Genomic DNA, 57,671 nt, shown 5'->3' with positions numbered 1-57,671 from the left:
AGGTCACAGGGTTGGAATCGGGCGAAACGGTCGAAGTGAATCGGACTCAGGTGCCGACGGCCTCCTCCAGATACACCAGGGTGTTCCCGTCGGGGTCGGCGAACGCGAACATCGGTGGCACGCCTTCCCAGCGGAGCGGCTCGTCGTTGTAGGGCGCGATTCCGGAGGCGGTGATCCGTGCGTGGGCCTCGTCGGCATCGGATGTCCCCAGCCTGACGGCCACAGGGATCTCACTGTCCGGTGGGAGCAACAGCAACGAGACCGCCGACCCCGGTGGGCGAACCTCAACCAGACGGGCGCCCGGCCAGACCTCGGTGTCGGTGACCAGATCACAGCCGAGCACCTCGGTGTAATAGCGCATGGCCTTGTCCTGATCTGCGACGGGAATGGAAACGCTGATGACGCGGGTGGTCGCGGTCATGGCGATCGTCCTCTCTCTCGGTGGCGTCCATGGGGCAGACCTCACCAAGCGTCGGAACTCATCGGGCGCGACACCCACGCGGCACAAGACGCTGCACTGAATCGGCCGGGGCCAGGCTAGTCGGCCAGCCCTGCATCCTTGCTGCCGTAGGCGTCCCGCAGCCGGGGTTTGACCACTTTGCCGCCCGCGTTCCGCGGTAGCTCGTCGACCACGATCAGATCCTTCGGCTGCTTGAACCGCGCGAGATTCTCGTTGAGGTAGGGCTCGAGCTCCTCGAGGGTCAGGGCGGTCACACCGTCGGCGAGGACGACGACAGCGACGGGGACCTCTCCCCATTTCTCATGTGCGCGACCGATGATCGCGGCCTCCGCGATCCCGGGGTGACCGTAGAGGACGTTCTCCACCTCGGCGCAGTAGATGTTCTCGCCGCCGGAGATGATCATGTCCTTGGCCCGGTCGACGACGTAGAGGAATCCCTCCTCGTCCTCACGCACCAGGTCGCCCGAGTGAAACCAGCCTCCGCGGAACGCATCCGCGGTCGCCTGCGGGTTCTGCCAATAGCCGGCCATCAGATTCGGTCCGCGGTAGACGATCTCACCGACCTCGCCCTGCTTCACATCGTTCATCAGGGGATCGACGATGCGCGCGGTGACCGCGGGGACGACCTTGCCGATGGACCCGATCTTGCGAAGTGCGTCCTTCCCCTCGAGCAGGCACGTGACCGGCGACATCTCGGTCTGACCGAAGGCGGTCATGTTGAGGGCGGCGGGGAACGATTCACTCATCGCGTTGAGGATGGTGTCCGACGCGGGTGCGGCGCCCCAGCTGATCGTGTGGAGCTTCAGGTCGCGCGGCCGGGCCTTTTGCGCCGCGCAGACCGCCTGCCACTGCGCCGGGACCATGAACACCGACGTCGTGCCCTCGCGCTCGAGCGTGTCGAGCATTTTCTCGGGGTCGAAGGCGCCCAATGGATGTATCACCGCCCGGACCCCGCGATAGAAGACCGGGGCGAATGCCGCGATTCCGGCGATGTGGAAGATGGGCGGGACGACGGACGCGACGTCGTCGTCGGAATGACTTTCCGCAGCGCTGATCGTCGTCACCGCCTGGGCTTGCAGATTGGTGTGGGTCAACATGGCGCCCTTGGGTTTACCGGTCGTGCCCGAGGTGTACATGATGAGCGCGACAGCGTCCTCGGGTACGTCGATCTCGGGCAGGTCCGCGGCGTCTTCGGCGAGCAGCGACTCGTAGCCGAGGTGTGCGGGGTCGTCGCCCCCGTCGACGACGATGGTCGTCTCGATGGTGCCGGTCGACGCGCTCACGGCATCCGCCAGCGGCGAGAGCACCTTCTCGGTGACGATGACCCGGGCACCGCTGTCGGTCGCGAGGAAGCCGACTTCCGCAGGACTCATCCGGATGTTCACCGGTACCGGTATCGCCCCGATCAGGTTGGCGCCCAGTACCGCTTCGACGTACTCGGTTCGATTGAGCAGTGCCATCAGGACGCGGTCGCCGAAGCCGACGCCGCGACGATGCAGGGCGGCGGCGAACGCCCGTGATCGCCGGTCGAGGTCGCTCCAGGTGGTGGACCTGTCCAGATAGGTGACCGCCACCCGGTCCGGCGTCATGAAGGCATGTCGACGGACCTGGTTGTTCCAGTGGTTGCGCCGCGACCGGATCGGTTCGGCGCCAAGGTCACTGGACGATTGGGCGGTGACGGTCATGGCGATCTCCTCGTCGTTCTGCGCGGTACCGGCACAGCGGCACACGACGCCGTGTGGACGTGCTGTCGATCACACAGTAGGACCGGAGCCGGATCATCGGGGCGGGTCTCGGAATCTGCGACAGGCCACCCGGCGGAGTCACCCACGACAGACGACCGTGAGCCTATGGTGAACCTGACGACGCGCGACGTGAGGAGCCGATCATGAACGTCCATCGGGCCATCGCCGACCTCGCACGGACGATGCATGCCGTGCCCGAGTCGGACGACGCGACCGACCGCGTGATCGCGGCGATCACCGCCGGAGCGGTGGCGAACGTACCCGGGGTGCGCTACGCGGGGGTGCTCGTCGTGGACCGGGACCAGAGCACTTTCGACACGCTCGCCCCGACCGATGAGGTGATGACCCATCTCGATCGTCTCCAGAAAGAGACCGGTCAGGGGCCGTGCCTGGAGGCCGCCTGGCAACAACAGATGGTCCGTGTCGACGACATCGCCACCGATCCGCGCTGGCCGGAACTGTCTCGCAGAACCCTCGAGGAGACGCCGGCGCGGTCGAGTCTGTCCTTCCAGCTGTTCACGCACCGTGGCGCGATGGGCGCCCTCAACCTCTTCTCCGACGAGCCCGGCGTCTTCGACGACGAGTCGGAAGAGGTCGGTCTGGTGTTTGCCACACATGCGGCCCTTGCCCTGTTCCGCGCACGCCAACAGGGCGACTTCCGTAGCGCGCTCGCCAGCCGAGATCAGATCGGTCAGGCAAAAGGCATGATCATGGAACGTTTCTCGATCGACGCCGTGCAGGCGTTCGAACTGCTCCGGCGGCTCTCGCAGGACACCAACACCCCCCTGATCGCCGTCGCCGGTCAGATCATCGATGCGGAGCGGTCAGGCGACGAACCGGCCTGACACCGACATCGCCACGTGCTCGAGACGCCTTTCGCGGGACAGCCCGCTGTCCTCGACGACACTGCGGCACCCTGATCCAGATGCCACCCTCAGGTAGCCGAGGTCCCCGACTCCGTGGCATCGGCCTCCCGCACGTCGAACTCACGGACATCGGCATCACGAATGGTCTGCTGCTGGTCGCTCGACGGCCCGTCCCCGCGGAACGCTGTGAGTGCCTCGACATCACCCCAACGTTCGAACACGTTGATCCGTGTCGGGTCGATCAGATCCGCCGAGAGTGCGAAATCGAGACATCCAGGCGTGCTCCGGGCCTGTTCGATCACGGCCGCGCACTCGCTCAGGTAGCTGTCGCGGTCGTCGGAGTCGACGATGATGTGTCCGGCCACGATGATCATGCTCGTTCCTTTCGTCTGCACGTCCGGGATAGACCCGAGCGCCGACCAGAACTCATCGGGCAGCAGAACTCAGTGGGCAGCAGAGCTCAGTGGGCAGCAGAGCTCATCAGACCGCAGCGGACAGCACAGTTCAGCGCGGCAGTACGGCGTCGAACGGCGCGTTCGACGCCAGGCGGCCGACGATGCCGGAATGCGTGAACTGTTTCGCGGTCTGCACCGCATCGACCACGTCGGCGCCCTTCGCGAGTTCGGCCGTCGTCGACGCCGCGAAGACACAGCCCGCGCCCGAGACCCGTTCCTCGCCGACCTTGGGAGCACGCAGGATCGTCGTGTCGGTTCCGTCGAACACCACGTCGATCGCCTCATCCCCACCGAGACCGACGCCACCCTTGACGACCACCACCGCCGGCCCGAGGTCGGCGATCCGTATGGCGGCCTCCGTGAGGTCCTCGACCGACTCGATCGAGTCCATCCCGGCGAGAGTGCACGCCTCGAACAGATTGGGCGTCACCACCGTCGCGAGCGGCAGGATCTCTGTGCGCAGCGCGTTGTCGGTGTCCAGGGCGGCGCCCGGCTCCTGACCCTTGCAGATGAGCACCGGGTCGACGACGACGTGACGCCAGGTGCGCGCGCGCAGCTGCTCGGCGACGGTGGCGATGGTCTCGGGTGTCCCGAGCATGCCGATCTTGACGACTTCCGGCTCATGTGCCGCTGTCGCGGCCTCGATCTGATCCGCGATCACCGGCGCGGCGATGGGAACGAAACGATGACCCCAGCCGGCGGCGGGGTCGAACGACACGATGCAGGTGATCGTGCCGACCCCGTAGGTGCCCAACTGTTGGAACGTCCGCAGGTCGGCCTGGATGCCGGCACCCCCGGTCGCCTCCGAGCCGGCGATGACATACGAGATCGGTGTCACGATTGCACTCCTTACTCCGTCGTCGTCCGATCGCCATGCTGCCCCGGCCGCGCGTGTTGTGCCAGCCACCGACCTCCCGGCCGGATTCCGGCGACGAACTCCCGTCCCAGGACACTACGCTGAATCGATGCCCCTGCTTCTCGGACCGATCCTTCGCCACGTCGACGACACCAGCGCCACGATCTGGGTGCAGACGGACGAGCGGGCCGAGATCGAGATTCTCGGCTGCCGTGCACGCACATTCGAGGTCCGCGGTTGCCATTACGCGCTCGTCGTCGTCGAGGGTCTGACACCGGACACGACGGTCGAGTACTCGGTCGCCGTCAACGGTCAGCAGTGTTGGCCCGAAACGGACTCCGCGTACCCGCCCAGCGTGATCCGCACGATGGGACCCCGCCGTCGAGACAGCCGTCGGGTTGTCTTCGGTTCCTGCCGATACCCGAAGTCCGGCGAGGCAGCGCTCGACGAGAAGCTCGGCATCGACGCGCTCGACAGCTACGCCGCGCGTCAGTCCGAACTCCCGGTCGATCAATGGGCGGACGTCCTGGTCCTGCTGGGTGATCAGGTGTACGCCGACGAACTGACGCCGCAGGCCCGTCAACATCTGGCAGGTCGGCGGCGCGGTTCCGCGCGGGTGAAACGACCGCCGAACGAGGTGGTCGACTTCACCGAGTACGAGAGTCTCTACCGGCACACCTGGGGTGACCCGGAGATCCGCTGGATGATGTCGACGGTGTCGACCGCCATGATCTTCGACGACCACGACATCCGCGACGATTGGAACACGTCGGGGGCGTGGCGGTCGACGATGGCGACGATCCCGTGGTGGCACGACCGGATCCGGGCCGGGCTCGCCTCGTACTGGGTGTATCAGCATCTCGGGAATCTGACGCCTGCGCAGCTGGCGGCCGACGACGACTTCCGTGCGGTGCTCGCCGCGAACGGCGACTGTTGGCCGCTGCTCGCCGATCTGGCCGACCGGGCGGACACCGATGTCGACGGTGACAAGGGCCTGCGATTCAGCTATCGCTGGGACCTGGGCCACGCACGGTTGATCATGATCGACTCGCGAAACGGTCGCATTCTGTCTGGCGGGCGGCGGGAGATGTTGAGTGATCGCGAGTTCGCCTGGCTCGACGACCAACTCACCGACGACGTCGGCGGCGTCGATCACCTGGTCCTCGGCTCGTCGCTGCCGTGGCTGTTGCCTCCTGCGCTCGGCGACCTGCAGGCGATGAACGAGGTCGCCGCGGGCCGGGACGGGCTACGCGGCCGAGTGGGAGAAAAGATCCGGCAGGCGCTCGATTTCGAACACTGGGCCGCCTTCATGGACTCGTTCCGGCGGCTGGGCGAACTGATCACCGGGGTCGCGGACTCCGAGGGCCAGCAGCGCCCGGCGAGCATCTCCGTGTTGTCCGGCGATGTCCACCACAGCTATGCGGCCCGCGCCCGACTGCCCGGGGAATCACCGGTTCCGGTCCACCAGCTGGTCTGTTCGCCCGTCCACAACCACGTGCCGGCGTACGTGAAACCGGCTCTGGCGCATGCATGGTCGCCGCGCGCGGCGCGACTGACGAGCGCCTGGGCGCGTCGCGTCGGGATCGAGCCGCTACCGCTGTCGTGGGCCGATGTCGCGGGTCCACTCTTCGGCAACACGATCGCGACCCTCATCACCGAGGAGCGTCACTCGCACGTGATCTTCGAACAGCCCGCCGACGACGGCACCCTGGTGATGGCCGGCCGGGTGTCACTCACGGACTGACCGCCGCACCCGGGTGATCACCCGGTGTTCGTGCGGCGGTCGGTGTGACAGAGTCGGTGTGCTGGTGTGCGTGCGCCAGCGTCAGTGTGTGGCGTAGGTGAGGCAGTTGGCGGTGTCCGAACTCTCGCCCGCACCGATGCGCACCGCCGTCGCGGTGCACTCCAAGCTCTCGTTGTGGATGCAGTCGGCCCGTTGGCAGGCGCCGACCTGCGGTGACACGACGTCGAGTCCGCCGTTCGTCGAGAGTGGAATGAACGTCGCGCAGTCGGCGGTGCCGTTCTGGCCTCCGACGCTGATCGCGAACGCGTGACATCCGTCGTGGTTGTAGGAACATGCACTCACGGTGCACTCGGTGACATGGGGCATTTCGAGGGTGGCCATGAACTGGAGTCTAGGACCGTGCGCGCGACGCCGCCAGCAATGTGAGGCTTGCCTGAGGCACGGGAAGTTAAGTGAGCCATACCTTTTCACGGCGCCGCCACGCGGGTCCGGCCGCGTTCGCTCCCCCGCCGCGGAGTTCTCCGTACGCTGGGAGAGATGAACGACTCGCGGCGATGTCTCGTCACCGGTGCGACCGGATATGTCGGTGGCCGTCTCGCGCCTCGGTTGCTCGCCCGGGGGCATGGTGTCCGGGCGTTGGCGCGTACGCCGTCCAAGCTCGACGACGCTCCGTGGGTCGCCGACGACCGCGCCGAGGTCGTCCGCGGCGACCTCTCCGACCTGGACTCGCTGATCGAGGCGTTCACGGACATCGACGTCGTCTATCACCTGGTCCACTCGATGAGCACCGACTCCGATTTCGCTGACGAAGAACGTCGTTCGGCCGAGAACGTCGTGGAGGCGGCCCGGGCTCGCGGTGTCGGTCGGATCGTGTACCTCGGGGGTCTACATCCCGAGGGCGTGGAACTCTCGGAACACCTGGCGTCACGGGCCGAGGTGGGCCAGATCCTGATCGATTCGGGTATCGCGACCGTCGCACTGCAGGCGGGCACCCTGATCGGGTCCGGGTCCGCGTCCTTCGAGTTGATCCGCCATCTCACCGAGCGGTTGCCCGCCATGACCACCCCGCGATGGGTGCACAACAGGATTCAGCCGATCGCGGTGGCCGACGCCCTGCACTATCTCGTCGAGGCCGCGACAGCTGTGGTGCCCGAGTCCCGCACCTGGGACATCGGCGGTCCGGATGTGCTCGAGTACGGCGACATGATGCAGGGATACGCGGAGGTCGCCGGGCTGCGGCCGCGCACGATGATCGTGCTGCCCTTCCTCACCCCGACCATCGCCAGCAGGTGGGTCCGATTCGTCACGCCGATCCGGGGCAAGATCGCCCGACCCCTCATCGAGTCGCTCGAGTGCGATGCGGTCTGCCGCAACCGAGACGTCGACCAGGTGATCGACCCGCCGGCCGGCGGGCTCCAGTCGTACCGCGCCGCGCTGGTGGCGACGTTGAGCAGGGTGCATCAGGGCGACGCCGCCGTGCCGTGGGACAACGCCACGGCGGAAACGTCTCCCGCCGAACCGCTCCCGTCTGATCCGCCGTGGGCGGGCGAGGAGGTGTTCACCACCGAGGACCGGACGACCACCACCGGTTCGCCCGAGGATGCGTGGGGCAGACTCCGCGCAGGCGTCGGTGGCCGCTGGACGGTCGTCGAGTCCGACCCCCCGGCACTCCTGCGTCTGCACGCCGACACCGCGAGCCCGGGAGAAGCGTTTCTCGAGTATCGGATTCGCGAGGGATCATCGACTCCCGGGACGTCCGCAGAGGTCATCACCACCGCCACGTTCTTCCCGCGGGGCCTCGGCGGCCTGCTGTACTGGCGGTTGGGTTCCCCGTTGCGCCGGATGGGTTTTCGTCCGGCCGACCCATTCCGCTGAGGCCGTAACGGCGATGCCGTCGCCCGCGATGATCAAGCCGGGACACCGGGAAGTCATCGCGCCCACGGCGCGCGATCGACGCTGATCGCCGGAACCCGACCCCGCTCGTCCGTGCGATGAGTGGGTCCTCCGGACCGAACCGACGATTGGTGAACGATGCACGCCTGGATCCACGCAGCGTATGGGTGGTCTCGCCGCGTGTCGCGGCGCCGTCCGCCGGTGATCGCGGCGGCGCTCGTGGCCGGCGCAGTCGTGATCGGGACAACGGTCGCGGTGTCGGCGGAGCCGGAGCAGCGCGTCGTCGCCGCAGCGACGACCGTCGGCTCGACCGACTATGTGGCGCTGGGCAGTTCCTACGCTGCCGGTCCCGGTTCGCCGCGACTGGTGGACAGGGGCTGCCTGCGGGCCGCCGACAACTACCCGCACCGGGTCGCCGCCGCGCGGGGTCTGCGTCTGACCGACGTCAGCTGCTCGAGTGCGACCACCGCCAACATCCTGCGTACCGCTCAGCGACCACACGCCGGCACGCCCCAGATCACCGCGGTGACCGCGACGACCGATCTGGTGACGATCACCATCGGCGGCAACGACCTGCGCTACATCGGCCGGGTGGCCGATCAGGTGTGTGTCCATCGCATGGCGGCGGCGTCGCTGGCCTCCTCACGCTCCACACCCGCGGGCTGCCGCACCGGCCGCGTCCCGGCCCCTGAACCGTCGGCGGCCGACTACGTCGACGTCGAACAGTCGATGGTCGCCATCGTAGGCGCTGTGCGTGCCCGCGCCCCGCGTGCTCGCATCATCTTCGTCGACTACCCTCCGCTCGTCGATCCTCGTGCGCCGTTCTGCGCGGCGGTGCCACTGACGGCGTCCGAGATCGCCGAGACGACCCGAGTGCACGCCGGATTGGTCGCCGCGACGGCCCGTGCCGCACGATCGTCGGGAGCGCTTCTCGCCGCGGCCTCGACGGCGGGTGCGGCCCACACCGCATGTTCGTCGAACCCGTGGCTCTGGGGTATCGACACACCGTCGGCCTATCACCTCACACCGGCCGGAAAGGCGGGAGTCGCGCGGCAGGTCCTCGATGTGTTGCGGCGCGCCGAGGCCTAGCGGCCCCGCGACCCGGCCGGTCTCGGCCGCCCCCGCTCACCGCGATTAGTCGACACCGATCGCCACCTCGGTGGACTTGATGAGGACGGTGGCGCGTTGGCCGGTCGCCAGACCGAGCTCCTCGGCTGCGTCCCTGGTGATCGACGACGTGACGATCTGGTCGCCGCCGTCCAGCTGCACCCTGACGGTCGACATGACGGCGCCGTGGGTGACCTCCGTGATGACGCCGGCGAGCTGATTGCGAGTCGACAGACGCATGGATTCTCCTGTGGGTTGATGGCGGAGTCGGTCTCGATCGATGCGTGACGAGGCCCGTCACCCGACGCTACGCCCGCACCGGATCGCCTCCGTTTGTTACCGGCGGGTAATGGATCGCTCGGCGCGACGCCCCAAGTGGCGTGATACTGGTATGTGGCGAGACATGCGACCCATGACTCGATTGACCGGACTTGGAGGCGAAGACACAATCATGACCGCGGAGAAGCAGCCGACCATCATCTACACCCTTACCGACGAAGCGCCGATGCTTGCGACGCATGCTTTCTTGCCGGTGATCCGAGCTTTCGCCGACGCGGCGGACATCACTGTCGAATCCAGTGACATCTCTGTCGCCGCGCGAGTGCTCGCCGAGTTCCCCGATTACCTGGAGGACGACCAGCGGGTCCCCGACAACCTGGCCGAGCTGGGGCGCCTGACCCAGCTGCCCGAGACCAACATCATCAAGCTGCCCAACATCAGTGCGTCGGTCCCGCAGTTGCTCGCGGCGATCAAGGAACTGCAGGGCAAGGGCTACAAGCTCCCCGACTTCCCGTCGAATCCGAAGACCGACGAGGAGAAGGAGATCCGCGAGCGCTACACCAAGTGTCTGGGCAGTGCGGTGAACCCTGTTCTGCGAGAAGGAAACTCTGATCGTCGCGCACCCAAGGCGGTCAAGGCGTACGCGCAGAAGCATCCGCACAGCATGGGCAAGTGGTCGATGGCGTCACGCACGCACGTCGCCCACATGACCGAGGGTGACTTCTACCACGGTGAGAAGTCGATGACGGTCGACGGTGACCGCGAGGTCAGGATGGAGCTGATCCCCGAGAGCGGTGAGACCCAGGTACTCAAGCCGAAGGTGTCGCTGACCGACGGCGACGTCATCGACAGCATGTTCATGAGCAAGAAGGCCCTGGTCGCGTTCTACGAGGAACAGATCGAGGACGCCTACGAGACCGGGGTCATGTTCTCGCTTCACGTCAAGGCGACCATGATGCGCGTCTCGCATCCCATCGTCTTCGGCCACGCCGTCAAGGTGTTCTACAAGGACGCGTTCGCCAAGCACGGCGAACTCTTCGACGAGCTCGGCGTGAACGTCAACAACGGCCTGTCGGACCTCTACAGCAAGATCGAGTCATTGCCGAGTGCGCAGCGTGAGGAGATCATCGACGACCTCCACAAGTGCCACGAGCACCGCCCGGAACTCGCCATGGTCGACTCGGCCCGCGGAATCTCGAACTTCCACTCCCCCAGCGACGTCATCGTCGACGCGTCGATGCCCGCCATGATCCGCGCCGGAGGCAAGATGTACGGCGCCGACGGCCGACTCAAGGACACCAAGGCGGTCAACCCGGAGTCGACCTTCTCGCGGATCTACCAGGAGATGATCAACTTCTGCAAGACGAACGGCGCGTTCGACCCGACCACCATGGGAACGGTGCCGAACGTCGGTCTGATGGCGCAGAAGGCGGAGGAATACGGCTCCCACGACAAGACCTTCGAGGTGCCGGTCGCCGGCGTCGCCAACATCGTCGACAACGCGACCGGCGAGGTCCTGCTGAGCCAGAACGTCGAGGAAGGCGACATCTGGCGGCTGTGCATCGTCAAGGACGCACCGATCCAGGACTGGGTCAAGCTGGCCGTGACCCGTTCGCGCGATTCGGGCATGCCCGTGGTGTTCTGGCTCGATCCGTATCGCCCGCACGAGAACGAGCTGATCGCCAAGGTCCACAAGTACCTGGAGGATCACGACACCGACGGTCTCGACATCCAGATCATGTCGCAGGTCCGCGCCATCCGGTACACGATGGAGCGCCTGATCCGCGGCATGGACACGATCTCTGCCACCGGCAACATCCTGCGCGACTACCTCACCGATCTCTTCCCCATCCTCGAGCTCGGAACGAGTGCCAAGATGCTCTCGATCGTGCCCCTGATGGCCGGTGGCGGACTCTACGAGACCGGTGCTGGTGGATCTGCTCCGAAGCATGTCAAGCAGCTGATCGAGGAGAACCACCTCCGGTGGGATTCACTCGGTGAGTTCCTGGCGCTGGCGGTCAGTCTGGAGGATCTCGGCAAGAAGACCGGCGATGCGCGTGCGGTGATCCTCGCCAAAACACTCGACGCGGCGACCGGCAAGCTGTTGGAGAACGACAAGGGACCCTCACGCAGCACCGGCGAACTCGACAACCGCGGCAGCCAGTTCTACCTGGCGATGTACTGGGCGCAGGAGCTGGCGGCACAGACCGACGACGAGGGCCTGGCCAAGCATTTCGCACCGCTCGCCGAGGCGCTCGCCGAAAACGAGGACGTCATCGTCAAGGAGTTGAACGAGGCTCAGGGCAACCAGGTCGACATCGGCGGCTACTACCAGCCGGATCCCGAGCTGGCGAGCTCGGTGATGCGCCCGAGCGCGACATTCAACGACGCGCTGGCATCCGCACGCACCTGATGTGAGCCGACGCGGCCCCGGGGTGTCGATCACCTCGGGGCCGCGGCGTCTCCGGCGTCATCGGACGTCGGCAGAATGGCCGATCGACGGTCGATCCTCTTTGCCCTCGTTGTACCAGGACACGAAATCGCGTGTGCCATAGGCATTGAGCCTGCGGAGTGAGGTGTAGACGAGTGCGCGCTTGGCCAGCGCGATGCCCTTGGCCCCGGTGATCGCCCGGACTCGTTGTTGCAGAACATGATCCTCATCGATGTGTTCGATGCTCCCGCGCGGGAAGCCCCCGGATCGTTCGTAGATCTCGGCATCGATGGCCATGTTGTTTCCGCAGATGGCGAAGCTGCGCCGCAGGGCGTCCGGTTCCTTGCGCGTGCGATACCACTCGGCCGCGTGCCCCAATCGCCACAGGACCCCGATCGCATTGAAGACCCGCGACCGGTAGCCCTCGTCACCGCGTGCCCGAATCCGGCCACCCACCAGACGTTTTCCGTCCAGCAGCGGAGTGAGCAGGGTACCGAGCCAGTCGGGTGCGGGCACCGAGTCCGCGTCCGTGCGGGCGATGTAGACGGCGCCGGTGTCGATCGCATGGCGAACCCCGGTGTCGGCGGCACAGCCGGTGCCCTTCTCGGACTCGGTGACCAACTCGACCGGTACCGCCGGGGTGGCGTCGATGATCTGGCGTACCACGGCGGCGGTGTCGTCGGTGCTCGCGTTGTCCACCACGATCACCCGGAAGCCGCCGAGAACCTCTCGCTGGAGCAGCGAGTCGAAATGTTGCCTCTCGAGTGCCGCAATCGTGTCCGCGATCAACCGCTGCTCGTTGTAGGCCGGGACGACGACGGCCACCGCACTCTTCGTTGTCGTATCCATCTGGCCATCAGACCACTCATCGCCGGTAAGGCCAACTGCTGCGGCGTGATTGGCGATCTCAAATCGTCGTCGACGAGTTGTTCGTCGGCCGCCCGCGTGGATAGCGTCGGAGGCGACCGGTCTTCTGCGGAAGCCGAACTGCACGTCGCCCAGGTGTCCCCAGGGAGTGTCATGAGTTCGAGCGCGATGTCCAGGCCTGCCGTCGGGGCGGGTGCCCTCGCGATGGTCGTGTCGTTCGTCGGTTCGTGGATTCCGTTGTTCTGGTACGACGAGATGGCCACGCTGAGTGCTGCTCGACGGTCGCCGGACGAACTGCTGCGACTGGTGGGCAACGTCGACGCCGTCCACGGCCTCTACTACGCCCTCATGAGTGGCTGGTTGCAGCTCGTCCCGGACACGACGCTGTGGGTTCGACTACCGGGAGTCGTGGCGATCGGCGTCGCCGGAGCCGGTGTCTTCGTGCTCACCCGGATGATCGCGTCGCCGACGACGGCCTGGATCGCAGCCGTCGTGTTCGCCGTCCTGCCGGCAACGGTCCAGACCGCGGTGGAGGCGCGGCCGTACGCCTTCACCATGGCGGCCGCGGTGTGGTCGACGGTGGCGCTCGTGTCATTGATCCGCGCGCTCCTCGACGGTGGGCGGTGGTGGCCGTATGCCGTCGGCTATGTCGCATTGATCGTGCTCACCGTGATGTTCGCCTCCCTGAGTCTGCTGATCCTCGGTGCGCACGCGGTGACCGTGCTGTGGGCGGCGCGTACCCGGCGAGCCGTCGGCGTGTACGCGCTGTGCGCGGTCACGGCGATTGCGCTGGTGTCACCGCTGGTGCTGGAGGTGTCGAGCCAGTCCGGTCAGGTCGATTGGATCAGCCGATTCCACTACAGCCCGGTGCTGCGAATGAACGACGTCGCGTTTCCGTACGCGCCGCAACTGACGCTCCTCGTGCTGGTCGTCCTCGTCTGGGCCCTGATCCGGGCGACGCGACGGCGCAGGTCCGGCGCCGGGGGCGACGAGCTGTCGGCAACCGCGTCGACGGCGGAGACGTCTCCGCCGGATCGCATGGCGCCGTCGTTGACGGCCGTGGCGGGACCGTGGCTGATCGTTCCCCCGGTCCTGCTCGCGCTCTACTCGCTCGTGGTCACCCCGGCCTTCGTCACGCGCTATCTGACGTTCTCGGCACCCGCTGTGGCCATCCTGTTGGCCGGCGCGTTCGCCTGGCTGGGCGCACGCCGCCGGCTGTTCTCGATTCCTGCGGCAGCCGTGTGGACCGCGGTCTTCGTCGTCCTGGCGATCCCGAGTGTGGTGTTCCTGCATTCGACGTTCGCCAAGCCGTTCGGCTCGGACTATCGGACGGTCTCGGCGTATCTCGGGTCCCACGTCGACCGCGACGACTGCGTCGTGTACGGATATCTCGAACATCCGGAGTACAACGCCCGTTTCGTCTCCCAGGGATATCCGCAGGGATTCGGCAGCGGCCGCGACCTCCTGGTCGACCGATCGGTGCCGTCCGCGGTCGAGCGTGGTCAGCTGTGGGAGAAGGATGTGCCGGTCGAGACCGTGGGTGCACGCGCAGCCGGGTGCCCACGCGTGTGGGTGCTCACCGACGATGCGGATGCGAACACTCCGGTCACGAGTCTGCGACAGGCCGGTTTTCGTGATCAGCCGCCGATGACCGCCAAGGAACTGCGGGTGATCGAATTCCTGCCGCCGCCCGGCGAATCCTCACCAGGTGCGCGGTGACCGGTCGGCCCGGAGCGCGGCATCGGGCCACATCCGCGGACAGGGTGCGCCCGGGATCGTCGCCACCTCGAAGTGCCACCACTCGTTGACGAAGGTCCGGCACAGTCCCCATCGCGAGCCATGCGCCTCCAGCCAGGCTGCGCCCGCCCGTGGTCCCACGTCGATCGCCCGACCGGTCACATGCGGGGACTGCTCCGGAGGCAACACCCAGCGGCGCGCGGCGCCGGGTGATCCGTAGGTGGCGATCCCGTCGCGCCAGAGCTGCCGCTGCTCGGCCACCGACCTCTTGCCGGAGGTGATCCAGATCGAGATCCCCTCGGTGCGGGCGGTGTCCGCTGCCTGCGTGTAGGCCAGCGCGAGGGCGGGCTCGAGTCCGGCGGTTCCGGCAGCCGCCTCGACATCGGCGGCCGCGACCGTGGACACCGACATGCAGAGGGCCGCTGCGACTCCTGCCAGGACGATCCTGGTCGCGAGGACGCGCAGGCGGGCGCGGAGCAGATCGCTCATCGCCGACTGCCGTGCGGAGTCGGGTGGCGGCGACGCCGACAACGGATCAGTGTGCACACGAGTAGTAAACCCGAGCACCACCGCGGAGCGCACCGTGCGCCGATCCGAGGGCGTCAGACCGGTAGCTGAGCGCCGCTCGTCCGCCGCAGATCCGAGAACGCCTGGATCGACGTGGACATCGCGGTGGCCACCGGACGTGCATCGCCCGCGGCCTCTGACTTCGACACCATCACGACATTGTCGATATACGGCTGGATGGTGCTCGTGTTCTGCACGGTCGCCACGATGATCAATTGGAATCCGAACTTGCGGAACGCCGCGAGTGCCTGTTGGGCGAACTGCGGATCCGATTTGGAGAAGGCCTCGTCGAGCATGAGCTGGGCGAAGATCGGCCGGTTGTCGGTGCCGTCGGGGCTGGCCAGGTTGAAGCTCAGTGCACCGGCGAGGCAGAACGCCATCAGCTTCTCCTGCTCGCCGCCCGAGTTGTCGCCGGCGTTGCTGTAGGTCCGGATCGTCTCGCCGGACGACGCGTCGTGCTCCTCGCAGTAGAAGTCGAAACGGTTGCGGACGTCGAGGGCGTCCCGCGTCCATGCGCGGTCCTCGGGTGTGGCGCCCGCGAGCCGCTCGCGCAGCAGGATGATGTCTGCGTACTGCTCCAGGATCGCCTGTTCGTCGCCGAAACTGACGGCTGTGGTGCGTTGCGAGATCTGGCGTGCCTTCTCGGTGAGCTCGGTGACGGCCGCGAGATGCTTACGCCCCGGATGCAGGCGCAGCCGGGTGCCCCGGTTGAACGCCACGGCCCCGAGTCCGGTGTTGACCCGTTCGATCTGCTCGACGATCCGTCGTTCCTCGGCGTCGGCGGCCATGTGCAGGTTGAGGATCGCGCCGGGCGCCTGCTCGGTGATCAGGCGACGCATCCGGTCATAGGCCGTCGGCAGCTCACGCTCGTCGATGCGGCGACTCAGCGCGACGTAGTCGTGGATGCGCTCGTCGAAATCGTCGCTGTCGTTGGGTATCGCGTCGGGGAACTCTTCGTCGTAGGTGTCGAGGATCCGTGCGATCTCGTCGCGCGAGCGTCGGGCGTCCGATCGCATGCGGTCGCGATCCTTGACCACCGACTTCATCAGTTCCTGCCGAAATGACTCGGGCGCAAGGACATCGAGGGTCGCCGCAGAGTCCTCGCGGAAACCGTCGAGGGTGTTCTCCGCTTGCGCGGGAACATCTTCCGGCCGGAGCTTGTCGACGAGGTCCAGCAGCTGAGTCCGGCGCTGGTCGTGGGTGGCGATCTTGTCCCGGACCAGGGCTGCCTGCGAGATCGCCGACCGCACCTGCTCCCAGATGTCCTCGGCCTTGCGTTGGAGCGCCTCGATGTCGGGATGCTCCTCCATCAGCAACTCGTACTGCTCGGTCAGCTGCTCGACGCGATCGTCCGCGGAGTCCGTGTCGATCTCGCTCCACTGGGTGAACTGCTCGCACACGCGGCGGTAGGCGTCGCGCTGCTGTTCCTTGGCCGAGCGTTCACGGTCGAGTGCGGCACTGGCCTCACGGGCCTTCTCGTACACCCGTTGCTCGGAGTCGAGCTCCTCCTGCAGCGCCGCGATCTTCGCGTCGACGTTGCCCACGAAGATGTACTGGGACGGACGCAGCACCTGACGGTCGTCCTTGATGGCCAACTTCGCCGAGTCCTTGCGCAGCCCCTTGTCGGTGACCGCGCGGGGATGATCCGGGAAGTCCGACGGGTAGTCGACGCAGACGTAGTTGCCGAGGCGGGCCAGGATCGCCACGGCCTCATCGGAACACGGGTGCTCGGGGTCCACGGCGCGCAGCGTCGCGCCGAGCGTGCCGGGCTCGGCGGGCGGTGCGGGGCGGTTCTCGGCATGGTGGAGCTGGATTCGGCCGCGCATGTCGTGAGTGTTGACGTACCGCAGCGCAGCCTCGAAGTGCTTGTCCGGGACCAGCAACCGGAGACCGGCATTGCGCAGGATCTTCTCCACCGCCAGTCGCCACCGTTCGTGATCCGGGTCCAGCTCGACCAACTCGGCGACATAGCGCAGTTCGGACTCGTCGATGCCGAGCGCGGTCGCGATCGACTTGCGCATCTCGTGTTCCGTACGGGGCAGGGCGGAGCCGGCCTGTTCCACACGGTTCAACTCGTCCTGGGCGGCGTCGCGCTGGGTACGGGCGGCCACCTCACGGGCCAGATACTCCGCGAAATGCGCCTTCCCGGCCTCGAGTTGGCCGTCTATCCGTGTCGCCTCCTCCATCAGGTTCTCCCGCAGGGACCAGAACTCCTCGGCGTCGTCGGGTGGTCCGAAGTCGAGCGCGGCCACCTTGTGCTCGTAGCTCGCCCGCCGCATCGACACCTCGTTGCTCAGCCGCTGTGCGGAGGTCAGCTGTTCCTGCAGCGGCGCCAGATCCCCGGTGGATGTGGCGATCCGGGACAACAGGTGGCTGTGGTCCTGGCGGAGTTGATCGTGCTGCGACGTCAAAGCCGCGAGATCGGAGTCCAGTCGGGCGATCTGATCGTCGAGATCGGCGATCTCCGGCTCGGCGCTGCGCCGGCGGAGGTTGTTCATGTATGCCCGCACGATCGCGGTGTCGATGGTGTCGAGAACGGTGAAGGTCGCGGCCTCCGTCGCGTACCGCTCCTGCACCGCCTCGATGTTGCCGAGGATGGTGCGTTTGCGTCGGGCCACGTCGAGGAGACCGCGGGCCTCGACGAGCGGATCGATCTGCTCCAGGGCGTCGGAGATCCCCACGATGCTGGTGGGCTCGTCGAGCATGAACTCGCGGACGAACTGGGCGAGACCGCCGACACTCTTGAGTGACTTCGCCTTGCCGAGGAGTTGTTGGGCCGCATCGGATCCGCGGATACCGATCAGCGAGTACAACGTGGCGAGGTACTTCCCCTCACCCGGTCCCCCACGCCATCCGCGTTCCCGGAACTTCGCCGAGTTGTAGTTGTTGCGCGCCCATTCGTTGCAGACATCGACGATGTCGACGTCACCGTCGCTGATGAAGTAGGAGCTGTGCGCGTCCGTCATCTTGCCGGCGGCCAGCCACTTCAGCACCAGCCCGGTGATCGACGCCCCCGACGTCGACGTGTAGGTGACCGAGATCGCCGCCCATGCGGGTCCGGTGCCGCGCAGGTACATGATCTCCCGCGCATTCGTCCCGTCACGCCGTTCACCCCAGGCACCGCGGACGTACTTGCCGACGGTGCGACGCCCGCTCGAAGAACCGGCCGCGGTGGCATCGCCGGAGGCGTTGAAGTTGCGTCGGTGGTCGGGAAGGAAGGCCAACGAGATCGCGTCGAGCAGTGAGGACTTGCCGCTGCCGGAGGAACCCGTGATCAGTGATCCGTTGGGACTGAACGGGATCGAGTGGTACCCGTCGAAGACGCCCCAGTTGACCAACTGCAACCGGGACAGGTGGTACTGGTCTACCTGTCCGTTCACCAGTCGTCTCCCTCATCGTTCTCGTCGTCGTCCCGGTCGTCCAGGCTGCTCGCAACCGCGTCGTCGGGAGGACTGTCGCCGGCGCCGATGAACTGCTCGAACTGACGTTGCAGATCGGTGATCACCGATGCGGACATGACCGCCGTGATCACCGGGCTGACCGTGAACGTGTCGGGGTCGTCGCGATGTCTGCGGAGGAACTCGATCTCCTCGAGTTTGTCGACGGAACGTTCGATGCGCTTGTCGAACTGCGCCAGATCGCGGTCGATGGCGTTGGTGACCCCCGCGAACAGTTCGTGGATCTCCTCGCGGGTGATCAGCACCACGTCGTCGCGTGACGCGCGCAGATACTTCGCCAGGTGCAGCGCCAGGATCGCGTCGTAGGCGTGGATCGTCTCACGCTTGAGAATCCTTCTCCCCCAACGAGAGTCATATCCCGCCTGCTCGACGTAGGCCACCTCGAGCTCGTCGACGACACGCAGCCGAAGGTCCAGCTCGGACAGCCGCACCCGCAGGACGTCCTCGTACTCGGTGACCCACGCCCACAGCTGCGGCTGTCGCTCACCGCTGACGAAACGTCGGGTCAGCAGATTCTGCAGGGCCCAGCACGCGCGATCCGGCAGGGCGCTGACGTCGCCGTCGAATCGCGGCACCCGCGGTCCGTCGTCGGCGACGGCGGTCTTGTGTGTCGTCGGCAGTTGGTCGAATCCGGCGTACTCGTCCGGGATTCCCTCGTCGCCGCGGCTCTCGAGATCTGTGGTCATGATGCGTCGACCTCCGCGGTCGGGATGGGTTCGGTGAACGTCAGGGCGGGGACCTCGATGATCCGGTCCTCTCCTTCCAGCGAGCGAAAGCGAACGGAGACAGAGTCGTCGCCGGCGCCGTCGGTCTGCTTGAGTGCCCACGACCACAGCACGATGACGTGCGCGAGGTACGGTTCGTCCAGTCTGCCGATGACGTCGGACAACGTGACCGGGCCCGCGCCGACGGCGGTGTTCACCATCTCGGTCAGTTCGACAGTGTCCACCTGTCCGGCCAGCGACGCAAAGGACGAGAGGTCGGCGGCACCGTCGGCGGGCAGTGCCGGTGCGGGCGGAGCGGGATCGCGGATCTCGAACGCCAGCCGACCGGCGGAGGTGACCGATGGTGTGGCCAGCGGCAGTTCGTATCCGAGACGGCGGTCGGCCAGGGATGTCTTCAGCAGCTCGTTCGCGGTGGCGAGTGCGTCATTGAGCTGACGCGCGACGCCACGACTCTGCTCCAGTGTTCCCGCGGCGACGAAGCGTCGGATCCGTCGGGCGCATCGTTGGCGGGTGCGCCCGACCTCGCCCATCTGCTGGGTGACGAGCCCGAAGAAGTTGTCCATCACCGACCGCAATGCGTGGTCCATCCCGGGGAGCCGCAGTGTCACCGTCTCGATGTCGGTGACCAGCCGCGCCCGTTGCTGCGGGTCCTGGATCATGTGCGTGAAGGCGTGATACGAGGTGCTCTGTGCGGACTCCAGAAGTGATTCGTAATCGTCGAACATCTGGCGCTGCCGGTCGCGGTAGGCCAGATCGGAGTCGTTCGGATCGTCGAGCAACTGGGTCGTGATGCGGTCGAGCATCGCGCCGTACTGGCCGATGTCGGAGATCACCTGCTCCATCTGGTAGGCGATGGCGCGTGCCTCGTCTTCGGCGCCGCGCAGGTCGGGATCGGGTCGGCGCCCGGCGTCGAGGTCGGCCAACTCCGCGTCGAGCTCCTCGATCTGGTGCTCGATGTCCGCGCGGATCACTCGCGGATCGTCGGTGACGTGGCCGGCGACACGTCGCAGCCCGGCGGCGATTCCGGTGATCGATCCGCCGGTGGCCACGCTGTCCTCCCGGCGCAGCCGACGGGTGTAGTCGAGCACCGACCGCGCCTCCGATGTCAGATGACACTGATTCTGGGCGGAGTCCTGACTCGTGTCGGTCACCCGGTGAAGCCAGCCCTGGCGGGCCCAGAGTTTGATCATCTCGAGGCCGTTGGGCACGTCGCCGACCTCGAGGTCGGCGAGATCACGTTCGAGGCGCACCGCCAGTTCGGTCTCCGGCACCCTCGTCCCGAAGTCGAGGTGACGTTCCATCAAGGTGACGTACAGAGCCGAGTTGGTCGCGGCGAACAGGCGGACCGCCGCAGAACGCTGGATGGACCGGTTGGCTTCCCAGGCATCAGCCAATGTCGGCTGGTCAGCACTCTCCATCGCCGCCTCCCGGGTTCACGTCGGACACTTTCGACCCGAGGTAGTCTCCCACGGCCACCGCGGCGGCGATGAACACACCCGGTGGCGGCCGGCGGCCGGGATCTACAGGTGTGCGACCCTCCTGCGCGCATCCTGCGCGGCCTGGATCTCGCGCTGGTACAGGATGCCGTAGGTGAAGCCGTTCTCGCCGCCACGCACGCCCGCGCCGGCGCCGAGTCGACGAAGGGATTCGGCGGCGATCGTCGCGTCCTGGTGATCTCCCAAGACCGTCTGGATCCTCTTGAACCGCTTGACCCGTGCCTTGCCGTGGCGCTTGTCGAGCACCGGGCGGGCGAGCTCGGCGGCGTAGCGCGCGCGCTTGGCCGCCTTGCGTGCGCGGTGCAGGTCGGTCGGCTCGCCGGTCGTGATCGCCGCTGCGAGTCGCTTGTCGGCCTTGCGTGCCCCGCGTCGCACGATGGTGCGCAGATCATCGGTGCGGATCCGGCTGTCAGCCGCCAGTGGCGGGGTGTCGGTCCACATGCCCAGCACGGCCAGCAGGTCCCGATACCGGTCCGACGTCATCGCCTCGTCGACGGTGCGGCGGTGGTCGGTCTGCTCGCCGAGGAGGATCTCGTCGATCCGCGCCGCCACCGGACCGAGTACCAGTTCCTCGGGCAGAGCGGCCACGGACTCGCGGAACCGCCGTCCCTGCACATGCCGGTCACGCACCTCGCCCAGGAGTCCGGCGAACCACTTCAGTTCTTCGTCGACGCCCTCGATCCGCGCGGTGTCGAGGATCGCCTTGCTCGTCCGCAGGGTGCTGCGCAGACGGCGGATCGCGACCCGCGTGTCGTGGATGGGCTCCTCGCCGCGGCGTAGTGCGATGTCACCGGCGAAGATCGCGGCGAGCTGCACGGCGATGTAGGACTCGACAGCTGTCCGTGACCGCGACGACGGTCGTCGGCTTTCCGCACCGCTTTCCGCATCGTGCCCGAGCGCGCGTGTGAGCCGCGACGTGGTGGCGCTGCGCCGCGCACCTGCTCCGTGCAGACGACGATGGATGCGGCCGGCAACCCGGTCCCCGCTCTTCCCGATGGGTTCGACGATGACCTCGCGCCACCGGGTCGCGGTGGCGACGGGGCCGGGCACCGTTGCCGACACGACGTCGTCGATCACATCGAGGCGTGGCCGATCGTTCCGGTCGGTGTGGTGATGCCGGGTGCGTCGGGTGTGCACGATGGCAGCGACCCGCAATTCCTTCCCCAGCCGTAGCCCCCACAGCAGATCCGCGATCTCCTCGGGAACGTCCGTGTCGTCGCCGGAGCCGTCGAGTTCGATGGTCGGGCTCATCGTCGAGGACGTGAACTCGGCCAGCCACCGACGTCCGCCGTCGTCGGTGTGGCGCAGGGTGACGCCGTGGCGCACGAGATCGAGTTCGGCTGTGTCGAAGAACGTGTCGGTGAACTCCGACGACTCGGGTGTCGCCTCGAGACCGCGCTCCGCGTCGTCGTCGACGCTCGGTACACGGATCTCCAGCGGTACATCCCAGGTGGTGACGTTCTGCCGGGTGTTCATCGAGAAGACCTCCCTGCTCGTCGGGCGCCCGTCGTCGTCGGGCAGCGTGACATGACCGCGTACCCGCAGGAGACCGGCGTGACACATCTGCCGTCACAAGACTCGCGAATCGCCCATATCGCGCACACTGGTCTGATGAGCAGAGCCAATGTGGTCGGCATCGTCCAGGCAGGCGGAAAGGGATCGCGGATGGGCGTTCTCACCGAATCCCGCGCGAAACCGGCACTGCCGTTCGGGGGCAACTACCAGCTGATCGACTTCCCGCTGTCGAATCTGCATCACAGCGGTATCGACGAGGTGTGGCTGTGCGTTCAGTACGAGGCGCATTCGCTGCTCGAACAGGTCGCCGGCGGTCGCCCCTGGGAACTCGACCGCACCCGTGGCGGCTTGCGGTTCGTGCTGCCGCAGGAGACCAGCGCCGCCGACACCGAGGACGGATTCGCGACCGGCAATGCCGACCTGCTGTACCGCATCCGGGACACCATCCGCGCCCGGGGCGCGGAGGCCGTCATCGTGATGAGCGCCGACCACGTGTACACCCTCGACTACGACGAAGTGCTGGCCACCCATCGTGCCGCCGACGCAGAGTGCACGATCGTCACGACCAGGTGTTCCCGCGAGGAGGCCTCGGCCCACGCCACCGTCACCGCGCGCAAGGACGGGACGGTCACCGGATTCGCCTACAAACCGGACCAGCCGACCACATCGGTGGTGGCTGCGGAGATCTTCGTGTATCGGCCCGACGTGCTGATCACCGCGCTCGAGGAGCTGGCGTCGAAGACCGAGCCGCAGGCCCAATCCGGTTCGGACACCGGGCTCGGCGACTTCGGTGAACACCTCGTGCCGTGGTTCGTCGAACGAGGTAGGACCGTCGCACATGCAATGTCCGGGTACTGGATCGACGCCGGCCGTCCGGAGACCTACCTGCAGGCACATCGTGATCTGATCTCGGGCGACGTCGCGATCGACGATCCGCACTGGCCCATTCTGACCCATCAACCACAGCGCAGCGCCGCGCGGATCAGCGCGGGCGCCGTCGTGGTGGACAGCCTGGTGAGCAATGGGGCCCACATCCTCGGCACCGTGCGACGCAGTGTGATCGGACCGGGTGTGGTCGTCGCGGCAGGCGCGGTCGTCACCGATTCGATCGTGTTCGCGGACACGGAGATCCGTGCCGGAGCCAGCGTGTCGTGGTCGATCGTCGACGAGCGGGTGGTGATCGGCGAGGGGGCCGGTGTGGGTGGTCGCCCGCGCACCCGACCGGTGCCGACCGAGAAGATCACCATCCTCGGGATGGGCGCACGGGTGGCCAGGAATGCGACCGTGCCGCTCGGCGCCGACGTCGAACCCGGACGAGTGGTGCGCTGACGAGTGTTGCGCTGACCAAACCTGCGCCGTCGACGGGTGGGTGGACGCCCCCGAAGTGCCGACCGTCATCGACTTGTGATCCGAACATCTCGTCCCGGTCGCGACCATCGGCGGTTCACCTCCACCGGTCGCCGGTGACCCTACGGTGAGGCGTATGGGCGACACACGAGGACATGGCCGATGAGTCGGCGATCGCCGGACCCGTTGTGGCTGTTCGCAGATCAGCTCGGTCCGCACATCCACTCGGCGCCGGCGCACGCCGATCGCGAGGTCGTGATCATCGAGTCGACCGCCGCATTCGCCCGTCGACGAGGGCATCGTCAGAAGGCGCACCTGCTGATGTCCGGCATGCGTCACCTCGCCGACGAACTCGGCGACCGCGCCCAGTTCTGGCAGGCGGACGGCTATCGGGATGCCCTCGAGGCGCTCGGCCGGCCGGTCGTCGTCCATGAACCGTCCTCGCGGGCCGCATCGTCGTTCGTGCACGAACTGGCCGAGGAGGGGCTGGTGTCGGAGATCCTGCCGAATCCGTCGTTTGCCCTGTCCCGCTCGGACTTCGACGAATGGGCCGGCGACGCCGACGGATTCCGGATGGAAACGTTCTACCGGGCGCAACGGCGACGATTCGATGTGCTGATGGATGGCAACGAGCCGACGGGCGGACGGTGGAACTACGACCGGGACAACCGTGAACCGCCACCCAAGCAGGCGACGCTGGGGGTCGACCAGCCGTGGTGGCCGACGGAGGACGAGATCGACGAGCAGGTCCGGGCCGACCTGGACACGATGGATGTCGAGTTCTCCGGCGTCGATGGTCCGCGATTGTTCGCCGTGACCCACGAGGAGGCGCGATCCGCACTGCGGACGTTCATCGACACCCGACTGCAGACCTTCGGAGCCTGGGAGGACGCGATCATGGCGCAGGACTGGCCCATGTCGCACTCGCTCCTGTCGGTTCCGCTGAATCTGTCCTTGCTGCATCCGCTGGACGTGATCGGCGACGCCGAATCGGCAGCCCGAACCGGATCCGCCGATCTGGCCGCGACCGAGGGTTTCATCCGGCAGATCCTGGGATGGCGTGAGTTCGTCTGGCATCTGTACTGGCATTTCGGCCCCGACTACATGTCGAGCAACGAACTCGATGCGCACACCCCGCTCCCCGCGTGGTTCGACGATCTCGACCCTGACGCGGTGACGGCCGCGTGTCTGTCCGACACCCTCCGCGGTGTGCGCGACCGTGGATGGGTACACCACATCCCCCGCTTGATGATCCTGGGAAGCCATGCGCTGCAACGCGGTTATGACCCCGCCGAACTCACCGAATGGTTTCGGGCGAACTTCGTGGACGGCTTCGACTGGGTGATGCCGGTCAACGTCATCGGGATGAGTCAGCACGCCGACGGCGGGCGGATGGCGACCAAGCCCTACACCTCCGGAGGCGCCTACATCTCCACGATGTCGGACTACTGCGGAACCTGTGACTACAACCCGAAGCGGCGGGTCGGCGACGATGCCTGCCCGTTCACCGCCGGCTACTGGGCCTTCACCCACCGACATCGGGGCCGACTCGAGGCCAATCACCGGACTGCGCGTTCGGTCTCCACCATGGACCGGCTCAAGGACCTCGACGCGCTCCTCGAGCAGGAGGCCCACCGCGAGGTGTTCTGACTCGCCGCGGGGCCCGCTCACGCGGCCACGTGCCGGGCGCGACACCTCCCACTAGTGTGGACGGCATGGTGATGGCAGATCGTCCAGAGGTGAACACGGCCTCCGCACCCGTGACCGCTCTCACCGTGATGGGGTTGGCGGAGAGCATGCTCAACGGACTCGCCCGGGTCCCCTTCCGGCGGCCCTGGCAGGGTCCGGGCGGACTGCTCGACAACCTCGGACAGTCGGTCACGCGGCAGGTCATCCGATCGTTCATGGGCTTCTCGATGGGACTGCCCATCGAAGAGTTCCGCTCGATGGAGAAGATCCTCGACGACATCTGCCGGGTGGTGATGCCCCCGTTCATCGGGATCACCGACGATGTGGAGATCACCGGCGACACGATCGGCGGCGTGCCCGGCATCTGGTGTCGGGCGAAGGCCAGTTCAGATGCGTACGTGGATGATTCGGATGACAAACAGTCCATCGGTGCGACCATCCTGTATCTCCACGGTGGCGGGTACATCGGTACGTCACCGATCATGTATGCGGCGTTCGCGGCGTCGCTGGTCAAGGTCACCGGCCACGAGGTGTTCATCGCCGATTATCGAATGGCACCCGAGTTCCCTTTTCCCGCAGGGGTTCTCGATGCCGCAGATGTGTACAAGGGCCTACTGGAACGGGGCGTGGCATCGCAGCATCTCGTCGTCGCCGGCGATTCCGGTGGTGGCGGTCTTGCCACCTCCCTGATCTCGTACCTGCACTCCAAGTCGCTGCCCGTTCCGGCCGCGCTCGCGCTGTTCTCGCCCGAGGTGGATCTCGACCTCGACCATCCGTCGATCATGGAGAACGCCCAGCTCGACATCCTGCCGTGGAACGTCCCGGTGACCCCCTACCTGCATGGGGTGCAGCCGAACGACGAGCGGGTGTCGGCGATCCATGCCGCACCGAATCCCGAGTGGTTCCCGCCGACCTTCGTCTGTTGGGGTGCCGACGAGATGTTCCGGGACGGCATCCGCGAGTTCGCCGACGGGTTGCGGGCCGCGGGCGTGCCGATCCATGCCATGGAGGAGTACGGGATGTTCCACGTGTTCCCGATCCTGATGCCCTGGGCGGAGGCGTCCAAGCGGGTGTTCCGGGAACTCCACGACCTCGCCGGACGTCACGTCACCCCCGACCCGGAGGCCGAACAGACCCACTGAGGACGTCAGGCTCTACCCAGACGAACAGGAGCAGCACGTGATGACCTCGACCCGACGCATTCTCATCGCCGATGTCACCGTGCCGTTCGAGTCCGGGGTCGATGTCGTGTTCGATTATCTCGCCGATCCCACGAACCGGCCCCGATGGCAGGCGAGCCTGCGTGCGATATCGAAGTCGGCGCCGAGAGGTGAGGGTGCCGGCGACACCGGCTCGTCGTGGACGGACGTCACGTGGGTGCCCGGCGTGAGGCCGCACATGGAGGTCATCGAGAACGTTCCGCAGCGGAGATGGCGCGAGATCGGCACCTGGTGGTCCGCCGATGCCGACCTCACCCTCACGTTCTCCTCGTCGTCGACGACGCGAACCGAGGTGCGGGCCAGGGCTTTTCTCACGGTACCGACGATCCTCGCGCCCGGTGCGTCCGTCCTCGCACTGATCACTCCGCCGGCCCTGGCGGCCGACCTGCGTACGGCCGCTCGCCTGCTGTCGGGTGACGGTCAGGCATCACGTCCTGATCGGTAGGAGATCCGGATCGGGCGGATGATCGCGCGGTGCCGCACACCGTCGGCATCCAGCGTCCACACCTCCGCGGCGATGTGCCCCGGATCGGCGAGATGGCCGACGACGTGGAGTGTGACCGGACGCTCGGCGAGATAGACGGGCCGGACGAAGCGCGTGTCACAGCCGGTGATGGTGGCGTCGTTACCCCGAGCCCAGTAATCGGCATGCCGGAGAACGATTCCGACGATCAACAGACCGTGCGCGACCGGAGCCGACAAGCCTGCCGCGCGCGCGGCCGCCGGGTCCAGATGGATCGCGTTGGTGTCGCCGGAGACCTCCGCGTACCGGCGCACACGCCCCGTCGAGATCTCCTCCTCCGCATCCCAGATCGCCGGGCCGACGTCGCTCATGTCCAGTCGTCCGGGGTGCGGAACGTCAGTGTCGAGACGGTGACGGCGATCGGCGCACGGGAGTCACGGTCATCAAGGTCGTCGGCGAAGATCGTGCTGCGGACCTGCAACTGCGTCGCACCCGCCCGGCGACGGATCTCCTCGACGACGAGTTCACCGGTCAGTCGGTCACCCAGTCGGGGTTCGCGTGTCACGCGCAGGGATTCGGCCGTGTGCACCAGCCCGTCGCGTGGCACCGCCCCGGAATCCATCGCGAGGTGGGCGAGGATGGTCGTCACACTGAAGACGAGCGGGAGTCCGAAGCAGTCAGAGCGTGAACCGAGCACATCGGCGAATCCGCCCAGGAGCGCGTCGTCGACGATCACCGGGTCGGAAGTGGTGAAGGTCAGGCCCTCCACCAGCGCTGTTGCCATGATTCACGTTAGCGAATCCGTGGCGGGTTGCCAATCATCTGAGCAGGTCATCCATGCGCCGATCGTGCCCTGGATCTCGCCGATCGTGCGTGGTTCGGCATCGCCGCGTGGTGCGCGGACACGTTGGGCGAGAAAGGGGACCCGGTCGGCGGGTCAGCGGTCCAGGGCTCCCGGCGTGACCAGGGCGTGGTCGTAGGCGTAGACGATCGCAGCCGCACGGTCACGCAGATCGAGCTTGGTGAAGATGTGGTTCACGTGGCTCTTCACGGTGACCTCCGAGATGTACAGTCGTGCACCGATCTCGGTGTTCGTGAGCCCGCGCGCGATGAGACGGAGGACGTCGGTCTCGCGGTCGGTCAGAACGGAATCGGACCGGACGGGTTCGGGTGTGGCGCGACGGAATCCGGTGAGCACGCGCTCGGTGACCGCGGGATCGAGGAACGCACCGTCCTCGACGACTGCCCGCACCGCCCAGATCAGCGATTCCGCCGGCGAATCCTTCAGGATGAATCCGGCCGCACCGGCGCGGAGAGCACCGGACAGCAGCTCGTCGTCGTCGAAGGTGGTCAACACCAGCACCGGCGGCGGGTCGGACAGACCGCGGACCATGGAGGTCGCCGTGATCCCGTCGACGTGTCGCATGCGCAGATCCATGAGGACGATGTCGGGGGTATGCACCGCGATGGCCGGCAGTACCTCACCGCCGTCGCCGCACTCGCCGACGATGTCGAACCCGTCCCTGGGTCGGAGTACGCGCCGCAGACCGGTCCGGACGAGCTCCTGGTCGTCGACGAGCAGGACCCGCACGCGCGGGGCACCGGCATCGGTCGGTCGTGTCGCGGTCATCAGCTCACCTGCCGTTGTTCTGCGGGGTGGTTCGGGAACACGGCGCGCACGATCCATGCCTCGTCTCGCCGCCCGACGTCGACGACCCCACCCAGCAGGTGTGCGCGTTGTTTCATCCCGTCGATCCCCGATCCATCGGTCGAGGGCCGGCCGATGGAGTCGGTGTGCGGGTTGGCGACGCACAGCACGATCGGCGAGTCGGCCTGCAAGGTGACGGTCGCCGACGGCTGCCGGGTGTGCTTGACGACGTTGGCCAGTGACTCCTGCGCGATCCGATACAGCGCCGAGCCGATCGGTGCGGGACGGAGGGCAGGTCCCCCGACATGTCGAGGGTGACCTCGACGCCTGCCCTCCGGTACTCGTCGACCAGCCGGCCGATGTCGTCGGCTCCCGGTGTCGGTGCGGTCGAAGCGGCCTCGGCGCCGAGGACCTTGACGATGTAGCGGATCTCGGTCATCGCCTGTCGCCCCAGCCGTTCGGCGTCCTCGAGCGCTTCGATCGCCTCGTCGGTCGCACCCTCCTGCAGGGCCCGTCGGGCACCGGTCACGTTGAGCACCGTGATCGACAGCGAGTGGGCGATGACATCGTGGATCTCGCGTGCGATCCGTCGTCGTTCGTCACCGGCCGCACGGTCGGCGCGTTCGCTCTGCCGGCGTACTTCGTTCTCGGACAGCAACTTCTGGTACATGATCATGTAGCCGACTAGCCAACCGCACAAGACGGCGAGCACATAGACCGCCGGGGAGTCGAGATGGCCTGACTGGCTGCCGACGACGATCACCCCGACCGAGAGAGCTGCCGCGAACAGCCCCCATCGCAGGGTCTCCATCGCCGCAGCGATCGCCGTGGTCAGCGCGAGCATCAACGGCGCCACGTCGTAGGCCACCGGGTCCAGGAGGAAGACCGCGGTCGCCGCCGCCGCGAGGAGGATGCACGGGATCTTGCTCATGAGCCACAGGTCGAACACGAGGGAGAGTGCCGAGATCATGGTGGCGATCACCGCCCACCACGGTGGCGCGAGCGGTAGTCGCTGGACGAGCGCGCCGAGGGTGAAAGCGACCGCACCGGCAAGTGTGACCGCCGGATAGAGCGGCGGGTAGCCCTCACCCGCCGTCTCGATCCGCCTCCACAGTCCAGCGATCATCGCTCTCACCGACTCAAGGATAGGGCGATCTGCGCCGAGGACATCGGCTTCCGGGAGGAGGCGGGGATCCACCCGGGGGTGGACGCGGAATCCGACTGCGGCATGCAGATCGCGACCGCGAGCGTGCCTAGCGTTCTCGGTAGAAGTCGACCCACCCTCCCACGACCTCTCGAGGTGACCGCAATGACCATCCGCGAACTGACCCGAATCCGTCGGCATCGCGCGGAGCGCGTGCTCCCCGACCTCGCCGTCGCCGGCGTGATCATCGTCGGCTACACCGGGTCGGCGACGTCTGCCCGGGCGCTGCGGACCGCCGCGGAACGGGCAGCCGGTCCCGGCACGAGGATCGTGGCGGTGTGCGCCATCCGGGAGATCCACCATTCGTCGTCGTCGACCTTCCTGCATGATGCGCTCAAGGCGGACGCATATCTGCTGTCGGAGCAGGCGGCGCTCGACGAGACCTTGCGGCGCGGAATCGAATTGGCGCGCAGCGTGACGCAGGTGCCCGTGACCGCGCTTGCGGTCGAGGGTGACCCGGTTCGCGTGCTCGCCGACGCGGCGCGACGGCACGACGCCGCCGGTGTCGTCGTCGGCATGGGAGCGCACCGACCGAGTACGCAGGTTCGCCACATCGCCCGGCGCCTGCCCGACGACATCCCCCTGTGGGTGACCGACGGTCACAGCCACATCCACATGACACCGCCGGTGCGCGGGCGTTCGGGAGCCCGTCCGGCGATCGCGCCGTCGCTCCCGCGCACCGTCGGCGCGTGACGGCGGCGCGTGACGGGCGCGTGACGGTGGCACGTCACGGGGTCACGCGTTGAGCGCGCGCCACTCTCGCGGGCTCACTGCGAAACGGTCGCGGAATCGGTGACTGAAGTGACTCGGATCGGTGAACCCGTGTCGCCGCGCGACCGACGCCACCGGGAGATCCGGCTGCGCGACCAGAGTGGCGGATGCGCGTTCGAGCCGTTCGCCGACGATGTGGTCACCGAGCGCGACTCCGGTCGTGGACCAGAACTTGTAGAGGGTCCGCACCGAGATGCTGTGGGCTCGCGCGATCATGTCCGCGGACAGGTCGGGATCGTCGAGGTTGGCGGCGATGTAGTGACGGATCCGGGCCAGGATCGGCGGGCCGTCCGGTGCGCCTCGGCGAGCGGCGCAGTCCTCGGCGACATCGACGATGAGTGCCCGGGCCAGCAGCTGCGCGGTCGTGCCCAGTTCCGACAGTATCCCCGGCTGTGTCCGTGCGATGACGCCCATCTCGTCCATGAACGACAGACACAGTCCGTACAGCGGATGCGAGGGACGCAGGCCCGTCGCCGCGGTGAGGACGGCCGGGCGCGGGACGTCGAGGTGGGCGACATCGACATGCATGATGGTGGCCGACCCGCGATCGGTCCGGCGGAAGTCGAACGGGTGGGATTGATCCACCAGGAGCAGTGCGGCGGCGCGGTCCCCGCTCGACTCGGTCACCACTCCACCCTGGCGCAGGGTCCACGATCCCGGCGACACGCAGGCGAGAGCCACGCGTCCGACCGGATCGGCGCCCAGGTGGGAGCGGCTCAGTGCGACGGCGATGGGATCGGAGTCGATGGTCATCAGGGTGGCCCCTTCGCCCAGGGGCCAACCGCTGATCTGCGCGTGGAACCGATCGCCGGAGACCAACGGCGTGATGGCGACACCCGCCGTCGCACCGGCCGCCCGGAACGCCTGCTGCAGTTCGGTCGTGCGGCCGCCCGGGTCGAGAGTCGCGGTGTCCAGGATCAGTGTCATCAGCGTGGGGCCCGGCGGCGCGTGATCGTCGCGGTGGTGGTCATGGTTGCCGCTCATCCTCGAGGGCGGCCCGATGTCGGGTGGTGTTCATCTGGCGCCACGTGCGCGGTGACACCCCGTACATCGTCCGGAAGCGTCTGCTGAAGTGCGAGTCGTTGACGAAGCCCCATCGTCGGGCGACCGCCGCGATGGGCATGTCGCGCATGCCCGGATGAGCCAGATCGTCGCGGGCCCGGGTGAGGCGCTCCGCGATGATCCACTGCTCGAGACTGAAGTCGGCACCGGCACAGAGCTTGAACAGATGTCGCTGCGAGATCCCGTGCGCCATCGCGATCCTCGCCGGGCCGAGATCCGCGTCGGCGAGATGGCGACGGACGTACGCGCGAATCCGGGGCAACATCATCTCGGCCACCGCGCCTCGCGCGTAGTCGACGTCGTAGGCCGACGCCAGGAGGGTCCGCGTGAGTTCGATACTCAGCTCGCCGAGGGACGCCGCGGCACTGCTCGATGTCAGTGTGTCCGCGTGCTCGGTCAGCTCGCCGATGTGCCCCACCATCATCCGGTACACCGGGCTCGACGGCAGTCGATCGGCGGCCGATCGCACGACCTCATGCGGCAGGCCGACGTCCTCGATCGGTACGTGCAGGCATCGGGAGGCGCCGACGCCCTGCAGGTGATAGTCGTACGTGGAGTTCAGGTCCATCACCATGAGGTCGCCCGGACGGGCGAGTCTCTGCACCCCGAACTGCTCCTGTTTCCCCGTGCATTTCTCGTGCACGGCGATCGCGAGCATCTCCCCCGGTCCCCCGTCGATCTGCCGCTGGGTGCGGATCAACCGGAAACCGGTCATCTCGGCACGGAAGATGCTGGCCCGCCCGTAGGTCCACACGTCCATGTGGGATCGGACCGCATCGGAGTCCTCCAGTCGGACCGTCGACGGGACCGACTGCTCCTGCATCGCGACGCAGGTCGCCTCCACCCGATCCGGACCGGTCAGCCCAGCTGTACTGAACACCGTCACCATGTCGGCCCCCGATTCTCGTGTGATCGGGTCTCACACCGATCGGCCGTCATCCCGCGTGTCCCGTTCGGTAGCCGAGATCTGTTGCCATTCATCGGGTGAGACTCCATAGGTGGCCGTGAACTCCTCGGTGAACCGTGCCGAGTTCGAGAAGCCCCAATGACGCGACTGCTCGGGTCGCCACCGATCGTGCTGCTCTCCGATCATCTCGCGGGCCATCACCAACCGCTCGGCGAGAATCCATCGTTCGAGATCGAACTGGGTGGAGACCGAGAGATGCCGGAGATCGGCGATGCCCACCCCGAGATTATCGGCGATCGTCGCCTCCGACAGTCCGGAATCGGTCAGATGCGTCCGGACGAAGGCGGTGACCGCCTCCACCAGGTCCGCCGGGCTCCGCTGGACTCTGCCGTGCCGAGGGCGCAGTCCTGCGAACATGCCGCGGATGAGAGCGGCGGTTGCCGTGCCGACCGCAGGCCGGGACGAGACGCCGGGGTCGGCGGACGAGCACAGGTGCCAGATGTGCTGCGTGACAAGTGGGCACAACGGACCGGTGCGCACGAGATCGGCCAGGTCGTCGAGATCGGAGCCGACGATCCCGGCGGCCGCCAGGGGGACCCGCACGCTGCGTGCGGCGCCGTTGCCGTCCCACCCGTAGGCATACGGTTCGTCGAGGTCGACCACGAACAGGTCGCCCGGACACAACATCCGGACCTCTCCTCTTTGTTCGAGACGTCCGACCCCCCTCTCCTGCACCGCGATCGCCACCGTGTCGACCTGGCCGGCACGGATGTGTGTCGCGCTGCGGAACTGATGATGGCCGGACATCTCGGCTCGGAACGCAGTGACCGCGCCGTAGTCCCAGAGCTCGAGCAGGACGGAGACATCGCAGGTCGTGTCCCACTCGACCTCCGAGGGGAACGACCTCATCCGCAGGGCCGCGGCCGCCGCCTCGCACCGGGCCCCCGGGGCGAGCGCCGAGGTGTCGAAGACGACGGCCACGGCGGTCCGACGTCAGCTCTGGGCCGCGGCGACGATCACCGCGGTGACCGGCCCCGGACGGGACACCAGTGACGCGTGGCCGGCGTCGATCGCCGAGGTACGACCGGGTGCCGCACGCGACGCCATGAACCACTGCAGTGCAGGTGGGATGACGCGATCCTGGCGCGAGACGAGGTACCAGCTGGGCACCTTCCGCCACGACGGGTCACCGGACGGCTCGAGGTTCGCGCTCAGTGCGGCGGACTTCTGATGCGCATACATGTCGGCGGCGGTCGCGGTGCTGACGTCCTGCGCGAAGATCTCGTGGAAGTACTGACGCGCTATGTAGCCGTCGAGGTTCTTTCCTCCCGGACCGGTGGGGTCGTCGACAACCTTGAGCTGCAGTGCCGGTGGCAGCAGTCTGCTCCCGGGATAGGTGATCGGGTTGAGCAGGCCCTGGACGAACTCCCCGCGCTGCGGTGCGAACGCCGCGATGTAGACGTTGGCGACGACGTCTGGATCGTGCGTGTTGGTGATCACGGCACCGCCGTAGGAGTGGCCGACCAGGACGATCGGCCCGGGGATCGTGGTCAGCTTCTCTTCGAGCAGCGCCGAGTCATGGGCCGGCCCGCGGAGCGGGTTGTCGAAGGTCTGCACCGGGTAGCCCTGGGTGCGCAACGTCGCAGCGACGTCTCGCCAGCCCGACGAGTCCGCGAATGCTCCGTGGACGAGCACGATCGTCGGCTTCGTCGTCGGGGCTGCGTTAGCCGGCGCCACGGTCGACACGAGAACGGTGAGCATCAGTGCGGCGGCGCTCAGGAGCCCGCCCAGGACAGTGAGAGGTGACCGACCGGTACGGGCGGTGGACGACATGGCACAAACCCTTTCGTGGGGAGACGGACTCATCAAACGTACGAGTTCGGCGTGCTGCCCGGATGGTTGTGGTTGCACGTCATTGTGCTGTGAGTGCACGGCGGCGGTCATCGATGTGCCCGGTGGGCAGTTGCGTGCAGGCCGCGGCGGACCAGGCGTGCCCTGTGGGGACAAAGGTGTGCACGGAGAGCCAACTCGGGGTGCGCGTGGCGGATTAGAGTGCGGACCACCCGCCGGCGATCATCACCGATCACGACCACCGCCACGTCGACCTGAACGGAGCAGCCATGCCTGCCACGACCGACACCATCGTTCTGATCCACGGACTGTGGATGACGCCCAGGAGCTGGGAGCACTGGGTCTCCTACTACGAGGCGAAGGGCTATCGCGTCCTGGCGCCGGCCTATCCCGGTTTCGACATCGAGGTCGAGGCACTGCGCGAGAACCCCTCGGTGATCGCCGATCTGACCGTGCCGGACACCGTGGATCATCTCGCCGCCGTCATCAGCGGGCTCCCGACCGAACCCATCCTCATCGGACATTCGTTCGGCGGCACTCTCACCCAGCTGCTGGTGAACCGCGGTCTCGGTTCGGCCGCCGTCGTCATCGACTCCGCGCCCACCGAGGGGGTTCGGGTGAATCCTCCGTCGCAGCTCAGATCGCTGTTCCCGATACTGAAGAACCCGGCGAATCGACACCGGGCGGCCGGGTTCACCCTGGACGAGTTCCGCTACTCGTTCACGAACACCGTCGGCGCGGAGGAATCACGAGAGGCCTACGAGCGCTATGCCATTCCCGCGCCCGGTTCGTGGGTCTGGCGCTACGGATTGTTCGCGAACCTCACCCCCCGCCACCTCGAGACGTGGGTGGACTACGCGCGTGACGACCGCGCTCCCCTGTTGTTCATCGCCGGCGGCGCGGACAACATCATGCCGCCGTCGGTCAACCGGTCCAATGCCCGTCACTATCGGAAGTCGTCGGCGGTGACCGACTATCACGAGTTCCCCGGCCGCTCGCATTGGACGTGCGCCGAGCCGGGCTGGGAGGCGGTCGCCGACCATGCTTTGGACTGGGCGGTCGGACAACTCGCGGACCGCGCTTCCGGACCACGGCAGAGCGCCTGACCCACGACGTCGCTTCGGCCGGCCGGGGTGGCGGGGCGGCGTCCACCCGGCACCCGATGGCCGGGGGCAATCACCGATGTGCGAACCCTGTTCTCCGAGAACACATCTCGGTTGGCGCGACGAGGACCATCTCACTCCTTCGGCTTGACGCCCTTCGGGGCTCCGGAGGCCATGAACCCGAACAGATAGCCGGCGATCCGACGCATCTGGATCTCGTCGGCCCCCTCCGTGATGCGGTAGCGCCGGTGGTGACGATAGATGTGCTCGAACGGCTCGTGACGGGAGTACCCGCGGCCGCCGAAGACCTGCATCGCCTGATCGGCGGCGTCGCAACACAGGCGGTTGGCCTGGTAGTTGCACATCGACACCTCCTGTGAGGCGGCGAACGGGCCGTAGGTGTCCATCTTCCAGGCGGTTTCACGGACGAGGGCGCGCACCATCGCTGCCCGGGTGTGCAACTCGACGAGCGGGAACTGGATGGCCTGGTTGGTCGACAGCTTCTTGCCGAACGGAGCACGTTCGTTGGCGTAGGCGACGGCTCGGTCGATGCAGTACTGGGCGGCACCGAGACTCGAGGCGGCCTGCCGAATACGGTTCTCGTTGAAGAAGTGCTGCACGATCTGCAGACCCCGGCCCTCCTCCCCCATGATGGCCGAATGCGGGACGCGCACGTCGCGCAGTGTGATGTGTGCATGATCGGTCGGCATGTTGAACGTCCACAGGTACTCCTCGACGGTGAACCCCTCGCTCTGCGGATCCACCAGGAATGCGGTGATCCCCCGTGCGTCCCCGGCATCGCCATCGGTGCGCGCGAAGATGATGTCACGGTGTGCGGCGTGGATACCGGTGTTCCAGGTCTTCGCGCCGTTGATGACCCACGTGTCGCCATCACGTACCGCCGTGGTCTCCATGTGGGTGGCGTCGGAGCCGTGCTCGGGTTCGGTGATCCCGAAGGCGAAGAAGCGTTGTCCGGCGGCCAGCCCCTCCACCCATTCCGTTCGTTGCTCGGGTGAGCCGTACTCCAGCATGAGCAGCAACCCGATGTTGTTGCCGACGATGCTGTGTTCGTTCTGCAGATCGCAGTGCAGCCCGAGTCCTTTGGCCGCCAGATGCTCCCGGATCACCGCCATGGACAGATTGGAGCCGTCGCGACCACCGAACTCCGCGGGGAACGGATACCGGAAATGTCCCGCGGCGTCGGCGCGTCGGCGTGCCTCCCCGAGCAGCGCCTCCCAGTCGGCGCTCGGGAGACCGCCGCGGTCCCAGTCGGTCCGGGCGTCCTCGCGGCGATGATCGAAGAAGCGGTCGTTGTCGTCGGCCGCCTGCAGCGGGACGATCTCCGCCTCGATGAACGCATCGAGCTCGGCCAGGTAGTCGGTGAGTGTGTCGGGCAGCGCGAAATCCATGTCGGGCCTCTCGGTCAGCAATCGGGTCGGGACAGATGTCGGGGGTTGGCCACCAGCAGGCGGTCGGTCACCTCGGCGGTCACCACCGACAGGACGGTGTCGTCGGCGGCGGACAGTGTGCCGTCGCGTAGAGCGTCGACGAGAGCAGCCCCGTCGGACACGCCCAGACCGGCCAGGCGCCGACGACTCTCCTTGGCCTGCCGATCGCCGAGGAGCAGTTGCCGACGCACCGTGGCGATCACGTTCGTCGCCACGCGGGTGCGAAATCGGACCTGTGGCGACACCCCGTCGTCGGCGCCCACCTCGTCGACGAGGAACCCGGACACCGATTCGAGCAACTGCAGCATCGTCGGCGCGCCGTGGGGCTCCTCCGTCGCGGCGTCGCCGGTTGCGACGGTGCCGTCGTCGAGGGGGTCGGGCGTGGGCAGCGGTGTGGCGGCGCCGAGCGTCAACAGCGCATCGAATTCCTGCTCCGCGCTGCGTCGTCCGATCGCGGCGAGCTCCATCGATCGTTCGGATCCGTCGAGATGGCGGTTGGCCTGGGCGCCACAGATGAGGCCCCACCGGACCGTGGCGTAGAGCTCCCACCACCGGAGCGTCTCCTCGGTCGGACGCCGGCCGCTGACTTCGGCGTACGCGTCGAGGAGTTCGGCGCGGGTGCCCATTCCGGCGACCGGGCGCGCGACGCCGAACCGCCACGCCTTGGCGCACAACCATCCGAGATCCTCCATCGGATCCCCGAGATGCGCGAGCTCCCAGTCGAGGACGGATGAGATACGGTCCGACGTGATCAGCAGGTTGCCGAGTCGGAAGTCGCCGTGGACCACCGACGTGGGTGACGGTTCGGGCCGGTGCCGATCCAACCAGTCCATCGCGATGACGAGACCGGCAGGGGCCTGGGCGTATTCGACGGGGAACAAGGTGCGCAGCGCGTCGAGCGGATCACCGAGGGGCGACAGTCCCGTGGGGTTCGGGTCCATCCGATGAACGCGAGCGAGGATCTCGCCGGCCTGCCGTGCGAAATCGTCGCGGATCGGGGCGAACGCCTCGTCGCGCAGGATGCGTCGCGGAATCGACTCGCCGTCGACGAATCTCAGTACGGCGTAGGGGAATCCGAAAATGTTGTCATCGTCGGCGGAGTCACTCACGTCGAGGACCTCGGGCACGGGGACACCTGCGTCCACAGCGGCCCTCAGCACCCGCACCTCGCTGTCGAGTCCGCCGTCGCCCGGCGCGGCCGACGGGACCGCCCGCACGATGACCGCCTCGTCCGCCGTCGCGTCGCCGCGTCCGTCCACCGCCTCGTCGCCGAGGACGACCGCATACGTGGTGCGACTCGCGCCTGCGGGAAGGACGCGTGCGGCCCGTACCGTCAGGTCGCGGTCCCAGATCCGGCCCAGGCGCCGGGCGATCCGGGACGCGACCTCGGCGGCGTCGGTCGGTGGTCCGTGATGCCCGTCGGTGGCATCGGTGTCCGCGGACCTGTTGTTCGGCTCGATCACTACCGTCCCCCTCGTGTCTCGACCTCGACGTTGCGACGCTACCCGGCCGAGCGACCGTTCCGTCGGCAGTTGACGAAAGGCCATGCGACACGCGTGTCGCAGTTATCGCCCGCGGGCGTCCGCTGTCCTGCGACTCATCTGGCGTGTTGATGCCGGTCGGTCGCCCATTCCGGCCGCGATGAGCCGCGAGGCACCAACACCGTCCGATACCGGCCCGGGGTGGCGCTCATGTGTACCTGCTCGGTCACCCCCTGGTACCGGCCCAGCGGGGTGTCGGCGGTGAAGGTCTCAGGATCGAGATAGACATGACGGTCGTCGTCGCCGATGTGGCGTCCCGCAGTGTGTGTCGCATAGTCCTTGTCGAAGATCCCCATGCCGACGATCCACAGGGCGGCACGCGTCAGCGACACGTGGACCCGGTAACTGCCGCCCTCCTCGGCCCGCCGGGCGAGCGCCTCGGTCACCCCGGCGGCCATCAGCCACGAGACGATGTAGTCGTTGACGACGAGTATCGGCGGCAGGGCCGGCTCGTCGCCACCACCCTCGAGCAACATCATCCCCGCGAGACTGCCTGCGGTCTGGTCGAATCCGACCCAGGACGACCAGGGGCCGGTCTCGCCGTTGAGGGATGCGCTCGCATGGATGATCCCGGGACGGGTGTCTGCGGCCGCATGCGGCGACAGGCCGATGTCGGCCAGGTAGCCGGGCCGTCGGTTGGCGTAGAACACGTCTGCGCCTGCAAGGAGATCCCGGATTCGCGCGGCCCCGTCGCCGCGGTAGGGATCCAGCGTCGCCGAGCGCACCCCGACGTTCGCGCTGACATAGGTCGTGTCGTGTTCGAGTTCGTTCGGGCGCCAGATGTTGAGGACGTCTGCGCCGTGCAGAGCCAACGCCTGACCGACACCTGCTCCGGCGATGACGTGGCCCATTCCGAGTGCGCGGATGCCGTCGAACGGCTGGTCGGCGCCCGGCGGAAGCGGTTCGGGTTCGCTGTCGCCGATCCGGGTGATCTCGATCAGCGGCATGTCTGCGAGTACCTCGCGGAAGTGTTCCTCCCGCAACAACTCCGGGACGGTGCGCAGCATCGGCATCACGACGCCGGCCGCTGCGCCGGCCTCTTCGAGTTCGTGACCCTTCCAGCTTGCGATCGCGTCGGCGACGGCGGCCTCGTCATCCGGCACACCGAGGAGACGCTGTGCGCCCACCTTGATCTTCGGATAGGGATTGAGAGGCATGACCCACCGGTCGTCACCGGTCCGGTAGAACCGGAAGCCGAGCGCGTTCGAGGGATTGGCCGGTGTCCCCGCCGGGTAGCCGTTGACGAGTTCCCAGCGGCGGTCGTAGAACGGGCACAACCGGTGCGGTGTGCTGCGGAGATCGATCGAGATGTCCTGACCCTCCCCTCCTCGGAGGCGCCAGAGTTTGGACACGGCAACCGATTTGGCGGCGAGCGCGATGGCGGCGGCACCACCGAGGCGCAGGGTGCTGGGCACGACGGGGTCGGCGCCGCGGAAGTCGACGGTGCCGCCGGCGTCGGCGGCGGACAACCCGATCCCGGCGAGAACGTCCGCGAGCTCGGCGGCGGGGTCGAAGGTGTCGTCGGTCGCCGGATTCGTGGTGGCGGCCGTGAGGCGATCGGTCAACGATGTCATCGGGCATCTGCCCCATGGTCGTGCACGTCGGTGCCGTCGAGGAGGTCGTCCGGGATGAGCACCTGCCGGGACCGCAGGTACTCGCCGACGGCCTTGCCCACCTGATCCACCCGGGTATTCGACGACCCGCCCGTACCGAGCAGCCCGCGGAGCACGAAATGCACCGCCTGCAGCTCGGGGAACTCGTGCCGGACCACATCGAGATCCTTCGCCTCCGGGATCAGTCGACGGATCTCGTCGGTGGTCAGGAACCGTCTCAGCCACAACCAGACCCGCGGGTCCGCCGTCCAGATGCCGACGTTGCTGTTGCCACCCTTGTCGCCGCTGCGGGCGTGGGTGAGGGTGCCCAGTGGCAGGCGGGTCACCCGATCCGGCAGCGGGGCCTCCACCGGTTCGGGGTGGACCGGTTGGTCGACGACGCCGGTCGTCGCCGGCGGGGGCACCTCGATGACCCGTCCGTCGTCGAGAACGGTGCGATGCTCGAGGGCCTCCATCGGCAACAGCCCCGGCCAGTAGTCGATGCGCGGCCGCGGCGTGGAGGCCAATCCGGCGGCTCCGTCGTGGAAGTAGCCGGGAATGCCCTGTAGATAGAGGCTGCCGAGACGCGCTCCCATCTCGGCGTCGGCGAGCACCTCCGCCGAGTCGGCGGTCGCCATCACGCGCAGGGCCACCGTCGCCGACCACTGTGACTCCGGGTCGTCGGCGGCCGTGCCGATCGGCGTCAGGTCCAGCGAGACCCCTTCGGGTAGACCGAGTTCGAGCTGATCGCGGACGAGCGCGATCTTCTCCTCGACATGCGGCGAGGTCACGAACACAGTGTTGACGACCGACGCCCCGACCGGCCCGAAGATGGCGACCTTGGTCGTCGGCGGTGGCGGCGATCCGGTTGCCCCGGACACCTCCACCCGGTCGTCGCCCATGTCCGTCACCCGGACGTGGTCGAGCCGGGCCGTGACATCCGGGTTCAGGTACACCGGACCCTGGATTTCGTACATGATCTGTGCGGTCACGGTGTCGGCGGTGACGGCACCGCCGTCGCGCCCGTGTTTGGTGATGACGCAGGAGCCGTCGGCGGCGACCTCGGCGATCGGGAAACCCGGGACACGTCGGTGGGCGATGTCGAGGAAGCCGGAGAAGTTGCCGCCGACGGCGTGGGGACCGCATTCGATGATGTGCCCGGCCAGGACTCCACCGGCGAGCCGGTCCCAGTTGTCGACGGCCCAGTCGTGCCACCAGGCCGCGGGCCCCACGGTCAACGATGCGTCCGTCACCCGGCCGCAGACCACGATGTCGGCTCCTGCTCGCAACGCCTCGGTGACACCCCAGCCCCCGAGGTAGGCGTTGGCCGCGAACGGCGTGGCTGCCCAGTCATCAAGGGGTGCACCGCTGTCGAGGTTGTCGAAACGGTGACCGAGCTCGCCCAGGCGACCCAGATCGGACAGGATGTCGTCTCCCTCGATGTGCGCGACGCGCAGGTCCACACCCGCGACGGCGATCTCGTCGCGCAGGGTCTCGGCGAGGGCCGCCGGATGGAACCCGCCGGCGTTCGTGACCACCTTGATCCCACGGTCGGCGATCGCGGTGAGATGCGGACGGATCTGCCGGACGAAGTAGTCGACGTATCCCCGATCGGGATTGCGCTGATGGGCCGCCGACAACGCCGCCAGGGTGATCTCGGCGAGGTAGTCACCCATCAGGACGTCGACCGGGTCGCCCGCGATCGCCTCGTCGATCGCCGTCCGGCGATCCCCGAGATATCCGGAGAAGTTCGCGATCCGGATCGGTCTGCGTGTCATCTGCCACCTCCATGGTCGACGCCTCTCGTCTCACGCTAGGGACGACGGACCGGCCACACCAGCACCGATTCGCGCATGCGTAGATGACCGGATCGGTCCTGGCGGCACGGGCGTCGATAGGGTAAGGGCGTGGACCTGATCCATCTCCGCTCGTTCGTGGCGGTCGCCGAGGAGCGCAGTTTCTCCCGCGCCGCCGCCCGGCTGCACATCGCGCCATCGCCGTTGAGCAGACGGATCAAGGACCTCGAGCGCGAGTTCGGGGCATCGCTCTTCGTGCGCGCCCATCACCGTGTCGACCTCACCGAAGCGGGTGGGGTGCTGCTCCCCCGGGCCGTCGACATCGTGGAACGGGTCGACGCCCTCGCCGATGTCGTCGGCCGTGCCGGCGCCCGGACGACCCGGCGGGCGGTGATCGGTATCGCCCCCGAGGTGTCTGCGACCGTACGCGACACGTTCCTCGCCGACCTGGCCGCCCTGCATCCGGACATCGTGCCGCGTCTGCTGCCGGCGAGTTCGGAGCCGCTGCTGCGCGATCTGCGTGCCGGACACATCGACCTCGCGCTGGTCCACGGACCGGTACGCGGGGCCGGGATACGGAGTCTGTTCCTCGAACGCCAGCCCGTCGGTGTCGCCGTCGGAACAGCGGCGATCGGACCGGAACGCACCTCGGTCGCCCTGTCCGACCTCGCCGACATCCCGTTCGCGTCGATCACGCATGACGCCGCCCCGGAGATCTACCGCAACCTCGACGAACTGCTCGACCGACATGGCATCCGCAAGCGGATCACACTCACCGGAGACAACTTCGTCGGCCTGGCCCACCTCGTCGCGACCGGTCAGGCCTTCACCCTGGTCGGTCTCGGGGCCGGGATGGCGAACCGTTTGTTCATCGGCGAGCCGGTGCGGATCCTGCCGATCGACGGCGTCCGTGCACGGATCACCACGGTCGCGGCCTGGCGGACCAACCGCGAAGAGGGCGAGGAGCTGATCGCGGATCTGGTCGACACCGTGGCCGGACTCGATCAGAAGGACTCTCGGCCACAGGCGCCGGAGACGATCTGATCAGGCCCGATCACCGGGGTGCGTTCACCCGGCCGTCCTGCGTTGCCGGAAATCGATCGGGAGACCGTCGGCCGGCGTCGGCCCGGTTCCATAGGTGAGATCGAGGCGGTAGTCGGTGGGAACCGACCACTCGAACCTCTGCAGCATCTGGTGCATGATCGACTTCACCTCCATGCCACCGAAATACAATCCGATGCACTTGTGTGCCCCGCCGCCGAACGGCGCCCAGGCGAACCGGTGGACCTTGTCCTCACGGCGTTCGGCGGAGAATCGTTCGGGGTTCCACTGCGTCGGGTTCGGCCACCACTCCTCGCGGAGCATCGATGCCCACGGATGGATGGCGACGAGCGTGTCCTTGGGCACGTAGTGACCCAGGATGTCGGTGTCGGCGATGGTCTTGCGGAACAGCATGCCCACGGGTGCGTTGATGCGCAGCGTCTCCTTGAAGGCGAGATCCAGACTCGGCAGCGAGTCGAGGTCGTCGTAGTCGAGGGTGGACTTGCCCAGCGCGAGCGACTCGTCGCGCAGGCGCTCCTGCCATTCCGGGTACCGGCCCAGGAAGTAGGTCAGCATCGACAGCGCAATCGTGCTGGTGTCGTGGGCCGCCATCATCACGAAGATCATGTGGTTGACGACGTCCTCGTCACCGAATGTGTTGCCGTCCTCGTCCTCGCTGTGGCACAGGACGCTGAACAGGTCGTCGCCGTCACCCGCCCGCCGCGCAGCGATCTCCGACCGGAAGTACTTCTGCAGGTACTCGCGGCCCCGCAGTCCGCGGGCCCAGGTCCAGTCCCGCACGTCGGCGCGGACGAGGGCCTGGCCGCCGCGCACCGCCGCCTCGAAGGCACTCTCGAGTCGGTGGGCCTGCGCCTCGTTCAGTGAGGCACCGACGAACACCTCGGTGGCAAGCGACAGGGTCAAATCCTTGGTGCGGGAGTACATCGGGAACCCTTTGCCGACCTCCCAGTTCGACAGGGTCTTCTCGATGTGCGGCGTCATGATGTCGAGGTATCCGTTCAGACGCGGCCGGGTGAAGGCCTGCTGCAGGATCCGGCGGTGGTGCATGTGCTCGTCGAAGTCCATCAGCATGATCCCGCGACGGAAGAACGGGCCGATCATGGGCTCCCAGCCGTCCTCGCTGGAGAACGCCTTCTGCCGGTTCATCCACGCGGCCTCGATGGCCTCGGGCCCGACCAGGGTCACGATGTTCATGTTGAGCGACCCCGACCACGACACCGGGCCGAACCGATCGAATCGCTTCATCGCGCTGGCAAGGGGATCGGCGAGCGCTTCGAGGGTGTTGCCGAGGAACGGCATCCCGGCATCACCCATGACCGGCTTCAGGTCTGATCCGGCGGGTGGTTCCGCCAGCGCACGTGGAGGGCTCGGATAGGCACGGCTGGCGGTGGCCAGCACCGACTGCATGGTCTTCTTCGCGGACTGCATCGTTGCACTCTCCCCACACGTCGAGGTGCTCATCGGGCTGCGAGCACCAATGGAACGAATTGTGACAGATGTTCCAACGATGAGTCTACGACTGATGGAAACGCGTGTCCTCAGAAACGGGTTTTCATGCGCCCACATACTCTGCGAGATGTTTGCCGGTCACCGTCGCGCGGTCCGCGACGAGGTCGGCCGGAGTGCCCTCGAAGACGATGCTGCCGCCGTCGTGGCCCGCACCCGGACCGAGGTCGACGATCCAGTCCGCGTGCGCCATCACCGCCTGGTGATGCTCGATGACGATGACGGACTTGCCCGAGTCGACCAGCCGGTCGAGGAGTTCGAGGAGTTGTTCGACATCGGCGAGGTGCAGACCCGTGGTCGGCTCGTCGAGCACGTACACATCTCCTTTGTCGCCCATCTGCGCGGCCAGCTTCAGCCGCTGCCGCTCACCACCCGACAGGGTCGTCAGCGGCTGACCGATCGTCAGGTAGCCGAGGCCGACGTCTCGGAGCCGCACGAGGATCTTGTGCGCGGCGGGGAGTCTGGCGTCGCCGTCGGAGAAGAACTCCTCGGCCTGGGCGACCGACATGGTCAGCACCTCGCTGATGTCCTTGCCGCCGAAGGTGTAGTCGAGCACCTCCGCCGAGAACCGCTTGCCGTCGCACACCTCGCACGGTGTGGCGACGCCCGACATCATCGCCAGGTCCGAGTAGATGACCCCGGCGCCGTTGCAGTTGGGGCAGGCCCCTTCGGAATTGGCGCTGAACAGGCCTGGTTTGACTCCGTTGGCCTTGGCGAACGCCTTGCGGATCGGGTCGAGCAACCCGGTGTAGGTGGCCGGGTTGCTCCGCCGGGACCCCTTGATCGCACCCTGATCGATGGAGACGACGTCGTCGCGGCGGGAGACCGAACCGTCGATCAGTGAACTCTTGCCGGAGCCCGCGACCCCGGTCACCACCACGAGCACCCCGAGCGGGATGTCGACGTCGACGTCGCGGAGATTGTGGGTGCAGGCGCCGCGTATCTCCAGGGCGCCGGTCGATTCCCGCACCGAATCCTTCAGCGAGGCGCGGTCGTCGAGGTGACGTCCGGTGAGTGTGTCGCTGCCTCGCAGCCCGTCCACGGTGCCCTCGAACACGATCTGGCCGCCCTCGGTTCCCGCTCGCGGTCCCAGGTCGACGACATGATCGGCGATGGCGATGACCTCGGGTTTGTGCTCGACGACGAGCACGGTGTTGCCCTTGTCGCGCAGCGCGAGGAGCAGATCGTTCATCCGATCGATGTCGTGCGGGTGCAGACCGATGGACGGCTCGTCGAACACGTAGGTGACGTCGGTGAGCGACGACCCGAGATGACGGATCAGCTTGGTGCGCTGCGCTTCTCCCCCGGACAGCGTCCCCGCGGGTCGGTCGAGCGAGAGATAGCCGAGACCGATCTCGACGAAGGAGTCGAGAGTCTCACCGAGGGTGGTCAGCAACGGACCGACGGACGGTTCGTCCAGTCCGCGCACCCAGTCGGCCAGATCGCTGATCTGCATGGCACACACGTCGGCGATGTTCTTGCCCTTGATCTTCGACGAACGCGCCGTCTCCGCCAGCCGGGTGCCGTCGCACTCGGGGCAGGTCGTGAACGTGATCGCGCGGTCGACGAAGGCGCGGATGTGCGGCTGCATGGCCTCACGATCCTTGGACAGGAACGACTTCTGGATCTGCGGGATCAGGCCGAGATAGGTGAGATTGACCCCTTCGACCTTGATCTTGGTCGACTCCTTGTAGAGGAGATCGTTCAGCTCGCGCTTGGTGTACTTCTTGATCGGCTTGTCCGGGTCGAACCAACCGCATCCGCGGTAGATGCGGCCGTACCAGCCCTCCATGCTGTAGCCGGGGATCGTGAGGGCGCCCTCGTTCAGCGACTTCGAGTCGTCATAGAGCGCGGTGAGATCGAAGTCGGACACCGCACCGCGACCCTCGCAGCGCGGGCACATGCCGCCCGTGATCGAGAAGCTGCGACGTTCCTTGACGGTGCGGCCGGCTTTCTCGATGGTGACGGCGCCGGCCCCGCTGATGGAGGCCACGTTGAACGAGAATGCCTGCGGTGAACCGATATAGGGCTTGCCGAGTCGACTGAACAGGATTCGCAACATCGCGTTCGCGTCGGTGGCCGTCCCGACGGTGGACCGGGGATTGGCGCCCATGCGCTCCTGGTCGACGATGATCGCGGTGGTGAGTCCTTCGAGCACATCCACGTCGGGTCTGCCGAGGTTGGGCATGAAACCCTGCACGAACGCGCTGTAGGTCTCGTTGATCATCCGCTGCGACTCCGCCGCGATGGTGCTGAAGACCAGCGAACTCTTCCCGGAGCCGGAGACCCCGGTGAACACGGTCAGCCGACGTTTCGGGATCTCGAGACTGACGTCGGAGAGGTTGTTCTCGCGGGCCCCGTGGACACGGATCAGGTCATGGCTGTCGGCGACGTGGCCGTCACGCGCTCCGCGCGCGGTCGCCGACGCCTTCCGCGTCGTCCTGCCGGTTGTCTTCGTGGTGGCGGCCGTGCTCATGGTGTCTCCGTCCGTTCGGCTGGTCTGCGTGATCGAACTGCGGTGCCGGTGGCTCCGATCCAACCAGATCTTCCATCGCGGCGGCCGCTCTCGGCCGGTACGGCGTCAACGCATCTGCGAAGACGAGCCCCTCGCGGAATCTGCACATGGATTCGCCTGCGGGTCAGGACAGTTGGTTGATTCGGAGGAGATTGCCGGACGGATCGCGGAACGCGCAGTCGCGGACACCGTACGGTTGGTCGGTCGGTTCCTGCAGCACCTCGGCGCCGCCGGCCTCGAGCCGTTCGAACAATCCGTCGATGTCGTCGGTGCCCAGGGTGAGCGCGCCGTAGCTGCCCTTGGCGATCAACTCCAGAATGGTGCGGCGCTCCTCGTCGCTGATCCCGGGATCCGCGGCCGGCGGGTGCAGCACGATCGATGTGCCCGGCTGTCCGGGTGGGCCGACGGTGAGCCAGCGCATCCCCTCGTAGCCGACGTCGTTGCGGACCTCGAAGCCGAGGGTGTCGCGGTAGAAGGCCAGGGTGGCCTCCGGATCGGTCTGCGGAAGGAAGGCGTAGTGGATGGTGATGTTCATGGACATCACGCTAGAGGTCACCGACCGGCCGACGCTTCTCGATTCCTGATCGGTCTGGTGACCTGTTTGGCGAGGCACGCCGGGATGCCGACCGTCGCATCGGCATGGTGGACGCGGTACTCACTCGGCGGCATCCCGACCAGCTCGGTGAATCGGGTGCTGAAGGTGCCCAGCGAGGAACAGCCGACGGCGAAGCAGACATCGGTGACGCTCAGGTCGCCTCGGCGCAGGAGCGTCATCGCGCGCTCGATCCGTCGGGTCATCAGATACGAGTAGGGCGACTCCCCGTACACGCGGCGGAACTCGCGGCTGAGATGTCCGGCCGACATGTGGGCGCCACGGGCGAGTGACTCGACGTCGAGTGGTTCGGCGTACTCCCGGTCGATGCGATCGCGTACCCGACGCAGGCGCGTGAGGTCCCGGAGTCGTCGGTCGTCGTCCGAAGCGGTGGCCACACAGAGATCGTGCCACGTGTCTCCGACGATGCCCAGGTCGTCGGGGCCCCACCGATCAGCCGCCCGATCCTCCGAAGGTGTGCAACACCCGCGCTGTCTTGCTCATGGCGCAGATCTGCGCGCCGCGCGCGCAGACGGTGTTCTCGAGGTCGGACAAGCGGGCCGATGCGAAGGTCTCGAAGCCGGCCGTGGTGTCGGCCGGTCGCGGGCGCAGCCGCATCGTCACCTCGAGCATGTCGAGATCGGCGATCGTCCATCTCTCGACCGTCACCGGGGCACCGTCGAGGTCGATGTCCGGCCATGTCATCGACGCGATCGGGCCGATGGCGACGAGATGGTCGATCGGTACCCCGCCTGCCGTGCACGCGACGACGAACTGACGTTGCGTCGCATCGAGCAGCGACACCGGGTCCGTCCCCGTGATCTGCGCGGCCATGGACCCTGCGGGCCGGCCGCTCACGACGGACGCCGCGAGGAGTCGCTGTGGTCCGCTCCAGTCGGCCTCGATCCGGTAGCGGGCGTCGCCGTCCACGAACTCGCGGCTCCACCGGTCCGGCAGCTCGGCGGTCGTGCAGGGTCGCAGCTTGACGCTGATGTCGTCCTGATCGCCGCTGCGGATCCTGATGATGAGCCGACTCGAGAGCAGCGGGGTCGTACTCCCATCGATGCCGGGGTGTGCCTCGGCGAACCAGATGTTCCGCCGGATGGGGTTCGCGGCGGGCGGGATGAGGGCCGACACGGCGTTCGCGATGTCGGCGTCGAGATTGATCTTGAGCGCAATCGGTGGGATCACCACACCTGCCTTCCGAGTCGAGAGATTGCTGACCCACGGTCTTTCCGTGCCCCGGAGACATCGTCGCCGGTGGCGACGGTTCTGCCACGAGTAGCCACTACCCCACTTCCGCGACCGGCTGCGCGGTCGGTGTGTGTCGATTCGGGTAGTCCGCTACTCGTGCCGGATCCCCTCGGGAGCCGACATACTTGATGCGCAGGTCCGGCCGACCCCGCCACGGCGGTGTCCGGCCCTCACCCGCTCTGTGTCTGTCCTGCTCAGCTCACTCTTCTGCCCCCAGACGGAGGTGCCATGGCCGCAGTGATCCGATCGATCACCGGACTCATTGCCGACAACCCGACCGACCCCGGCGTCTCGCCGGGACGCCGACGACGACTCGCCCGCATCCTGGCCGGCGCCGCCGAGTCCGTGGATCGCCGCCGCGGGTGGCATTCGCTGCCGCTGCCCGTCGGACTCGCCGTCCTCGTGGGACTGCGCAGCCGGATGCGCGAGCTCAACCTGTTCGATGCGGGGCCGCATCCCGCCGATCCCGACGACCCGGCTCCGCCGCCGACAACCCGGGCGCGGACGATCGACGGCACGTTCAACGACGTGGCGTCGGCACGTATGGGCGCGCAGGGCGCACTCTTCGGCCGCAACATCCCGCTCGACGACACCGCACCCGAGACCGCGCCCGTCCTGCTCACCCCGTCGCCGCGCACGATCAGTAACGAACTGCTGGCCCGCAGGACGTTTCGGCCCGCCACCTCACTGAACCTGCTCGCCGCCGCCTGGATTCAGTTCGAGGTGCACGACTGGATGAGCCACTTCGACGCCGACGACGCCATCGAGATCCCGACGGAGCCCGGGGGCCCGTGGCCATCCGACCGGATGTCGGTTCCGCGCACGCGATCGTGTCCGGGATCGACCGGTGCTACACCCACCTACCCCAATCGGGACACCCATTGGTGGGACGCCTCGCAGATCTACGGAGCCACAGCCGAACAGGCGACGGCGATGCGTCGTCTCGAGGGCGGTGAGATCACGATCCTCGACGACGGCCTGCCGCCGCCGGCCGCCGAGGCCGGACTCGAGCGAACCGGCCCGGCGGGGAACTTCTGGTTGGGTCTCGGTCTGTTGCACGCACTGTTCCTGGCCGAGCACAACTCCATCTGTCGTCGACTGCGGTCCGCCTACCCCTCGATGGACGATCAACAGCTCTACGACACCGCCCGACTGGTGAACACCGCGCTGATGGCCAAGATCCACACGGTCGACTGGACGCCCGCGATCATCGCCCACCCGACAACGGTCGCCGCGATGCGCGGGAACTGGTACGGACTGCTCGGCGAGCGGGTGGCGAAGCGGTCGGGCCGGCTGTTCACCAGTGAGGTGCTCTCCGGGATCCCCGGCGGCGCGACGGAGTTCCACGGAGTGCCCTACTCGCTGACCGAGGAGTTCGTGGCGGTGTACCGGATGCACCCGCTGATGCCCGACGAGGTCATCATCCGCCGGGCGGACACCGATCGGGAAGTGGCCTCGCATCGGCTCGACGAGCTGCTGACCGACGCGGTGCCGGACACCCGGGTCCGGGAACTGATGGCGGAGTACCCGATGCCCGACCTGCTGTACTCCTTCGGGCGCGCCCACCCCGGCGCACTCGATCTGCACAACTTCCCCGAGGCACTGCGGACACTGCGCCGACTCGATGGTTCGCTGATGGATCTCGGTACCGTCGACGTGCTGCGCAGCCGTGAGCGGGGTGTGCCGCGGTACAACGCGTTCCGGCGGGCCTTCCGGCTGCCGGTGGCCGGCTCGTTCGTCGAACTGACCGGCGACGAGGAGACCGCCGCCGAGCTCGCCGCGGTGTATCGCGACGTCGACGACGTCGACCTGTTGGTCGGACTGTACGCCGAACCCAAACCCGCCGGATTCGGCTTCAGCGACACCGCCTTCCGCGTGTTCATCCTGATGGCATCCCGCCGGATCTCCGGCGACCGGTTCCTGACCGCCGATTTCCGGCCCGAGGTCTACACCGAGGTGGGTATGTCGTGGGTGCGGGACAATTCGATGAGATCGGTTCTCCTGCGCCACTTCCCCACCCTCGCCCCGACCCTGCGCCACGTCGCGAACCCGTTCGCCCCGTGGCCGGCCCCCTGATATGAGAGAGCGTCGAACCATGTCCTCATCACCTCCGTCCGCATCACCTCCGTCCGCATCACCTCCGTCCTCATCACCTCCGTCCTCATCACCTCCGTCCGCATCACGTTCGTCCTATGTCGAGTACTGGCCCGGGATCGAGCAACCCGCGAACGACGAAGAGGAGATCTTCGATGCGATGGTGGCCAAGCTGCGCGGCAACAATGTGCGCGCCTACCGGAAACACAAACGCGGACTGCGTGATGCGCATGCGAAGAGCCACGGAATTCTGATCGGTGAACTCGAGGTGCTCGGTGATCTGCCCGAAGAACTCGCCCAGGGGCTGTTCGCCGCCCCGGGGACCTACCCGGTCATCGCACGACTGTCGACCACCTCGGGCGTCATCCGCAGCGATCAGATCCGCGGCGTCCGCGGGCTGGGCATCAAGGTCATCGGCGTCGACCCCACCGACAAGGTCCTCCCCGACGATCACGCGGTCACCCAGGACTTCATCTTCGTGACGCACCGGGAGTTCCTCTTCGCCGACGCCCGCGCCTATCTCCGGAAGGGGATCCCGCTCGCGATCCTGCTCGCCTGGCTCCCGGACCGGGTGATCGACGTGGCCAGCGAGGTCCTCGCCCGCGTCCACCGGCTGCGACCGTTGCCCGAGACACTGGCCGTGTTCGTCCGCCGCAACACCCACATCCTCGGCGACACCTTCTACAGTTCGGCGCCGCTGCGCTACGGCGATCACGTGTGCCGGATGCTCTACGCGCCGCGATCGCCGGAGGTGCACGCACTGGCCGGGCAGCCGACCGACGACCGGGACGGCGTCAACGCGCTCCAGGACATGGTCGTCGACTTCTTTGCCGAGCACGACGCCGAATACGAACTCCGGGTGCAGCTGTGCACCGATCTGCGCACCATGCCGATCGAGGACGCGACCGTCGACTGGCCGGAGGAGGAATCCCCGCATCGTGCGGTCGCGGTCATCCGGTTCCCCCGCCAGGATCCGTACACACCGGAGCGCCGCGCCTACGGCGACGATGTCCTGTCGTTCAACTCCTGGCGCTGCATCACCGCACATCGGCCCCTCGGCTCGATCAATCGCCTGAAACGAAAGGTGTACGACGCGTCCAGCGAGTTCCGGCACGCGATGAACAACGCACCGATGGTCGAACCGGCCACGGCGGCCGACCTTCCGCGCTGAGCGGCGTGCGGAGCGTGCCGACGTTCACCCGCCACATCGTCGGTCGCCGATCTATACTGCGCCCCATGGGTGCCCGCTGGCAGCTCCTCTCCAGGCCGACCGAACAGCACGCCATCCGAGCCGCACTCGCGAACGCGGACACCTGTGGCGTCGTCCTGGTCGGTGCCGCCGGGGTGGGCAAGACGACACTCGCGCGACAGGCGACCGATGAACTGGCCGCCGAGGTGCGATGGGCGGCCTGTACGGAGTCGTCACGCGGAATCCCGTTGGGGGCGTTCGCTCCCTGGGTGGAGTCCACGTCGTCGCGGGACCCGATCACGGCACTGGTGTCCGCCCGCGACTCACTGCTCGCCCATCCCGACACGATCGTCGGTGTCGACGACGCGCACCATCTGGATCAGCTGTCGGCCACTCTGCTGCTGCAACTCGCCGTCGACCGGTCCGCGCGCATCGTGGCGACCGTGCGCACGGGCGAGCCGGTCACCGACGCCGTCACGGCGCTGTGGAAAGACGGCCACCTCATCCGTATCGATCTGGAGTCGTTGACCAAGGCCGAGAGCACGGCCCTCGTCGAACGAGTCCTGGGCGGAGCCCTGGAAGGTCTCAGTGCCGACGTCATCTGGGACTCGTCGGGCGGCAACCCGCTGTTCCTGCGCAACCTCGTCGAGGGCGCCGTCCGCGCGGGAACGCTGTCGGAGGTGAACGGAGTCTGGCAACTACGCGGGCCGACCGCTGTCCCCTCCGGCCTGGTCAGTCTCGTCGACGACCGACTGGACCACGCCGGTGCCGCGGTGATGGATCTGATGCGACTGCTCGCGGTGTGCGAGCCGCTCGACATCGACAGCCTCATCACGCTTGCCGGAGGGGACGCCGTCGACGAGGCCGAGCTCTCCGACCTCGTCCGGATCGTGCGCGACGGGTCGACGGTCAACGTGCGTTTCAGCCACCCGGTGTACGGCGACGTGATCCGGCGGCGGATCGGGGTCGCATCCGGCCGGACACTCCGGTCCCGCATCGTCGAGATCCTCCGGCAAGAACCCGTTGACACCGCGGCGGCACGAATCCGCCTGGCGCAGCTGTGCGTCGACGGTGATCTCGACATCGAACCGAGGATGCTGACATCCGCGGCCAAAGACGCTGTCGCGCTGGCGAACCTGCCGCTCGGAGAGCGCCTGGCCCGTGCGGCCGCCGAACGCGGAGGAGGTCTGGCCGCAGCCGAGTTGCTCTCCCGAGCGCTGCTCTGGCAGGCCCGCCCGGTCGAGGCCGACGAGGCGCTCGCCACGTTCGATCCCGATCAGCTCGATGAGCTGCAGCTGGTGCTGTGGGGCAATCCCCGTCTGAGTCTGCTCTTCTGGTCCCTGGGTGAGGATGTCAAGGCCAAGGAGATCCTCAGCCTGCTGCACGAGCGGGTCACCCATCCCGCGCTGGTGCGCATCGTCGAGGGCATGGAATCGATGATGGCCGTGCACGAGAACCGGATCGACGAGGGCATCGCCGTGGCACGAGCGGTCATCGCCGATCCGGACGCGCCGCCACAGGCGTTCGACTTCGCCGCGTTCGCAACCGGTCTGGCGATGCCCGTCGCCGGTCAGGGTCTGGCGTACGACCCGATCGCGGCCCGTTGCCGGGCGGAGCAGAAACCGACCGACGGCATGATCAAGGTCATGGTCCGCTACTGCGACGTGCTGGCACTGACCATGATCGGTGACCTCGACACCGCCCAGCACCGTGCCGACGAGTACAACGAGTTCTCCTCCGCTGGGCAGTTCCTCGGTTGGGCGATCGCGAAGATCACCGTCGGCGTCGTGGCCACCTACCGCGGCTCGTTCACCGCCGCCACCTCCGCGTTCGAGCAGGCACTGGCCGCCCTCAACGCAGAGAATTCGCTCCCGTGGCGCCTGCCTGCGCGTCTGCTCCTAGCCCGCGCTTACGCCGCGCTCGGTGATGTGGTCGAGGCCGAGCGCGTCCTGGCCGAGGCCGACGAGCACACCGGTCCGCAGACCGCGATCCACGAGCCGCAGCGGGTGATCGCGCGGGCCTGGATCGCCGCCGCCAACGGTGCGCAGACGGAGGCGGTCGAGTTGTGCATCCGTGCGGCCGACATCGCCCACGACGCCGGACAGTTCGCGCTCGAGGCCGAGGCGTGCCACCACGCGGCCCGATTCGGCGAGCGCGGTGTCGGAATACGCATCGAGTCGCTCGTCGATCGCATCGACGGTTCGATCGCCGCGCTCTACGCACGGCACGCGATGGCTGTCGGTGCGGGGGACGCGGACGCACTCGACACCGTGAGCCAGGAGTTCGAGGAGGTCGGGTTCCTGCTCTCCGCGGCCGATTCCGCGGCACAGGCCGCACCGCTGCACGAGAAGGCGGGCCGTCGGCGCGGTGTCGCCGAGTCCAGCGCTCGCGCCCTCAAGCTCTCCGTGCTCTGTGACCGTGCGACGACACCCGCCCTGCGGGCGTCGGCGCGACCGCTGCCGGTCACCGCGCGCGAACGCGAGATCACCGCCCTTGTCGCGCAAGGACTCTCCAACCGGGAGATCGCCGAGCGGCTCACCGTCTCGGTGCGCACCGTCGAGGGCCACATCTATCGTGCGTGTATCAAACTCGACGTCGCCGACCGGGATGCACTCGCACAGGTGGTCTGGGACGTCACCCGCTGACGCGTCGCCAATCGCACTGCGCGAGAACACCGATGTCGTCGACGACGAGAGCCGCACCGGCACTGTCGAGTTCGGCCTCGGAGAACCCACCGGTGCGGACGCCGACACAGGCGGCCGACAGCCGGGCTGCGGACTCGACATCCCAGACGGTGTCACCCACGAGCAGTGCCTGGGTGCCACCGGCCGACTCGAGAGCCGTGCCGAGGATGTCGGGGTGCGGCTTGGACCGATCGACGTCCTCTGCCGAGGTGACCGCGTCGAAGTCGTCGCGGGTCATCCCGAGGATGTCGAGGGCGGCGTCGGTGAACTCGGCGGCGCCCGAGGAGGCCAGCGCGACCTCGAGCCCGGCGGATCGGATGGCGTCGACGAGCTCGCGCGCCCCGGGGAACGAGCGGACCTCGGGCAGCAGTTCGCGGTAGCGATCGGCCCACTCCGAGCGGAGTGTGTCCCCCAGACGGTCCTCGACATCTGCTCCGCACACCTCACCGACCAGCAGATCGCCACCCATCCCGACCGTGCGGTGAATCCGCCACCACGGCGGTGCGAGATCGTGCGCGCCGAACGCGCGCGTCCAGGCCAGTGCGTGCAGATACGTCGAGTCGACCAGCGTGCCGTCGACGTCGAGCAGGACCGTGTCGGCCACTGCGGTGCTCTCGCCCAGGTCGACGTGTGCGAGCGGGTCGTTCACAGATGCGGAGTCCGAGTCCACGCGGGACCTCCTCGGGTCGGGTTCTCGGTCCACGCTTACCCGACGTTTCGATCTCCCACACCCTGGGGAACACCGGACATCATGACGACGAGATTCGGGTACACCTTGATGACCGAGCAGGCCGGGCCCAAGGACCTGGTCCGCTTCGCGGTCGACGCGGAGAATGCCGGGTTCGACTTCGAGGTCAGCAGTGATCACTATTTCCCGTGGTTGTCGGCCCAGGGACACGCGCCCTACGCGTGGAGCGTGCTGGGAGCCGTCGCGCACGCCACCGATCGCGTCGAACTGATGACATACGTGACCTGTCCGACCATCCGGTATCATCCGGCGATCGTGGCGCAGAAGGCCGCGACCATGCAGATCCTCGCCGACGGCCGGTTCACGCTCGGCCTCGGCAGCGGAGAGAATCTCAACGAGCATGTGGTCGGGACGGGGTGGCCCGCTGTCGTGGACCGGCAGGAGATGCTCGGCGAGGCGATCGAGATCATCCGCGCCCTCCACGACGGCGGCCTCGTCGACTACCGCGGCGAGTTCTTCCAGGTGGATTCGGCACGAATCTGGGATCTCCCGGAGCAACGGACTCCGATCGCGGTTGCCGTCACCGGTGACCGGGGCATCGAGGAGTTCGGCCCCACCGCCGATCACCTGATCGCGGTCCAGCCCGACGCCGAGGTCATCCGCCGGTGGAATGCCGAGGACTCCACCGGCACGATCGGTGACGATGCCCGGGCGATCGGGCAGATCCCCATCTGTTGGGACCCGGATCGTGACGCCGCCGTCGAGCGTGCGCACGAGGAGTTCCGCTGGTTCAGCGGCGGCTGGGACGTCAACGCCGACCTCCGGACCACCGCCGGGTTCGCCGCGGCCACACAGTACGTGACGCCGGAGAACGTCGCCGAGTCCATCGCGTGTGGTCCCGACCTCGACGCGATCGTGGATGCAGTACGGCCGTACTGGGATGCCGGGTTCACCGACGTCGCACTCGTCCAGATCGGTGGCGACTCGCAGGATCGATTCCTGTCCGAGGCGGCCGGGCCACTGCTGGAGAAGCTGCGCTCCGCAGCGCCGTGAACGGCCTTCGCACAACACTTCTCGATGACGCATCGGTCGGCGGTACGGCGGAGTCGCTGTGCCACTTGCCCACCGGCGTACCATCGGGACAGGCACTGAAGCAGCCCCGGTGCCACAGCCCCAGTACGGATCGACCTTCTCGGAGGCGAGATGTCCGACGACAAGAACGTGTACACGACGCGCGATTCGGGCGCGCCGGCCGGGAGCGACGAACACTCGCTCACCGTCGGCGCCGGAGGCCCGATCGTCCTGCACGATCACTATCTGATCGAGCAGATGGCCCAGTTCAACCGCGAACGAATCCCCGAGCGGCAACCACACGCGAAGGGCAGCGGGGCCTTCGGGACCTTCGAGACGACCGAGGACGTCTCCGCCTATACCTGTGCGGGACTGTTCCAGCCGGGCGCGAAGACCGAGATGGTCGCCCGGTTCTCGACGGTCGCCGGCGAGCGCGGCAGCCCCGACACCTGGCGGGACCCGCGAGGATTCGCCCTCAAGTTCTATACCGACGAGGGCAATTACGACATGGTCGGCAACAACACGCCGATCTTCTTCATCAAGGATCCGATGAAGTTCCAGCACTTCATCCGTTCCCAGAAGCGACGCGCCGACAACAATCTGCGAGACCACGACATGCAGTGGGACTTCTGGACACTGTCGCCGGAATCGGCGCATCAGGTGACGTGGTTGATGGGTGACCGCGGCATCCCGAAGACGTGGCGCCACATGAACGGCTACTCGTCCCACACCTACCTCTGGGTGAACGCCGAAGGCGTGAAGCACTGGGTCAAGTACCACTTCATCTCCGATCAGGGAGTCGAGTGCTTCACCCAGCACGAGGGTGACCAGATGGCCGCCGCGGACACCGACTTCCACACCCGCGATCTGTTCGAATCCATTGCGGCCGGGGATCACCCGAGCTGGACCCTGAAGGTACAGCTGATGCCGTTCGACGACGCCGTCTCGTATCGGTTCAACCCGTTCGATCTGACCAAGGTGTGGCCGCACGGCGACTACCCGCTGCACGAGGTCGGGAAGATGACGCTGCACACCAACCCGACCGACAACCATGCGCAGATCGAGCAGGTCGCGTTCGAGCCGAACAACACCGTGCCCGGCATCGGGTTCAGTCCGGATCGGATGCTGCTCGGTCGGGTGTTCTCCTACGCCGATGCCCATCGGGCCCGGCTG

General features: G+C 67.4%; 48 protein-coding genes (1 of these 48 cut by a window edge). 18 read left to right on the top strand and 30 right to left on the bottom strand.

What is annotated here, in order from left to right:
* Positions 1-46 precede the first annotated feature (46 nt).
* Positions 47-421 (bottom strand): VOC family protein, encoded by a 375-nt coding sequence (locus tag EEB19_RS01970; protein WP_187582629.1) that lies wholly within the window; start codon positions 419-421, stop codon positions 47-49.
* A 116-nt stretch (positions 422-537) separates the two neighbouring features.
* The gene (fadD5, locus tag EEB19_RS01965) at positions 538-2,145 is read right to left on the bottom strand and encodes a fatty-acid--CoA ligase FadD5 (protein WP_187582627.1); all 1,608 of its coding nucleotides are present in this window, start codon (positions 2,143-2,145) and stop codon (positions 538-540) included.
* A 203-nt stretch (positions 2,146-2,348) separates the two neighbouring features.
* Between fadD5 and EEB19_RS01960 the strand changes: the two genes are divergently transcribed.
* Positions 2,349-3,050, top strand: coding sequence for a GAF and ANTAR domain-containing protein (locus tag EEB19_RS01960; protein ID WP_187582625.1), 702 nt, complete (start codon positions 2,349-2,351; stop codon positions 3,048-3,050).
* An 89-nt stretch (positions 3,051-3,139) separates the two neighbouring features.
* On the opposite strand, the gene EEB19_RS01955 is transcribed toward EEB19_RS01960, so the two are convergent.
* The gene (locus EEB19_RS01955; protein WP_187582623.1) at positions 3,140-3,445 is read right to left on the bottom strand and encodes a putative quinol monooxygenase; all 306 of its coding nucleotides are present in this window, start codon (positions 3,443-3,445) and stop codon (positions 3,140-3,142) included.
* Between the two features lie 130 nt (positions 3,446-3,575).
* Positions 3,576-4,364 (bottom strand): hydroxymethylpyrimidine/phosphomethylpyrimidine kinase, encoded by a 789-nt coding sequence (locus EEB19_RS01950; protein ID WP_187582621.1) that lies wholly within the window; start codon positions 4,362-4,364, stop codon positions 3,576-3,578.
* Between the two features lie 127 nt (positions 4,365-4,491).
* On the opposite strand from EEB19_RS01950, the gene EEB19_RS01945 reads away from it, so the two are divergent.
* A complete protein-coding gene (locus EEB19_RS01945) occupies positions 4,492-6,126 on the top strand; it encodes an alkaline phosphatase D family protein (protein WP_187582619.1) in 1,635 nt (544 codons plus the stop codon).
* A gap of 81 nt (positions 6,127-6,207) precedes the next feature.
* Here the strand turns inward: EEB19_RS01945 and EEB19_RS01940 are convergent, their stop codons facing one another.
* On the bottom strand, positions 6,208-6,507 hold the full coding sequence (locus EEB19_RS01940; protein WP_187582616.1) for a DUF1540 domain-containing protein: 300 nt from the start codon (positions 6,505-6,507) through the stop codon (positions 6,208-6,210).
* Positions 6,508-6,663: 156 nt separating this feature from the next.
* Here EEB19_RS01940 and EEB19_RS01935 point away from each other — a divergent pair, with 156 nt between their 5' ends.
* Both EEB19_RS01935 and EEB19_RS01930 read left to right on the top strand, forming a co-directional pair.
* Positions 6,664-8,001, top strand: coding sequence for an NAD(P)H-binding protein (locus tag EEB19_RS01935; protein WP_187582614.1), 1,338 nt, complete (start codon positions 6,664-6,666; stop codon positions 7,999-8,001).
* Positions 8,002-8,199: 198 nt separating this feature from the next.
* The gene (locus EEB19_RS01930; protein WP_262365369.1) at positions 8,200-9,108 is read left to right on the top strand and encodes a GDSL-type esterase/lipase family protein; all 909 of its coding nucleotides are present in this window, start codon (positions 8,200-8,202) and stop codon (positions 9,106-9,108) included.
* 45 nt (positions 9,109-9,153) lie between these two features.
* Here the strand turns inward: EEB19_RS01930 and EEB19_RS01925 are convergent, their stop codons facing one another.
* Positions 9,154-9,366: a molybdopterin-binding protein gene (locus tag EEB19_RS01925; protein WP_187582610.1), complete on the bottom strand. Its 213-nt coding sequence runs from the start codon at positions 9,364-9,366 to the stop codon at positions 9,154-9,156.
* Positions 9,367-9,577: 211 nt separating this feature from the next.
* Here EEB19_RS01925 and EEB19_RS01920 point away from each other — a divergent pair, with 211 nt between their 5' ends.
* Entirely contained in the window at positions 9,578-11,818 is a 2,241-nt protein-coding gene (locus EEB19_RS01920) for an NADP-dependent isocitrate dehydrogenase (protein ID WP_187582608.1), read from the top strand.
* A gap of 57 nt (positions 11,819-11,875) precedes the next feature.
* Here the strand turns inward: EEB19_RS01920 and EEB19_RS01915 are convergent, their stop codons facing one another.
* The gene (locus tag EEB19_RS01915) at positions 11,876-12,685 is read right to left on the bottom strand and encodes a glycosyltransferase family 2 protein (RefSeq protein WP_187582606.1); all 810 of its coding nucleotides are present in this window, start codon (positions 12,683-12,685) and stop codon (positions 11,876-11,878) included.
* Between the two features lie 171 nt (positions 12,686-12,856).
* On the opposite strand from EEB19_RS01915, the gene EEB19_RS01910 reads away from it, so the two are divergent.
* On the top strand, positions 12,857-14,422 hold the full coding sequence (locus tag EEB19_RS01910) for a mannosyltransferase (RefSeq protein WP_262365368.1): 1,566 nt from the start codon (positions 12,857-12,859) through the stop codon (positions 14,420-14,422).
* Here the strand turns inward: EEB19_RS01910 and EEB19_RS01905 are convergent.
* The 5 genes from EEB19_RS01905 to EEB19_RS01885 form a co-directional block, all read right to left on the bottom strand.
* Complete coding sequence (locus EEB19_RS01905; protein ID WP_187583086.1) at positions 14,405-14,851, bottom strand: M15 family metallopeptidase; 447 nt, start codon at positions 14,849-14,851, stop codon at positions 14,405-14,407. The genes EEB19_RS01910 and EEB19_RS01905 overlap by 18 nt on opposite strands.
* A 191-nt stretch (positions 14,852-15,042) precedes the next feature.
* Positions 15,043-18,387, bottom strand: a complete 3,345-nt coding sequence (locus EEB19_RS01900) for an ATP-binding protein (protein WP_187582604.1) — start codon at positions 18,385-18,387, stop codon at positions 15,043-15,045.
* Positions 18,384-19,151, bottom strand: a complete 768-nt coding sequence (locus EEB19_RS01895; protein ID WP_187582602.1) for a DUF4194 domain-containing protein — start codon at positions 19,149-19,151, stop codon at positions 18,384-18,386. The genes EEB19_RS01900 and EEB19_RS01895 overlap by 4 nt, the downstream gene beginning before the upstream one ends.
* A complete protein-coding gene (locus EEB19_RS01890; RefSeq protein ID WP_187582600.1) occupies positions 19,148-20,608 on the bottom strand; it encodes a DUF3375 domain-containing protein in 1,461 nt (486 codons plus the stop codon). Before EEB19_RS01890 ends, EEB19_RS01895 begins: the two co-directional genes overlap by 4 nt.
* A 102-nt stretch (positions 20,609-20,710) precedes the next feature.
* Complete coding sequence (locus EEB19_RS01885; protein WP_187582598.1) at positions 20,711-22,162, bottom strand: CHAD domain-containing protein; 1,452 nt, start codon at positions 22,160-22,162, stop codon at positions 20,711-20,713.
* A 135-nt stretch (positions 22,163-22,297) separates the two neighbouring features.
* On the opposite strand from EEB19_RS01885, the gene EEB19_RS01880 reads away from it, so the two are divergent.
* The 4 genes from EEB19_RS01880 to EEB19_RS01865 all read left to right on the top strand — a co-directional run bounded on the left by EEB19_RS01880 (position 22,298) and on the right by EEB19_RS01865 (position 26,902).
* Entirely contained in the window at positions 22,298-23,530 is a 1,233-nt protein-coding gene (locus EEB19_RS01880; protein ID WP_187582596.1) for a glucose-1-phosphate adenylyltransferase family protein, read from the top strand.
* Between the two features lie 180 nt (positions 23,531-23,710).
* Positions 23,711-25,198 (top strand): cryptochrome/photolyase family protein, encoded by a 1,488-nt coding sequence (locus EEB19_RS01875; protein WP_187582594.1) that lies wholly within the window; start codon positions 23,711-23,713, stop codon positions 25,196-25,198.
* A 65-nt stretch (positions 25,199-25,263) separates the two neighbouring features.
* A complete protein-coding gene (locus EEB19_RS01870; protein WP_187582592.1) occupies positions 25,264-26,379 on the top strand; it encodes an alpha/beta hydrolase in 1,116 nt (371 codons plus the stop codon).
* A 40-nt stretch (positions 26,380-26,419) separates the two neighbouring features.
* On the top strand, positions 26,420-26,902 hold the full coding sequence (locus EEB19_RS01865; RefSeq protein WP_187582590.1) for an SRPBCC family protein: 483 nt from the start codon (positions 26,420-26,422) through the stop codon (positions 26,900-26,902).
* Here the strand turns inward: EEB19_RS01865 and EEB19_RS01860 are convergent.
* The 4 genes from EEB19_RS01860 to EEB19_RS01845 all read right to left on the bottom strand — a co-directional run bounded on the left by EEB19_RS01860 (position 26,878) and on the right by EEB19_RS01845 (position 29,694).
* Positions 26,878-27,291 carry a MaoC family dehydratase gene (locus tag EEB19_RS01860; protein WP_187582588.1) on the bottom strand — a complete coding sequence of 138 codons (414 nt, stop codon included), beginning with the start codon at positions 27,289-27,291 and terminating at the stop codon, positions 26,878-26,880. The two genes, EEB19_RS01865 and EEB19_RS01860, sit on opposite strands and share 25 nt — an antisense overlap.
* Positions 27,288-27,704 (bottom strand): hypothetical protein, encoded by a 417-nt coding sequence (locus EEB19_RS01855; RefSeq protein ID WP_187582586.1) that lies wholly within the window; start codon positions 27,702-27,704, stop codon positions 27,288-27,290. Before EEB19_RS01855 ends, EEB19_RS01860 begins: the two co-directional genes overlap by 4 nt.
* Positions 27,705-27,857: 153 nt before the next feature.
* Positions 27,858-28,550: a response regulator transcription factor gene (locus EEB19_RS01850; RefSeq protein WP_187582584.1), complete on the bottom strand. Its 693-nt coding sequence runs from the start codon at positions 28,548-28,550 to the stop codon at positions 27,858-27,860.
* A 112-nt stretch (positions 28,551-28,662) separates the two neighbouring features.
* Positions 28,663-29,694, bottom strand: a complete 1,032-nt coding sequence (locus tag EEB19_RS01845; RefSeq protein WP_262365399.1) for a sensor histidine kinase — start codon at positions 29,692-29,694, stop codon at positions 28,663-28,665.
* 183 nt (positions 29,695-29,877) lie between these two features.
* Between EEB19_RS01845 and EEB19_RS01840 the strand changes: the two genes are divergently transcribed.
* A complete protein-coding gene (locus tag EEB19_RS01840) occupies positions 29,878-30,465 on the top strand; it encodes a universal stress protein (RefSeq protein WP_187582580.1) in 588 nt (195 codons plus the stop codon).
* 42 nt (positions 30,466-30,507) lie between these two features.
* On the opposite strand, the gene EEB19_RS01835 is transcribed toward EEB19_RS01840, so the two are convergent.
* Genes EEB19_RS01835 through EEB19_RS01820 form a run of 4 tightly spaced genes read right to left on the bottom strand, consistent with a single transcriptional unit; the run spans position 30,508 to position 34,273 of the window.
* On the bottom strand, positions 30,508-31,527 hold the full coding sequence (locus EEB19_RS01835; protein WP_187582577.1) for a helix-turn-helix domain-containing protein: 1,020 nt from the start codon (positions 31,525-31,527) through the stop codon (positions 30,508-30,510).
* Positions 31,511-32,485, bottom strand: coding sequence for a helix-turn-helix domain-containing protein (locus EEB19_RS01830; RefSeq protein WP_187582576.1), 975 nt, complete (start codon positions 32,483-32,485; stop codon positions 31,511-31,513). The genes EEB19_RS01835 and EEB19_RS01830 overlap by 17 nt, the downstream gene beginning before the upstream one ends.
* Before the next feature lie 39 nt (positions 32,486-32,524).
* Positions 32,525-33,493 carry a hypothetical protein gene (locus tag EEB19_RS01825; protein WP_187582574.1) on the bottom strand — a complete coding sequence of 323 codons (969 nt, stop codon included), beginning with the start codon at positions 33,491-33,493 and terminating at the stop codon, positions 32,525-32,527.
* Positions 33,494-33,505: 12 nt separating this feature from the next.
* Positions 33,506-34,273, bottom strand: a complete 768-nt coding sequence (locus EEB19_RS01820) for an alpha/beta fold hydrolase (RefSeq protein WP_262365398.1) — start codon at positions 34,271-34,273, stop codon at positions 33,506-33,508.
* A 359-nt stretch (positions 34,274-34,632) separates the two neighbouring features.
* Between EEB19_RS01820 and EEB19_RS01815 the strand changes: the two genes are divergently transcribed.
* Positions 34,633-35,469: a carboxylesterase gene (locus EEB19_RS01815; protein ID WP_187582570.1), complete on the top strand. Its 837-nt coding sequence runs from the start codon at positions 34,633-34,635 to the stop codon at positions 35,467-35,469.
* A gap of 131 nt (positions 35,470-35,600) precedes the next feature.
* Here EEB19_RS01815 and EEB19_RS01810 read toward each other — a convergent pair whose 3' ends face one another.
* The 4 genes from EEB19_RS01810 to EEB19_RS01795 form a co-directional block, all read right to left on the bottom strand.
* Positions 35,601-36,875, bottom strand: coding sequence for an acyl-CoA dehydrogenase family protein (locus EEB19_RS01810; RefSeq protein ID WP_187582568.1), 1,275 nt, complete (start codon positions 36,873-36,875; stop codon positions 35,601-35,603).
* Between the two features lie 14 nt (positions 36,876-36,889).
* The gene (locus EEB19_RS01805; protein WP_262365397.1) at positions 36,890-38,374 is read right to left on the bottom strand and encodes a phosphotransferase family protein; all 1,485 of its coding nucleotides are present in this window, start codon (positions 38,372-38,374) and stop codon (positions 36,890-36,892) included.
* Between the two features lie 137 nt (positions 38,375-38,511).
* On the bottom strand, positions 38,512-40,029 hold the full coding sequence (locus EEB19_RS01800; RefSeq protein WP_187582564.1) for a CoA transferase: 1,518 nt from the start codon (positions 40,027-40,029) through the stop codon (positions 38,512-38,514).
* Complete coding sequence (locus EEB19_RS01795; RefSeq protein WP_187582562.1) at positions 40,026-41,825, bottom strand: acyclic terpene utilization AtuA family protein; 1,800 nt, start codon at positions 41,823-41,825, stop codon at positions 40,026-40,028. Before EEB19_RS01795 ends, EEB19_RS01800 begins: the two co-directional genes overlap by 4 nt.
* A 129-nt stretch (positions 41,826-41,954) precedes the next feature.
* On the opposite strand from EEB19_RS01795, the gene EEB19_RS01790 reads away from it, so the two are divergent.
* Entirely contained in the window at positions 41,955-42,887 is a 933-nt protein-coding gene (locus EEB19_RS01790) for a LysR family transcriptional regulator (RefSeq protein ID WP_187582560.1), read from the top strand.
* A 24-nt stretch (positions 42,888-42,911) separates the two neighbouring features.
* Here EEB19_RS01790 and EEB19_RS01785 read toward each other — a convergent pair whose 3' ends face one another.
* The 5 genes from EEB19_RS01785 to EEB19_RS01765 all read right to left on the bottom strand — a co-directional run bounded on the left by EEB19_RS01785 (position 42,912) and on the right by EEB19_RS01765 (position 48,709).
* Positions 42,912-44,333 carry a cytochrome P450 gene (locus tag EEB19_RS01785; protein ID WP_187582558.1) on the bottom strand — a complete coding sequence of 474 codons (1,422 nt, stop codon included), beginning with the start codon at positions 44,331-44,333 and terminating at the stop codon, positions 42,912-42,914.
* 124 nt (positions 44,334-44,457) lie between these two features.
* Positions 44,458-46,887, bottom strand: coding sequence for an excinuclease ABC subunit UvrA (locus EEB19_RS01780; protein ID WP_187582556.1), 2,430 nt, complete (start codon positions 46,885-46,887; stop codon positions 44,458-44,460).
* 163 nt (positions 46,888-47,050) lie between these two features.
* The gene (locus tag EEB19_RS01775) at positions 47,051-47,461 is read right to left on the bottom strand and encodes a VOC family protein (RefSeq protein WP_187582554.1); all 411 of its coding nucleotides are present in this window, start codon (positions 47,459-47,461) and stop codon (positions 47,051-47,053) included.
* Between the two features lie 17 nt (positions 47,462-47,478).
* Positions 47,479-47,916, bottom strand: coding sequence for a helix-turn-helix transcriptional regulator (locus tag EEB19_RS01770; RefSeq protein WP_187582552.1), 438 nt, complete (start codon positions 47,914-47,916; stop codon positions 47,479-47,481).
* Between the two features lie 55 nt (positions 47,917-47,971).
* Positions 47,972-48,709 carry a hypothetical protein gene (locus tag EEB19_RS01765; protein ID WP_187582550.1) on the bottom strand — a complete coding sequence of 246 codons (738 nt, stop codon included), beginning with the start codon at positions 48,707-48,709 and terminating at the stop codon, positions 47,972-47,974.
* A gap of 291 nt (positions 48,710-49,000) precedes the next feature.
* On the opposite strand from EEB19_RS01765, the gene EEB19_RS01760 reads away from it, so the two are divergent.
* From EEB19_RS01760 to EEB19_RS01750, 3 genes are all read left to right on the top strand, one after another.
* Positions 49,001-50,848 (top strand): peroxidase family protein, encoded by a 1,848-nt coding sequence (locus tag EEB19_RS01760; protein WP_187582548.1) that lies wholly within the window; start codon positions 49,001-49,003, stop codon positions 50,846-50,848.
* Between the two features lie 19 nt (positions 50,849-50,867).
* A complete protein-coding gene (locus EEB19_RS01755; RefSeq protein ID WP_262365367.1) occupies positions 50,868-52,037 on the top strand; it encodes a catalase family protein in 1,170 nt (389 codons plus the stop codon).
* Positions 52,038-52,102: 65 nt separating this feature from the next.
* On the top strand, positions 52,103-54,700 hold the full coding sequence (locus EEB19_RS01750; RefSeq protein ID WP_187582546.1) for a LuxR family transcriptional regulator: 2,598 nt from the start codon (positions 52,103-52,105) through the stop codon (positions 54,698-54,700).
* Here EEB19_RS01750 and EEB19_RS01745 read toward each other — a convergent pair.
* Entirely contained in the window at positions 54,690-55,361 is a 672-nt protein-coding gene (locus EEB19_RS01745) for an HAD family hydrolase (protein ID WP_187583081.1), read from the bottom strand. The genes EEB19_RS01750 and EEB19_RS01745 overlap by 11 nt on opposite strands.
* 129 nt (positions 55,362-55,490) lie before the next feature.
* Between EEB19_RS01745 and EEB19_RS01740 the strand changes: the two genes are divergently transcribed.
* Complete coding sequence (locus tag EEB19_RS01740; RefSeq protein WP_187582544.1) at positions 55,491-56,480, top strand: LLM class F420-dependent oxidoreductase; 990 nt, start codon at positions 55,491-55,493, stop codon at positions 56,478-56,480.
* Between the two features lie 150 nt (positions 56,481-56,630).
* Positions 56,631-57,671: the 5' portion of a catalase gene (locus tag EEB19_RS01735; RefSeq protein ID WP_187582542.1), read on the top strand. Its footprint extends 480 nt past the window's final position; the window shows 1,041 of its 1,521 coding nt (coding positions 1-1,041); the start codon lies at positions 56,631-56,633; its stop codon lies off the right edge, out of view.

Source organism: Gordonia sp. OPL2 (assembly GCF_003797825.1).
Lineage (GTDB): Bacteria > Actinomycetota > Actinomycetes > Mycobacteriales > Mycobacteriaceae > Gordonia.
Note: the sequence above shows the minus strand (reverse complement) of the source record. Positions and strands in the feature narration are given on the sequence as shown.

What these genes read in the sequence shown, in the direction of transcription:
- EEB19_RS01940 (WP_187582616.1), bottom strand. Translation starts at nt 6,507, where the DNA reads ATGGCCACCCTCGAAATGCCCCATGTCACCGAGTGCACCGTGAGTGCA.
- EEB19_RS01915 (WP_187582606.1), bottom strand. Translation starts at nt 12,685, where the DNA reads ATGGATACGACAACGAAGAGTGCGGTGGCCGTCGTCGTCCCGGCCTAC.
- fadD5 (WP_187582627.1), bottom strand. Translation starts at nt 2,145, where the DNA reads ATGACCGTCACCGCCCAATCGTCCAGTGACCTTGGCGCCGAACCGATC.
- EEB19_RS01865 (WP_187582590.1), top strand. Translation starts at nt 26,420, where the DNA reads ATGACCTCGACCCGACGCATTCTCATCGCCGATGTCACCGTGCCGTTC.
- EEB19_RS01955 (WP_187582623.1), bottom strand. Translation starts at nt 3,445, where the DNA reads ATGATCATCGTGGCCGGACACATCATCGTCGACTCCGACGACCGCGAC.
- EEB19_RS01785 (WP_187582558.1), bottom strand. Translation starts at nt 44,333, where the DNA reads ATGCAGTCCGCGAAGAAGACCATGCAGTCGGTGCTGGCCACCGCCAGC.
- EEB19_RS01850 (WP_187582584.1), bottom strand. Translation starts at nt 28,550, where the DNA reads ATGACCGCGACACGACCGACCGATGCCGGTGCCCCGCGCGTGCGGGTC.
- EEB19_RS01810 (WP_187582568.1), bottom strand. Translation starts at nt 36,875, where the DNA reads ATGGATTTCGCGCTGCCCGACACACTCACCGACTACCTGGCCGAGCTC.
- EEB19_RS01910 (WP_262365368.1), top strand. Translation starts at nt 12,857, where the DNA reads ATGAGTTCGAGCGCGATGTCCAGGCCTGCCGTCGGGGCGGGTGCCCTC.
- EEB19_RS01815 (WP_187582570.1), top strand. Translation starts at nt 34,633, where the DNA reads ATGCCTGCCACGACCGACACCATCGTTCTGATCCACGGACTGTGGATG.
- EEB19_RS01750 (WP_187582546.1), top strand. Translation starts at nt 52,103, where the DNA reads ATGGGTGCCCGCTGGCAGCTCCTCTCCAGGCCGACCGAACAGCACGCC.
- EEB19_RS01880 (WP_187582596.1), top strand. Translation starts at nt 22,298, where the DNA reads ATGAGCAGAGCCAATGTGGTCGGCATCGTCCAGGCAGGCGGAAAGGGA.
- EEB19_RS01855 (WP_187582586.1), bottom strand. Translation starts at nt 27,704, where the DNA reads ATGGCAACAGCGCTGGTGGAGGGCCTGACCTTCACCACTTCCGACCCG.
- EEB19_RS01945 (WP_187582619.1), top strand. Translation starts at nt 4,492, where the DNA reads ATGCCCCTGCTTCTCGGACCGATCCTTCGCCACGTCGACGACACCAGC.
- EEB19_RS01775 (WP_187582554.1), bottom strand. Translation starts at nt 47,461, where the DNA reads ATGAACATCACCATCCACTACGCCTTCCTTCCGCAGACCGATCCGGAG.
- EEB19_RS01935 (WP_187582614.1), top strand. Translation starts at nt 6,664, where the DNA reads ATGAACGACTCGCGGCGATGTCTCGTCACCGGTGCGACCGGATATGTC.
- EEB19_RS01895 (WP_187582602.1), bottom strand. Translation starts at nt 19,151, where the DNA reads ATGACCACAGATCTCGAGAGCCGCGGCGACGAGGGAATCCCGGACGAG.
- EEB19_RS01760 (WP_187582548.1), top strand. Translation starts at nt 49,001, where the DNA reads ATGGCCGCAGTGATCCGATCGATCACCGGACTCATTGCCGACAACCCG.
- EEB19_RS01755 (WP_262365367.1), top strand. Translation starts at nt 50,868, where the DNA reads ATGTCCTCATCACCTCCGTCCGCATCACCTCCGTCCGCATCACCTCCG.
- EEB19_RS01905 (WP_187583086.1), bottom strand. Translation starts at nt 14,851, where the DNA reads ATGTCGGTGTCCACGGTCGCGGCCGCCGATGTCGAGGCGGCTGCCGGA.
- EEB19_RS01925 (WP_187582610.1), bottom strand. Translation starts at nt 9,366, where the DNA reads ATGCGTCTGTCGACTCGCAATCAGCTCGCCGGCGTCATCACGGAGGTC.
- EEB19_RS01835 (WP_187582577.1), bottom strand. Translation starts at nt 31,527, where the DNA reads ATGAGCGGCAACCATGACCACCACCGCGACGATCACGCGCCGCCGGGC.
- EEB19_RS01780 (WP_187582556.1), bottom strand. Translation starts at nt 46,887, where the DNA reads ATGAGCACGGCCGCCACCACGAAGACAACCGGCAGGACGACGCGGAAG.
- EEB19_RS01840 (WP_187582580.1), top strand. Translation starts at nt 29,878, where the DNA reads ATGACCATCCGCGAACTGACCCGAATCCGTCGGCATCGCGCGGAGCGC.
- EEB19_RS01890 (WP_187582600.1), bottom strand. Translation starts at nt 20,608, where the DNA reads ATGGAGAGTGCTGACCAGCCGACATTGGCTGATGCCTGGGAAGCCAAC.
- EEB19_RS01875 (WP_187582594.1), top strand. Translation starts at nt 23,711, where the DNA reads ATGAGTCGGCGATCGCCGGACCCGTTGTGGCTGTTCGCAGATCAGCTC.
- EEB19_RS01870 (WP_187582592.1), top strand. Translation starts at nt 25,264, where the DNA reads ATGGTGATGGCAGATCGTCCAGAGGTGAACACGGCCTCCGCACCCGTG.
- EEB19_RS01740 (WP_187582544.1), top strand. Translation starts at nt 55,491, where the DNA reads ATGACGACGAGATTCGGGTACACCTTGATGACCGAGCAGGCCGGGCCC.
- EEB19_RS01795 (WP_187582562.1), bottom strand. Translation starts at nt 41,825, where the DNA reads ATGACACGCAGACCGATCCGGATCGCGAACTTCTCCGGATATCTCGGG.
- EEB19_RS01885 (WP_187582598.1), bottom strand. Translation starts at nt 22,162, where the DNA reads ATGAACACCCGGCAGAACGTCACCACCTGGGATGTACCGCTGGAGATC.
- EEB19_RS01845 (WP_262365399.1), bottom strand. Translation starts at nt 29,694, where the DNA reads ATGATCGCTGGACTGTGGAGGCGGATCGAGACGGCGGGTGAGGGCTAC.
- EEB19_RS01920 (WP_187582608.1), top strand. Translation starts at nt 9,578, where the DNA reads ATGACCGCGGAGAAGCAGCCGACCATCATCTACACCCTTACCGACGAA.
- EEB19_RS01820 (WP_262365398.1), bottom strand. Translation starts at nt 34,273, where the DNA reads ATGCTCACCGTTCTCGTGTCGACCGTGGCGCCGGCTAACGCAGCCCCG.
- EEB19_RS01970 (WP_187582629.1), bottom strand. Translation starts at nt 421, where the DNA reads ATGACCGCGACCACCCGCGTCATCAGCGTTTCCATTCCCGTCGCAGAT.
- EEB19_RS01960 (WP_187582625.1), top strand. Translation starts at nt 2,349, where the DNA reads ATGAACGTCCATCGGGCCATCGCCGACCTCGCACGGACGATGCATGCC.
- EEB19_RS01860 (WP_187582588.1), bottom strand. Translation starts at nt 27,291, where the DNA reads ATGAGCGACGTCGGCCCGGCGATCTGGGATGCGGAGGAGGAGATCTCG.
- EEB19_RS01800 (WP_187582564.1), bottom strand. Translation starts at nt 40,029, where the DNA reads ATGACATCGTTGACCGATCGCCTCACGGCCGCCACCACGAATCCGGCG.